70 protein-coding genes and 1 pseudogene (2 of these 71 running past the window's edge) are annotated in these 53198 nt (G+C 55.9%); 15 read left to right on the top strand and 56 right to left on the bottom strand.

All coding sequences use genetic code 11. The features are described 5' to 3' along the window. The 3 genes in view from yedE to MTP41_RS13065 are tightly spaced (at most 21 nt apart) and all read left to right on the top strand, a layout consistent with a single transcriptional unit that may run on beyond the window. On the top strand, positions 1–89 hold the end of the coding sequence (gene yedE / locus MTP41_RS13075) for a YedE family putative selenium transporter (protein WP_097778272.1). The gene continues 1012 nt to the left of window position 1, outside the view; only the last 89 of its 1101 coding nucleotides appear in the window; the start codon falls outside the window, past its left edge; it ends in the stop codon at positions 87–89. Between the two features lie 21 nt (positions 90–110). Then, complete coding sequence (locus tag MTP41_RS13070; protein ID WP_097778273.1) at positions 111–332, top strand: sulfurtransferase TusA family protein; 222 nt, start codon at positions 111–113, stop codon at positions 330–332. Between the two features lie 9 nt (positions 333–341). Further along, positions 342–578, top strand: a complete 237-nt coding sequence (locus MTP41_RS13065) for a DUF3343 domain-containing protein (protein ID WP_097778274.1) — start codon at positions 342–344, stop codon at positions 576–578. A gap of 72 nt (positions 579–650) precedes the next feature. Here the strand turns inward: MTP41_RS13065 and MTP41_RS13060 are convergent, their stop codons facing one another. From MTP41_RS13060 to MTP41_RS13035, 5 genes are all read right to left on the bottom strand, one after another. After that, complete coding sequence (locus MTP41_RS13060) at positions 651–1028, bottom strand: desulfoferrodoxin family protein (protein ID WP_120019626.1); 378 nt, start codon at positions 1026–1028, stop codon at positions 651–653. 426 nt (positions 1029–1454) lie between these two features. Then, positions 1455–2282, bottom strand: coding sequence for a purine-nucleoside phosphorylase (locus MTP41_RS13055; protein ID WP_249235693.1), 828 nt, complete (start codon positions 2280–2282; stop codon positions 1455–1457). A 32-nt stretch (positions 2283–2314) separates the two neighbouring features. Further along, entirely contained in the window at positions 2315–3271 is a 957-nt protein-coding gene (locus tag MTP41_RS13050; RefSeq protein ID WP_442900308.1) for an EFR1 family ferrodoxin, read from the bottom strand. A gap of 381 nt (positions 3272–3652) precedes the next feature. Then, a complete protein-coding gene (locus MTP41_RS13040; RefSeq protein ID WP_097774733.1) occupies positions 3653–3862 on the bottom strand; it encodes a hypothetical protein in 210 nt (69 codons plus the stop codon). A 92-nt stretch (positions 3863–3954) separates the two neighbouring features. Beyond that, the gene (locus MTP41_RS13035) at positions 3955–4938 is read right to left on the bottom strand and encodes a Gfo/Idh/MocA family protein (protein WP_249235692.1); all 984 of its coding nucleotides are present in this window, start codon (positions 4936–4938) and stop codon (positions 3955–3957) included. Between the two features lie 196 nt (positions 4939–5134). On the opposite strand from MTP41_RS13035, the gene MTP41_RS13030 reads away from it, so the two are divergent. Next, a complete protein-coding gene (locus tag MTP41_RS13030; protein ID WP_249235691.1) occupies positions 5135–5689 on the top strand; it encodes a cysteine hydrolase family protein in 555 nt (184 codons plus the stop codon). 424 nt (positions 5690–6113) lie between these two features. Here MTP41_RS13030 and MTP41_RS13025 read toward each other — a convergent pair whose 3' ends face one another. The 15 genes and pseudogenes from MTP41_RS13025 to MTP41_RS12955 form a co-directional block, all read right to left on the bottom strand. Further along, the gene (locus tag MTP41_RS13025; protein ID WP_442900307.1) at positions 6114–7190 is read right to left on the bottom strand and encodes a hypothetical protein; all 1077 of its coding nucleotides are present in this window, start codon (positions 7188–7190) and stop codon (positions 6114–6116) included. A 77-nt stretch (positions 7191–7267) separates the two neighbouring features. Beyond that, the gene (locus MTP41_RS13020) at positions 7268–7615 is read right to left on the bottom strand and encodes a hypothetical protein (protein WP_097778280.1); all 348 of its coding nucleotides are present in this window, start codon (positions 7613–7615) and stop codon (positions 7268–7270) included. Further along, complete coding sequence (locus MTP41_RS13015; RefSeq protein ID WP_097778281.1) at positions 7597–8130, bottom strand: AbrB/MazE/SpoVT family DNA-binding domain-containing protein; 534 nt, start codon at positions 8128–8130, stop codon at positions 7597–7599. The genes MTP41_RS13020 and MTP41_RS13015 overlap by 19 nt, the downstream gene beginning before the upstream one ends. A 179-nt stretch (positions 8131–8309) precedes the next feature. After that, a complete protein-coding gene (locus MTP41_RS13010) occupies positions 8310–8546 on the bottom strand; it encodes a hypothetical protein (RefSeq protein WP_249235689.1) in 237 nt (78 codons plus the stop codon). Positions 8547–9061: 515 nt separating this feature from the next. Then, a complete protein-coding gene (locus MTP41_RS13005) occupies positions 9062–9217 on the bottom strand; it encodes a hypothetical protein (RefSeq protein ID WP_249235688.1) in 156 nt (51 codons plus the stop codon). Positions 9218–9228: 11 nt separating this feature from the next. Beyond that, entirely contained in the window at positions 9229–9684 is a 456-nt protein-coding gene (locus tag MTP41_RS13000) for a (deoxy)nucleoside triphosphate pyrophosphohydrolase (RefSeq protein ID WP_249235687.1), read from the bottom strand. A gap of 21 nt (positions 9685–9705) precedes the next feature. Beyond that, positions 9706–10899 carry a Fic family protein gene (locus MTP41_RS12995; protein ID WP_249235686.1) on the bottom strand — a complete coding sequence of 398 codons (1194 nt, stop codon included), beginning with the start codon at positions 10897–10899 and terminating at the stop codon, positions 9706–9708. Between the two features lie 138 nt (positions 10900–11037). Continuing rightward, positions 11038–11550, bottom strand: a complete 513-nt coding sequence (locus MTP41_RS12990; RefSeq protein WP_249235685.1) for an NAD(+) diphosphatase — start codon at positions 11548–11550, stop codon at positions 11038–11040. Positions 11551–11552: 2 nt separating this feature from the next. Beyond that, positions 11553–12044 (bottom strand): HD domain-containing protein, encoded by a 492-nt coding sequence (locus MTP41_RS12985; protein WP_118528179.1) that lies wholly within the window; start codon positions 12042–12044, stop codon positions 11553–11555. A 53-nt stretch (positions 12045–12097) separates the two neighbouring features. Further along, positions 12098–12358, bottom strand: coding sequence for a hypothetical protein (locus MTP41_RS12980; protein WP_249235684.1), 261 nt, complete (start codon positions 12356–12358; stop codon positions 12098–12100). A gap of 156 nt (positions 12359–12514) precedes the next feature. Then, positions 12515–14254 carry an adenine deaminase gene (gene ade / locus MTP41_RS12975; RefSeq protein WP_249235683.1) on the bottom strand — a complete coding sequence of 580 codons (1740 nt, stop codon included), beginning with the start codon at positions 14252–14254 and terminating at the stop codon, positions 12515–12517. A gap of 172 nt (positions 14255–14426) precedes the next feature. Further along, positions 14427–15461 (bottom strand): alcohol dehydrogenase, encoded by a 1035-nt coding sequence (locus MTP41_RS12970; protein WP_055191191.1) that lies wholly within the window; start codon positions 15459–15461, stop codon positions 14427–14429. A gap of 106 nt (positions 15462–15567) precedes the next feature. Continuing rightward, positions 15568–16425: a YitT family protein gene (locus MTP41_RS12965; RefSeq protein WP_005946315.1), complete on the bottom strand. Its 858-nt coding sequence runs from the start codon at positions 16423–16425 to the stop codon at positions 15568–15570. 250 nt (positions 16426–16675) lie between these two features. After that, entirely contained in the window at positions 16676–17140 is a 465-nt protein-coding gene (locus tag MTP41_RS12960) for an Hsp20/alpha crystallin family protein (protein ID WP_249235682.1), read from the bottom strand. 233 nt (positions 17141–17373) lie between these two features. Next, positions 17374–18138 (bottom strand): annotated as a pseudogene (locus MTP41_RS12955) (ADP-ribosylglycohydrolase family protein); the annotation flags it as partial. 212 nt (positions 18139–18350) lie between these two features. Between MTP41_RS12955 and MTP41_RS12950 the strand changes: the two are divergent. The 11 genes from MTP41_RS12950 (at position 18351) to MTP41_RS12900 (ending at position 22275) form a co-directional block, all read left to right on the top strand. Further along, a complete protein-coding gene (locus MTP41_RS12950; protein WP_181966851.1) occupies positions 18351–18500 on the top strand; it encodes a hypothetical protein in 150 nt (49 codons plus the stop codon). A 14-nt stretch (positions 18501–18514) separates the two neighbouring features. Continuing rightward, the gene (locus MTP41_RS12945; RefSeq protein ID WP_181966852.1) at positions 18515–18673 is read left to right on the top strand and encodes a hypothetical protein; all 159 of its coding nucleotides are present in this window, start codon (positions 18515–18517) and stop codon (positions 18671–18673) included. A gap of 74 nt (positions 18674–18747) precedes the next feature. Then, entirely contained in the window at positions 18748–19170 is a 423-nt protein-coding gene (locus tag MTP41_RS12940) for a hypothetical protein (RefSeq protein WP_129872806.1), read from the top strand. Between the two features lie 133 nt (positions 19171–19303). Further along, entirely contained in the window at positions 19304–19843 is a 540-nt protein-coding gene (locus MTP41_RS12935) for an LPD11 domain-containing protein (RefSeq protein WP_249235680.1), read from the top strand. Beyond that, positions 19843–20172 (top strand): hypothetical protein, encoded by a 330-nt coding sequence (locus MTP41_RS12930; protein ID WP_249235679.1) that lies wholly within the window; start codon positions 19843–19845, stop codon positions 20170–20172. The genes MTP41_RS12935 and MTP41_RS12930 overlap by 1 nt, the downstream gene beginning before the upstream one ends. Then, a complete protein-coding gene (locus MTP41_RS12925) occupies positions 20172–20558 on the top strand; it encodes a hypothetical protein (RefSeq protein ID WP_249235678.1) in 387 nt (128 codons plus the stop codon). The genes MTP41_RS12930 and MTP41_RS12925 overlap by 1 nt, the downstream gene beginning before the upstream one ends. 10 nt (positions 20559–20568) lie before the next feature. Continuing rightward, complete coding sequence (locus MTP41_RS12920) at positions 20569–20991, top strand: hypothetical protein (RefSeq protein ID WP_249235677.1); 423 nt, start codon at positions 20569–20571, stop codon at positions 20989–20991. Then, on the top strand, positions 20973–21179 hold the full coding sequence (locus MTP41_RS12915; protein WP_129872801.1) for a hypothetical protein: 207 nt from the start codon (positions 20973–20975) through the stop codon (positions 21177–21179). The genes MTP41_RS12920 and MTP41_RS12915 overlap by 19 nt, the downstream gene beginning before the upstream one ends. A gap of 13 nt (positions 21180–21192) precedes the next feature. Further along, positions 21193–21654 carry a hypothetical protein gene (locus MTP41_RS12910; protein ID WP_129872800.1) on the top strand — a complete coding sequence of 154 codons (462 nt, stop codon included), beginning with the start codon at positions 21193–21195 and terminating at the stop codon, positions 21652–21654. A gap of 138 nt (positions 21655–21792) precedes the next feature. After that, a complete protein-coding gene (locus tag MTP41_RS12905; protein ID WP_129872799.1) occupies positions 21793–21933 on the top strand; it encodes a protein phosphatase in 141 nt (46 codons plus the stop codon). A gap of 30 nt (positions 21934–21963) precedes the next feature. Then, positions 21964–22275 (top strand): helix-turn-helix transcriptional regulator, encoded by a 312-nt coding sequence (locus tag MTP41_RS12900; protein WP_249235676.1) that lies wholly within the window; start codon positions 21964–21966, stop codon positions 22273–22275. Between the two features lie 41 nt (positions 22276–22316). Here MTP41_RS12900 and MTP41_RS12895 read toward each other — a convergent pair whose 3' ends face one another. The 36 genes from MTP41_RS12895 to MTP41_RS12720 all read right to left on the bottom strand — a co-directional run. Next, entirely contained in the window at positions 22317–22526 is a 210-nt protein-coding gene (locus MTP41_RS12895; protein WP_156070560.1) for a hypothetical protein, read from the bottom strand. 363 nt (positions 22527–22889) lie between these two features. Then, positions 22890–23915 (bottom strand): hypothetical protein, encoded by a 1026-nt coding sequence (locus MTP41_RS12890; RefSeq protein ID WP_249235675.1) that lies wholly within the window; start codon positions 23913–23915, stop codon positions 22890–22892. 576 nt (positions 23916–24491) lie between these two features. Next, positions 24492–24743 (bottom strand): phage holin, encoded by a 252-nt coding sequence (locus tag MTP41_RS12885; protein ID WP_249235674.1) that lies wholly within the window; start codon positions 24741–24743, stop codon positions 24492–24494. A gap of 23 nt (positions 24744–24766) precedes the next feature. Then, on the bottom strand, positions 24767–25054 hold the full coding sequence (locus MTP41_RS12880; RefSeq protein WP_249235673.1) for a hypothetical protein: 288 nt from the start codon (positions 25052–25054) through the stop codon (positions 24767–24769). Positions 25055–25071: 17 nt separating this feature from the next. Then, entirely contained in the window at positions 25072–25731 is a 660-nt protein-coding gene (locus MTP41_RS12875; protein WP_249235672.1) for a D-Ala-D-Ala carboxypeptidase family metallohydrolase, read from the bottom strand. Next, positions 25712–25909, bottom strand: coding sequence for a hypothetical protein (locus tag MTP41_RS12870; RefSeq protein WP_186850564.1), 198 nt, complete (start codon positions 25907–25909; stop codon positions 25712–25714). Before MTP41_RS12870 ends, MTP41_RS12875 begins: the two co-directional genes overlap by 20 nt. A 12-nt stretch (positions 25910–25921) precedes the next feature. After that, entirely contained in the window at positions 25922–26359 is a 438-nt protein-coding gene (locus MTP41_RS12865) for a putative ABC transporter permease (protein WP_249235671.1), read from the bottom strand. Beyond that, positions 26343–27008: a DUF4376 domain-containing protein gene (locus tag MTP41_RS12860; RefSeq protein WP_249235670.1), complete on the bottom strand. Its 666-nt coding sequence runs from the start codon at positions 27006–27008 to the stop codon at positions 26343–26345. The genes MTP41_RS12865 and MTP41_RS12860 overlap by 17 nt, the downstream gene beginning before the upstream one ends. Beyond that, the gene (locus MTP41_RS12855) at positions 26941–28041 is read right to left on the bottom strand and encodes an RNA-directed DNA polymerase (RefSeq protein WP_249235669.1); all 1101 of its coding nucleotides are present in this window, start codon (positions 28039–28041) and stop codon (positions 26941–26943) included. Before MTP41_RS12855 ends, MTP41_RS12860 begins: the two co-directional genes overlap by 68 nt. 382 nt (positions 28042–28423) lie before the next feature. After that, positions 28424–30274, bottom strand: coding sequence for a phage tail-collar fiber domain-containing protein (locus MTP41_RS12850; protein ID WP_249235668.1), 1851 nt, complete (start codon positions 30272–30274; stop codon positions 28424–28426). After that, positions 30275–31279: a YmfQ family protein gene (locus MTP41_RS12845; RefSeq protein ID WP_249235667.1), complete on the bottom strand. Its 1005-nt coding sequence runs from the start codon at positions 31277–31279 to the stop codon at positions 30275–30277. It abuts the gene before it with no gap. Beyond that, entirely contained in the window at positions 31257–32336 is a 1080-nt protein-coding gene (locus tag MTP41_RS12840; RefSeq protein WP_249235666.1) for a baseplate J/gp47 family protein, read from the bottom strand. Before MTP41_RS12840 ends, MTP41_RS12845 begins: the two co-directional genes overlap by 23 nt. 1 nt (position 32337) lies before the next feature. Next, positions 32338–32745 (bottom strand): DUF2634 domain-containing protein, encoded by a 408-nt coding sequence (locus MTP41_RS12835; RefSeq protein WP_249235665.1) that lies wholly within the window; start codon positions 32743–32745, stop codon positions 32338–32340. Beyond that, positions 32742–33260, bottom strand: a complete 519-nt coding sequence (locus MTP41_RS12830; protein WP_249235664.1) for a DUF2577 family protein — start codon at positions 33258–33260, stop codon at positions 32742–32744. The genes MTP41_RS12835 and MTP41_RS12830 overlap by 4 nt, the downstream gene beginning before the upstream one ends. Positions 33261–33272: 12 nt before the next feature. Then, positions 33273–34493, bottom strand: coding sequence for an XkdQ/YqbQ family protein (locus MTP41_RS12825; protein WP_249235663.1), 1221 nt, complete (start codon positions 34491–34493; stop codon positions 33273–33275). A gap of 9 nt (positions 34494–34502) precedes the next feature. Continuing rightward, entirely contained in the window at positions 34503–35165 is a 663-nt protein-coding gene (locus tag MTP41_RS12820; RefSeq protein WP_117535140.1) for a LysM peptidoglycan-binding domain-containing protein, read from the bottom strand. Next, positions 35155–38979, bottom strand: a complete 3825-nt coding sequence (locus tag MTP41_RS12815; RefSeq protein ID WP_249235662.1) for a phage tail tape measure protein — start codon at positions 38977–38979, stop codon at positions 35155–35157. Before MTP41_RS12815 ends, MTP41_RS12820 begins: the two co-directional genes overlap by 11 nt. A gap of 192 nt (positions 38980–39171) precedes the next feature. Further along, positions 39172–39660 (bottom strand): phage tail assembly chaperone, encoded by a 489-nt coding sequence (locus MTP41_RS12810; RefSeq protein WP_129872778.1) that lies wholly within the window; start codon positions 39658–39660, stop codon positions 39172–39174. Between the two features lie 84 nt (positions 39661–39744). After that, complete coding sequence (locus MTP41_RS12805; protein WP_238077815.1) at positions 39745–40110, bottom strand: hypothetical protein; 366 nt, start codon at positions 40108–40110, stop codon at positions 39745–39747. Positions 40111–40194: 84 nt separating this feature from the next. Further along, positions 40195–41535: a phage tail sheath family protein gene (locus tag MTP41_RS12800; RefSeq protein WP_249235661.1), complete on the bottom strand. Its 1341-nt coding sequence runs from the start codon at positions 41533–41535 to the stop codon at positions 40195–40197. Next, positions 41535–41732: a hypothetical protein gene (locus MTP41_RS12795; RefSeq protein WP_129872775.1), complete on the bottom strand. Its 198-nt coding sequence runs from the start codon at positions 41730–41732 to the stop codon at positions 41535–41537. Before MTP41_RS12795 ends, MTP41_RS12800 begins: the two co-directional genes overlap by 1 nt. An 11-nt stretch (positions 41733–41743) precedes the next feature. Beyond that, the gene (locus MTP41_RS12790) at positions 41744–42214 is read right to left on the bottom strand and encodes a hypothetical protein (protein WP_156070591.1); all 471 of its coding nucleotides are present in this window, start codon (positions 42212–42214) and stop codon (positions 41744–41746) included. 10 nt (positions 42215–42224) lie between these two features. Further along, complete coding sequence (locus tag MTP41_RS12785; RefSeq protein ID WP_249235660.1) at positions 42225–42758, bottom strand: HK97 gp10 family phage protein; 534 nt, start codon at positions 42756–42758, stop codon at positions 42225–42227. Further along, on the bottom strand, positions 42758–43123 hold the full coding sequence (locus MTP41_RS12780; protein WP_238077776.1) for a DUF3599 family protein: 366 nt from the start codon (positions 43121–43123) through the stop codon (positions 42758–42760). The genes MTP41_RS12785 and MTP41_RS12780 overlap by 1 nt, the downstream gene beginning before the upstream one ends. 4 nt (positions 43124–43127) lie before the next feature. Further along, the gene (yqbG, locus tag MTP41_RS12775) at positions 43128–43523 is read right to left on the bottom strand and encodes a protein YqbG (RefSeq protein ID WP_156070595.1); all 396 of its coding nucleotides are present in this window, start codon (positions 43521–43523) and stop codon (positions 43128–43130) included. Beyond that, positions 43523–43975, bottom strand: a complete 453-nt coding sequence (locus MTP41_RS12770; RefSeq protein WP_238077777.1) for an SAP domain-containing protein — start codon at positions 43973–43975, stop codon at positions 43523–43525. The genes yqbG and MTP41_RS12770 overlap by 1 nt, the downstream gene beginning before the upstream one ends. A gap of 16 nt (positions 43976–43991) precedes the next feature. After that, the gene (locus tag MTP41_RS12765) at positions 43992–45068 is read right to left on the bottom strand and encodes a hypothetical protein (RefSeq protein ID WP_238077778.1); all 1077 of its coding nucleotides are present in this window, start codon (positions 45066–45068) and stop codon (positions 43992–43994) included. 15 nt (positions 45069–45083) lie between these two features. After that, positions 45084–46406 carry an XkdF-like putative serine protease domain-containing protein gene (locus MTP41_RS12760; protein ID WP_249235659.1) on the bottom strand — a complete coding sequence of 441 codons (1323 nt, stop codon included), beginning with the start codon at positions 46404–46406 and terminating at the stop codon, positions 45084–45086. Between the two features lie 26 nt (positions 46407–46432). Beyond that, the gene (locus MTP41_RS12755) at positions 46433–46744 is read right to left on the bottom strand and encodes a hypothetical protein (RefSeq protein WP_238077780.1); all 312 of its coding nucleotides are present in this window, start codon (positions 46742–46744) and stop codon (positions 46433–46435) included. Further along, complete coding sequence (locus MTP41_RS12750; protein ID WP_238077781.1) at positions 46728–46964, bottom strand: hypothetical protein; 237 nt, start codon at positions 46962–46964, stop codon at positions 46728–46730. Before MTP41_RS12750 ends, MTP41_RS12755 begins: the two co-directional genes overlap by 17 nt. Beyond that, complete coding sequence (locus MTP41_RS12745; RefSeq protein ID WP_238077782.1) at positions 46961–47941, bottom strand: phage minor head protein; 981 nt, start codon at positions 47939–47941, stop codon at positions 46961–46963. Before MTP41_RS12745 ends, MTP41_RS12750 begins: the two co-directional genes overlap by 4 nt. Continuing rightward, complete coding sequence (locus tag MTP41_RS12740; RefSeq protein WP_238077783.1) at positions 47938–49641, bottom strand: phage portal protein; 1704 nt, start codon at positions 49639–49641, stop codon at positions 47938–47940. Before MTP41_RS12740 ends, MTP41_RS12745 begins: the two co-directional genes overlap by 4 nt. Next, positions 49638–51035, bottom strand: a complete 1398-nt coding sequence (locus MTP41_RS12735) for a terminase B (RefSeq protein WP_238077784.1) — start codon at positions 51033–51035, stop codon at positions 49638–49640. Before MTP41_RS12735 ends, MTP41_RS12740 begins: the two co-directional genes overlap by 4 nt. Further along, positions 51032–51550 (bottom strand): hypothetical protein, encoded by a 519-nt coding sequence (locus MTP41_RS12730; RefSeq protein WP_117505024.1) that lies wholly within the window; start codon positions 51548–51550, stop codon positions 51032–51034. Before MTP41_RS12730 ends, MTP41_RS12735 begins: the two co-directional genes overlap by 4 nt. Positions 51551–51569: 19 nt before the next feature. After that, positions 51570–52415 carry a pyridoxal-phosphate dependent enzyme gene (locus MTP41_RS12725; protein WP_117535126.1) on the bottom strand — a complete coding sequence of 282 codons (846 nt, stop codon included), beginning with the start codon at positions 52413–52415 and terminating at the stop codon, positions 51570–51572. Beyond that, a protein-coding gene (locus MTP41_RS12720; RefSeq protein ID WP_249235658.1) for a radical SAM protein crosses the window boundary here: on the bottom strand, positions 52408–53198 show its 3' portion. The gene runs 229 nt beyond the window's last position; 791 of the gene's 1020 nt are visible here — the last part of the coding sequence; the start codon falls outside the window, past its right edge; it ends in the stop codon at positions 52408–52410. Before MTP41_RS12720 ends, MTP41_RS12725 begins: the two co-directional genes overlap by 8 nt.

The raw sequence follows: 53198 nt of genomic DNA, 5'->3' as shown, positions 1-53198 counted from the left end.
TGCCCGGCAAGATTGCAGTCATCGTTTGCATTGTACTGTTGTTTGTGATTGCAGCAACCAACCTGCGCCGTAAAAAAGCGGCAAAGTGATCTGAAAAAGGAGAAAGCACAATGGCTAAATTTGTTGAAGTGGACGTTCGCGGCCTTTCCTGCCCTGAACCGGTGTTGCTGACGATGGATGCGATGGAAGAGCATCCGGGCGAGATGATCCGCGTTCTCGGTGATGAAGCGCACACCCGCAAAAACATTGAAAAAATGCTGGAATATGAACACAAGGACGGTCAGACGACCACGCGGGCGGATGGCTGTTTTGAGATCACCTTTCAGGCATAACGGCAGCGTATGAGAGCAAAAAAGCCCTATCAGGTTTTGACATTCTACACTACTTCTGCGGTCATGGAACTGGAAGCCTTTTGCAAACAGAACGGGATTCCCGGCAGGCTGATCCCTGTTCCGCGGGAACTTTCTGCTGGCTGCGGGATCGCATGGCGGATGGAACCGGATGCGTACCGGCAGCATTCCGGCCTGCTTGCAGAGTGCCCTGTTGAAATCGAACAGACCAAAGAAGTTCTGCTATAACAAAATCGTCCCCTCCGTGCAGACCCGGATCTCGCTTTCCGGGTATCTGCGCGGAGGGGACTTATTGTTTTATCAGAGTTTTGTCGTCCACAGGCCATGCAGATTGCAGTAGGCATAGACCGCCACCGGTGTCTCGTCGCCCAGCTCAAAAGCCGCTCTGGGTGCCTCGCCCGGATGGAGATAACGGATGTGGCCGCCCTGCGCCGTTTCCACATAGAGCCACTGGATATGGTGGACATCCACCATCGGGTGCTCCACCGCGCCCACCGTGACGGTCAGGGTGCTGCCGGAGCGCTCGACCACCGGCAGATGCTTTTCGCCGCTGGCTTCTACAGTGTTGGGAATCAGCTCCCGCAGTTTTTCACCGCAGCAGAGCATCGGAACGCCTGCATCGTGGAGCGTGGTGATGAGGTTACCACAGTGGTCACAGATGTAAAACTTTGCACTCATATCGAAATCCTCCCTGAGAATGTTTTGTGTTTCTTGTGTCTATATGATAACAATTCTCAGCTTTAATTTCCGTGATTGGATCACAGAAGGAAGGATTATTTTGTCAGACACGCAGGAATTGGATCACTTTTTTCCTTTTCGGAGATAAAGAATTGCGGTAACAAGACACATCCCCGCAATTCCTGCCAGAAATGAATTGGAATAGTTCTTTGTCAAAATGGCCCAAAGGTTGATTGACACAAAGACAATTAAAAATATAACACCGATTATCCTATTTTTCATCTCTGTTATCCCCTGCAACTTCCGATTTATCGTTACAAGTATATCATACTACCACCTGCAGGAAAAGGCACAGACGCAATAAATATCCCCCGGCGGAGCCGGGGGATATTTATTTGTTTATGAGTCTCTCGGAAAAAGGAGTTCTCACCCTTCCATCTTCTGGATCACCGCGCCCAGCCAGCGGCACAGGGTCTCCCCGGCCTGATTGGCGATTTCCAGCACGCGGGCGTGGCTGTGCTTCACCGTCTGGATGCCGGTGGCCATGTTCGTGATACAGCTGACGGCCAGCACCTTCATACCCAGATAATTGCAGACCATGGTTTCCGGCACGGTGCTCATGCCCACAGCATCGGCACCCATGCCCGCAAAGGCACGGATCTCGGCGGCCGTTTCGTAGCAGGGACCCATGAAGCCCAGATAAACGCCCTCTTGATAGGAAATGCCCAGCTCGTCGGCAGTCTGTTTGGCGAGATTCCGCAGTTCCAGACTGTACGGCTCGGTCATGTCCGGGAAACGCGGGCCGAAGCGCTCGTCGTTGGGGCCGATGAGCGGGTTCGTACCCATCATGTTGATGAAGTCGGTGAGGAGCATCAGGGTGCCCGGCGCAAACTCCCGGTTGATGCCGCCGCAGGCATTGGTCAGCACCACCTGTTCCACACCCAGCAGTTTCAGGACATAGAACGGGTAGCAGACTTCCTTCATAGAGTAGCCTTCATAAAAGTGGAATCGTCCTTCCAGCGCATAGACCTCTTTCTCGCCCAGCTTGCCCGCCAGCAATGCGCCTTTATGGCCTGCCACGGTGGACACTGGAAAGTTCGGAATGTCTTTATAGGGCAGTTCTTCCGTCTCGGTAAAGTCTGCGGTCAGGTTGCCAAGGCCGGAGCCGAGTACGACCGCGATTTTCGGGCGTTTGGTGGTATGCGCTTTGATATATTCCGCACTCTCCTGTGCTTTTTCGTAAAGATGTTCCATTGTTTTTTCTCCTTTGCTGCTGTATGCAGTCACTATTCCATTCGTTCCTGCAGCTGTTTCACCGCGTCTTGCAATACATTGCTGAATTGCTTCAGGTCATCTTCCGTGATAATTTTCTCATGCAGCAGATTGACCAGCGTATACGGCAGATCCGGTTTACGAAGTTCCATCTGAACACCCAGACTTTTTCGATCCTCACGGATGCGTTGATTCAGCTCCCAGAACTTATCAGATGCCAGACCATCCCCGTTCAGCAGATCAATATATTGATGATTCAACTTTTCAATATACTCGACGGCCTCTTTGGGGCAATCGCAGATGCAGGCCATGCAGTGGGTGCAATGTTTGCCCCAGACCGGCTTGCCGTTTTCCAGCCGGATATTGTTCAGGGGGCACAGCTCCACGCACTTGCCGCATCCGATACAGGCATCCGTTGCCCGGAAGGCATCCGCCTTCACAAAAAAGCGATAGAACGCCGGGTTTACCGGGCCGCTCATAAAGCGGTCGTAGCGGGTGTCTCTCAGTGGAGAAAATTCCTGCCCAGCTCTGACCTGCGCCAGCGCCCTCTGAAGCGCAGGCTCTGCCTGCTCCACGATGCTCCGGGCCTGCTCTTTTTGCGGCGCATTGAACATGGCAATGTAGTTTTCCGGCATGATGATCTGAGCTGTACCCATGTACCGCAGGTGCTTTTGCGCCGCAAGCTGCCGGTTATATTTTGCCGCATTGCCGATCTCGCTGCCGCAATCCATCACAAACCAGATGCGCTCCGCCCCGGTCAGCGCAGTCTTGCCCAGCCACTGGGACACCACCCGGGGAATACGCCATGCGTAGGTAGGCGTGACCAGCACCACATCCTGCCCGGTCTGCACCGGGGCGGTATCCCCTGCCTTGATGCAGGTGTTCAGGTCGTAAAGCGGCATATCCAGCCCTTCGGCAATGCGCCGTGCCAGATACCGGCTGTTGCCGGTTCCTGTAAAATAAAGTACCATGGCTGTTCCCTCGTTTTTGTATGGTTTTTTAGATGCCTGTCTGCCCGGCAAACTGGAAGTTGTCGGGGCGAGGCCCCTCCATCTTGCTGCCGCAAGACCGTTCGGTCGCTTGAAAGCCCCACTGGGGCTTTCATTGTTCCGCTTCGCTCCACAAACGCGAATTGTTTACTTCTTCGTCTTAGGCGCAATAAGCAACATGACTGTCACAAGAATATATAAACCATACAGTAACCAAGTAATGGTATTGTTCCAAGGAAAACTCATTTCTGGATGGTTCAATGCAAACACTATAAATGCAATAGCTATAATCAGCATTATTAAACCGAGAATCCTTGATATACGCTTTTTCATGCAAAGCACTTCCTTGTCAAACTGGAATTGTTAATCTTGAACTGGTCCTATAATGCCAAATGCTATTGCATCAATAAAAAGCACGAACGCTATCACATAAACAATTAAAATAGTTGCAATGACTTTAATAACAAGTTGTTGATTTTGTCTTAAATTACTCTTACTAACAATCCTTAAGACAAAAATCAAAGCAACGAGGATGATAAAAGAAATAATATTATAAAGAACCACTGTTTTCATCTATGTGTCCTTCTTTTTTATATCAATTCCGAGTTGTCGCTCTCTGTATATCATAGTTTTCGCACGCAAAAGACCTGCGGCAAGGTGTGCGCTTACACCTCGCCCACAAACTTCATGCCCCAGCTCATGCGGGTGTCGTACATCAGACGGGTCAGGGCAAGGCTATCCTGCGGGGTGTAGCGGTCGCTTCCGGTACGCCCCAGCTTGACGCAGCGGCTTGCTTCCCGGATCTCATACTCAAAGCCGTTGATGTCCACCGGGCAGCGGATGACCTCCGGCTCTTTGCACTCCACTACCAGCGTCATGGTCTCGGCGTGCTGGAAATCAGGCAGAAAGATGCTGCCCTTGGTGCCCACGATACGGGCGTTGCGCTCCAGCTCCTGCCCAATGGTCTGGACAGACTCCGCCTTGCAGCCGCCGGGGTAGGTCAGCGCAAGGCGACTGTAATCGTCGGTGCCGTACTCGTTGATGTGGACCTCTTTGGTCTCCACCTTCTCCGGTTCCTGTCCGGTGAGGATGCGCAGAAAGCCCAGATTGTAGATGCCGATATCCAGCAGCGCACCACCGCCCAGACTGGAATCAAACTTGCGGTCCTTCCGGGCACCGGAGGCCACAAAGCCGTACTGACAGGTGATCTGCTTCAGTTCCCCGATGGTGCCAGCAGTAAGGATCTCGCGCATTCGGTCGTACAGCGGCAGCAGCCAGATCCAGAATGCCTCCATGAGAAAGAGGTGCTTTTCCTCCGCCAGACGATACAGCTCCTGCGCCTGCTCCGGGTTGATGGTAAAGGGCTTTTCGCACAGAACGTGCTTGCCATGCCCCAAGCAGAGCTTGCAGTTTTCGTAGTGCAGGGTGTTGGGAGTGGCAACATAGATAGCCTCCACCTCCGGGTCGGCGGCAAGGGCTTCGTAGGAGTCATAGCAGCGGGGAATGCCGTACTGCTGTGCAAACGCCTGTGCGCTTTTCAGATGCCGTGAGCCCACGGCAACAAGCTGCTCCCCTTCTGCGCCCATCTGTTCCACCGTAGACGCAAACTTTTTGGCAATGGTGCCGGTCGCTAAAATTCCCCACTTCATAACGGTACCTCCCATTTGATCACTTTGGATCCAGTATACCATGATTTCTCTCTGCGGAAAAGATTCCGCTCCCATAAAGCCCTATTTTTCTGCCAAAAAACACCGCCTCCAAACAAAATCCTTGCAATTTTTGCTCTATCCGTTATACTGATAGAAAAAGGTGTCTTGACACATCAGTTTGGGAGGTACCCCCCCTATGAAATTTCTGATCGTAGTGGATATGCAGAACGACTTTATCACCGGCTCGCTGGGCACAAAAGAGGCCGAAGCCATCCTGCCGAAGGTGCTGGAAAAGATCCGCACCTATCGCCCGGAGCAGATCTTTGTCACCCAGGATACCCACCCGGACAACTATCTGGAGACCAACGAGGGGCGTCATCTCCCGGTGGCTCACTGCATCGCCGGCAGCGAGGGGCACGCTCTAAATCCGCTGGTGGCGGAGGCGCTGGAGGGCGTGCCTGCAGACCACTTTATCTGCAAGCCCACCTTTGGCTCCACCCTGCTGGCGGAAAAGCTCAAGACCGCCGCCGGGACCGAAACCCCGGAGATCGAGCTGGTGGGTCTGTGCACCGGCATCTGTGTGCTTTCCAACGCCATCCTGTGCAAAGCGACCTTCCCGGAAAGCGACGTTTCCGTGGACGCTGCCTGCTGCGCCTGCGTCACGCCCCAGTCCCATGACACGGCACTTTCTGCCATGAAGCTGTGCCAAATTGATATCAACAACCAGGGCAGCGAGCCTTGGAGACAGTGAGAGCTGCTTAGCGTTCGAGAGAAGGTGCCAACATGAAACATCGCATTGTGACGGCTGCGCAGATGAAGGAAATTGAACGAGCCGGGGATGCCCACGGTCTGCCCTACCTGCAAATGATGGAAAACGCTGGGCTGGCTGCTTAGTGGTCGTCGATGTACTCCTCCACCGAGGCAGACAGCTTGCGGCTCACCGTCAGAGAGTCCCGGTCGTAGAGCACCAGATATCTCTGGTATGCAATTCGACCGACCCGGATTTCAGAAGATGATTGCCGAAGTCAAAGCTGACCGAATCTCCGTTGTTATCATATGGTAATTTTTCTCCGGCCAAACGAAAAAGCTCGTCTGCAAGCCACGATATGTGGCAGCGCAGACGGGCTTTCGTTATGGAATCATTCTGTTTCAATTATCCTGATATTCGCTCTGACTTACATGGCGTTCCGTAAAACACGCAGTCGTTCTTCAAACGTTGCTTTCCATGCCGGATGCTCGGAGAATACGGTGTGCTCCACCTGACGGACTTGGTTCAGTCCGATGTTCCGCACCGCTTCCACTGCAGCATCTTTTTGGCTCAGATGGCGTTTTCCCACGGTCAGACAGTTTGCGCCTTCCGGCGTGTCGTACTGCTGAAACGCCCGGTTGAAGTCCATCAGGTCATGCAGACGGATGGGCTGATTGGTTTCGTTGTCTACCAGCAGACCCCAATTTTCCCAATGACGGTCGGTATTGCCTACCAGATAATCCAGAATGTTCATCATATAGTAGCTGGGAGCATCCAACTCTAAGATCTTATCCAGCGTGTTCCAATCATGGTTCGTGCAGTAGACGTCATAGGCTGCATAGGTCACAAGACTATATCGCTGAGATGTCATGATTTTGCTGATGGAAACCGGCTCATTTTCAAACATCCCCTGCTCATACAGTACCTGATGGCAGTCAAAGCACCGGCAGATTTTGCTTGCCAGCACTTCACGTTCCACCGCATCCCTGCCGCCATCCTTGTAAAGATAGAAGCCATCCTCTTTTCGCACCCACGCCTTGGGGTACAAGCCGCCCGTAGACAGGTCATTTGCCAGAAGATGGGCGTTTGTCACCGTCATTTGGTGCCCCCGCAGCGCAATATCCACAAGCGCATTGCTTAAGGAGTGTGCAAAAAGGTTGATATCCTCGAATCGAATCTTCTCGTTTTCTTCTTTCACCCAGAACACATCCAGCAAAGACAGACAATGGTAGGATAATGCGATCTGTGCTCGTTCCCTGTCCGTAGCACTCTGAGATGCACCGATACTGTTCAGGATTTCCTTGGCGTAGGTGCGACCCAACGTCAACATCCGGGAGGCGCACCAATAGTAAAAGTTCGTTACATTATTGATGCGCTCGTCAAAATCATCCGATTCCACCAGAACCAGATCATAGGGCATGAAATCCTCGAGGCAGACCCTGCATTCCCCTGTCGTGCTGAGTTGTGCCACACAGCTTTCCCGGTGCATGATCTCGTAAAACATGGTTTTCATCCCTCCCTGCGTTCTGTGTCTTGCTCTGTATTTATATTACCTTCTTTTTTCACGGGACGCAAGAGCTTTTACTTTTCAAAAAGCTTTTTCTGCTGCTCCATCAGGACGGTTTCGATACGCTCTTTCAGCAAAAAGTGGAACTGTTTTGGGTAATAGCACAGATATTTGTCGAGGATCGTATCAATACCTGTTTTATCAATGTTTACCGCAAGCTGCTTTCCGTAAAGAGTTTGTGCCGTATGCACTGTCTGCGTAAATCGAGATTTGAACGGAAGGCACTGTGCCTTTGTCAGATATGCTCGGCTTTCAATTTCAGGGCTGTACAGAGCAAAATCCAGTAAGAATGAATCTCCGCAGTCAAAAATCGGGCAGGGCTTATAACGGGATCTATGCAGCGTCAAATAATTTCCAGCCATTTGTGATCCTCCGCCATTCTTCCCTGCGTCTTTTCAACAAGCAGAACCGGGTCATATTCCGGAACGCCAACAGCATCCAGATAGTAATCCAAGCCCTTTCGTGTTTTCGGAATGCATCGGTCTGCCAGAAAGGCCAGGAAGTCTTCCCATGAGGGCGTTTCGTTCACACCAAACGCAGTATCCAGTATTTCGTCAACTTTGTTTTCGATGCAGATCTGCTCCGCTGTAAAATCTGCCAAAATCACGGTACACAACGTATCTCCGTCATAATATCGATATTCTTTCAGCTGATGTCCTTTCTGTTCTGCATTTCTGCGGAACAGTTCCGGGTCTGTTGATGCAAGCGGTCGGACGGTGATTTTTTCACCGTCAAAAGAAAGTTCTACCCGGTTATCTTTCTGGATTCCCATCGCACGAAGCCACACTGCCGGGAGATTGACCGAATACTTTTCTGCATTCTTTCCTGCTGTTCCCCCTGCTTTTCTTCTCATAATTTTCATGCTGCGACGATTCATGCACTTCACCTTCCCTTACAAAAAGAATAGCATATTGGCCGCCAACAATCAATGATTTTATTTTATCAGCAAAATTCCAAAAACTTATGTAACACAAAAAGACCCACGCTCAACACTGCCTCTGAATCTGACCGTCTCTGGTCAGAGCAGAAAAGCATATGTTGAGCGTGGGGCTTTGTTTATCGGCTCGGCTGCCAGCCGGGCTTTTGGTGTTCTTTGGGTTTGTAGGTTCCTTTGGTAGTATCGATCACCGCCTGCAGCAATTCGAGCTTCTGCCATGTGGGGCAGTTCAGACGGTCGACTTTTTCGATCACATAGTTGGCGTGGGCGGTTGCGACCCGTTTTCCGAGTTCGTCCCATCCCTCTTTCGTTTTGGGGTAATGTACCACCACTTCAATGGGGGCACTCTTTCGCATGGCTCACTCACCTCCGATTACATCGCTATCACCTCATTTTTACGGGTTACTGGTTGTCCGCTATTCGCTGCGGTTTCCGCTCAGAACGTTCAGAGCCAGACTGACCAGCAAAGCCATATCAATGCGGAGCATTTCAGCCTTGCTGGCATATGACCGGGCCGCGAATTACGGAAGTATCATTATCTGGAAGTACCTGAAGCTGCATATTCAATTTTCAAGGTCCGCCCGGCTGCGGCTCCCGCTCCCTTTCGGAGGTGGGCCGCTGCCGTGACAATAGTGTATCGTACTTTCGAGCAAAAGTTTATGGACTCGTAGTCCAAGTCACCCACCCTCTTAGTCCATATATTGTATACAACAGTCCCAAAAAGCAAAAAATCCCGCCTGAAGAGCAAAACCTTCGCTTTGCCCTCAGACGGGATGTCTTTCGACACGACTGTTATAAATTCAAAAAAGCTCTTGACCTGAAGTCAACTTTAAGGATTATACTGAACCTGTCAGAAAAATTTTTGCCGCTCTTATGCGGCAGGCATGATGATAAAGGAGAATTCTCTGCACACCAACTTTTTACGCTCTGCCCACTTTGTTTCGCTGTAGTGATCGTCTGATACCATTGCTGTTCCCGTAGCGGCTTTCACCAGCAGCGTCATGGGACGGCCCAGTTCATCTTTCATTCCGGGAATCCTTAGCATCTCTGCAGAGGTTCGTTGTCATATTCGCTGGTATGGAGTGGTTTCACTGGCTGCATTGAGCTTCTGATAACATCCAAAATGGTCTGATTCGCCGGGAGCCACGGAACGGAATCAATGTCATCTTTTGTCAGCCATCGTGCAGCTTCCGCTTCTTTCAGCACAAGCTCGCCGGAAACCACTTCACACCAGAAGCAGTCCATGGAAAGATGAAACGCCGGATAATCGTACTCGAGTGTACCAATTAAATCCCCCACAGCAATTTCCGTGTCCAGTTCTTCTTCAATTTCCCGCTTCAGAGCCTGCTGTGGGGTTTCGCCCGGCTCGATTTTGCCGCCCGGAAACTCCCATTGACCCTTGTAGTCACCATAACCGCGGGCGGTAGCGTAGATTTTGCGCTTTTCCTGCATGGAGTCGCAGATCACAGCGGCCACAACACGAATCGTTTTCATAACGTTCTCCTTTTGGATTCATTATAATGGCCGACCGTCAGAAGTCCCACCGACACGATAGAACACCCTGTTTCCTGCTTTTCTTGCAGTAAGCAGCCCCATCTCATGGAATTTCATCACAAACGTCCGAATGGTTGCATACGCAGCGTTTCGGAAATCCTTTTCCAGCTGCTTTGTGGTAAACTCCTCTGCACCATAAGCAGACAGAACATACTCCCAGAGCAGCCGTTCTTTTTCTGTGATTTTTCCTTCCGCAAGAGCAGTTTGATATACCTCAAGATCAGTTTTCGACGGGACTGCATCCACCTGCAGGCGGTTATAGACCTCATTGCAGAAGTAGAACAGAAAGGGAGTCACATCCGTATAGCCGGAAATCAGAGCATTTCTCTCCACGCGTTCGTAGGCTTTGTAATATGCGCCCTTGTTTTCAGCGATGTATCGGGAAAACGGCGTGAACAGTGCTGCAGGATAGCCCTGCTGAACAAGATACCAGAGGTGAAATAGCCGTGCAGTGCGTCCATTCCCGTCAAAATAGGGGTGGTAGTACGCAAAGACAAAGTGCAGAATGGCAGCCTTATGCAGCTCATTGATGCCGTCATTGGCATTCGCAAAATCGACAAGACATTTCATGGCACCGGGAAGCCGCTCTGCCGGAAGTCCCGGTCTGGGTTCTTCACCGCCCACAATAAAAACCTCGCCATGCCGATAAAAGTGGTTTGGCAGTAATCGATCTTCATCCGGGAGATAATCCCCTGTGCTGATCTGATATAGGTGATGCAGATTCTCCTCGGTAATCGTATTCTGACGATTCGCGATAAACTCCAGTCCGCGCTTCATACCATAGATGCGGGCTTCTTGTTCATCACGAGGGGCATAACCATCGAGGATATAACGGATACTGCTGCGGGTCGAGCGGATACTTTCAATTTGAAAAGTAGCATAAATTTCCTCGGTCATCGCCGACAAACCGAAGTTTTGTCCACTGACAGGGACAGAGAGCAACTGCTTCATACCATTTGTTGAAATTTGCGCGAAGTTCGGCAGGTAAAACAGCTTATTTCCAGAAAAATCAGTCAACGGCAGAGGCTGCGCAAAGTTTTGCTGCAGCAATTCGGCAAATTCTTTGACGCTGACAGTCGAGTACTTGTATTCCATCCGATTGAGTTCAAACAAATGCTTATCTGAAAGCATTTTGGCAAACTGTGCCCCATCCATTCTGTCCACCTCGCAGTTGATACTCATTGATACTATATAGTATCAATATACCGATTCTTTATAAAAAAGTCAACCGAAACAGGCCGAACCAACTTTTTTCTATACTTTCCGTCAAAATTCCCGTGGCACAGCCACAAATCACATCTCCATCGGCTTATTCCCCATTTCGTCCAGATACGCATTCAAAAATTCCGCTGCAAGGCTGTTGGGACGGATGTTTTCTCTGGCTTCCTGTGGGGTGAACCACTTGCAGCGGTCCACTTCGTGGTTGATATGCAGCGCCTTTGCGGTTCTGACGAAAGCCGTAAAGTTGCACATCAGCGTGTTAGACGGCTCAAAAAACTTGGTACGGTTGAACCGGAGGTGCTCTACTTCCAACCCGGTTTCTTCCCGGACTTCCCGCACCACGGCGTGTTCTTCTGCCTCACCGCGGTTCACATATCCAGCCACCAGAATATAAGAGGGCTTGCCGTACTGCTGGATGAGCAGAATTTTCCCGGTTTCCTCATCCACAACAATCATGCTGACCGCCACATTGTACATCGGGAAACGGTATTGCTGGCATTTCGGGCAGTAAGGCACAATGCCCTCTTCTTCCAGTTCTTTTTCAATCAATGCCGTACCGCATTCAAAGCAATGCTTCTGAATCATTTTTACACTCCAAACACCGTTTTTGTCAGTCGGATGCCTGCCGCCGTTTTCATCGTATGTTCCATAAAGGTTCGGATTGCCTGCTGGTCGTACCCGCTTTCGGACGCATTGACGATATAATCTGCCTCAATCAGAATCTGATAGTCAATGCCGTCGATCTGCGCCGGACTATGGTGGTGCCCTACCAGATACGCCACCCTATCAATTTGTGCAGCCGTCATGCCGGTATCCGCCAAGAACTCCCGCACCAGCGGGGCACCCTCCTGCTCCTGATATTTACCATTGGTGTTGCCGTACTTTTTGCGGCAGAGCGGGCAGGCGATATCGTGGGTGATGGCCGCCACCTCCAGAATAAACTGCGTGTCTGCGTCCAGCCCCTCCAGCTCACCAATGGTTTTGGCATAGGTCCACACGCAGCTCAGGTGAGTGATGTCATGGATATTCCCTTCGGAAAAGGCGATCATCTTTTCCATGATCTGTGCAATGGTCATCATTTGTTTTCACTCCCGTTTTTAACACTTAAATGTTCACCTTGATAAACGCGAACTTATTCTTCAAATTTTTTATGACACTTTGGACATTCTTTAGGGATCGGCCTATAACCAACAAGCGAGCAACCGCAATAAGGACATTTCATCATGGTGAGATGATATACAATACCACCAATAACAACCATTGCACCGATTAGCAGGCATATGTTTACTCTGTACTCCTTTGCCGTCATTGCTCCTATTACTGCGAGCAATATTCCTATCATCAAAATGATCCAAGAAATGGCAGCCTGCTTTTGTGGACTATTGTTTTTCATATAATCACACCCCTCTACAAATTCCAATTTATCAAATAAGAATTCCCGTCAATTTTTCTCTTGATGCGGCTCGTTTCTAAGAGTAGGAACGAACTGTTCTGTTGCCGGAGACGGACCATTCAGGTCGATCTCCGGCAGTATTTTTGTTATCGCCTATTAAAAAACAGCCGGAACGACTTTCTGCTGCGTTACATCGATGATGCCGTATGTATTCAGTCTGAGTTTTGGAATGACCGGAAGGCTGACGAAGGCGAGGGTCATAAAGATGCCGATATCTTCCGCTACACCATGTGCCTTGAGGGCATCGTTCAGCGCCTGCATTTTCGCCGCAACGCTCTCTGCGCTTTCGGTGCTCATCAATCCGGCCACCGGAAGCGCAAGTTCTGCCACGACCTGTCCATCTGCCACAAACGCAAGTCCGCCTTTGTTTTTCCGCACGGTGTTGCCGGCCAGCATCATATCGGTATCGTTGTCCCCTGCCACAATCAGGTTATGGGAATCATGTGCGATGCTCGATGCAACGGCTCCGCATTTCAGGCTGAAGTTTCCTAAAAAGCTAATGCCCACATGGCCGGAGTGATGATGCCGCTCAAAAACGGCCAGTTTTACGATGTTGTGTTCCGGGTCCACACCGGGAGCTTTGCCCGGATGCCGTTGGAACGGGATGATTTTTTCCTCCGTAAGCAGCTCGCCCCGGTTCAGGCAGATGACACGCTCCTGCTCCCCGCTTTCCCGAAGTTCCAGGTCCTGCAGTGTGATCTCATCCAGATCAAAGGAATCCATAACGTGGGAAAATCTCACACGGTCGATGTCAAGCGGTGCGGGTTTCAGCGTTTTTCCGTGCTCGGCCACCAGCGTGCCATTCTTGTAAACCTGTTCGACCGTAAAGGATTCCAGATCAGGAACCACAACCAGATCTGCCCGGTACCCCGGTGCTACGGCACCGCGCTGCTTGAACCCAAAATACTGTGCCGGGACCAGCGTTGCCATTTTGACGGCCACTGCCGGGTCTGCGCCCAGCCGGATCGCTTTACGGATGTTGGAATCGATGTGTCCGCTGTCCAGCAGGTCACCGGGGTGCTTATCATCCGTCACCAGCATACAGCGGCTGCAATAAGGCTCCCGGAACAGCGGCATCAGGGCCTCCATATTTTTGGCAGCCGTTCCTTCCCGGATCATGATATATTGTCCGCGCCGGAGTTTTTCCATGGCTTCCTCAATGTTGGAGCACTCGTGATCGGACTGAACGCCTGCCGCAATATAAGCATTCAGGTCCTTAGCGCTCAAAAGCGGCGCATGGCCATCCACGATTTTTCCCGCTTCGGTGCAGTCGCGGATCTTCTGCAGGATCTTCGGGTCACAGTGCACCGTTCCATAGGCATTCATCAGTTCCGCAAGCCCCAGCACACGGGGATCGCCGTAGTAAGGCCGGAGCTGTTCTGCATTCAGCACCGCACCGGATTCATCCAGATCCGTGGCCGGAACACAGGAGGGCAGCATGAAATAAACCGAAAGGGTCAGATTTTTTGTCGTTTCCAGCATAAAATCCAAGCCTTCCAGCCCCGCAACGTTCGAGATCTCGTGTGGGTCTGTGACCACCGCAGTGGTACCGTGGGGCAGCACTGCCTGCTCGAAAGCCGGACCACAGAGCATGGAGCTTTCGATGTGGATATGCCCATCGATCAGGCTCGGGCAGACATATTTGCCGTGCAGATCAACTTCTTTCCGGCCATGATACGTGCCCACGCCCACGATCGAATTTCCGCTGATGGCAATGTCAGCGGTGTCGATCTCATCGGTAAACACATTGACGATTCTGGCATTTTTCAAAACCAGATCAGCCAAAGCATCTCCTCTGCCTGCCGAGATCCGGCGTTTCAGCTCATCAGACTGCATAGAAATATCTCCTCTCTCTGAAGTTCGATTTTCTCACCTGTGGATTGGTTCTGCCATTATTCTACCACGCCTTGCCGCTGCGGAAAAGATGTCGGGAAACAAAAATGGCCCCGGAGGGCTTGTTACAGCTCTCCGGGGCCACTTTATGTGCGTTGTGCCTTGGCGCAGACCGTCAGCACTCCACTGCCACCTTGATCACGCCGTCCCGTTTCTTTTCAAACAGCTCGTAGCCCTCTGCGATCCGGCGCAGGGGGTAGGTGTGGGTGATGAGCGGTTCGGTATCGATCTTGCCTTCTGCGATGAGACGCAGCGTTTCTTCACAATCGCAGCCGTCCACGCCGCCGGTCTTAAAGGTGAGGTTTTTGCCGTACATTTCCGGCAGCGGCAGGGTCTGTGCCTTATCGTACAGCGCCACCACCGTCACAACGGCGTTGGGCCGTGCACACTCCCATGCCAGCCGGAAGGTGGAATCTGCCCCTGCCACCTCCAGCACCACATCGGCCCCGCCGTGGTCGCTGTGGGCACGCACAAAGGCGGCGCAGTCCTCCGGCTGCACGGTAAGCACCTGCGGGTAGTGCCGACGGATGAACTGCAGGCGGCTTGCGTCCTTTTCACAGACGATGATGCGCTTGGGGCTGTGCAGCATGACGCACAGCAGCGTGCAGATGCCGGTCGGCCCTGCACCGAGGATCAGCACGGTATCCTCGGGGGTGATTTCCGAGATGCGTGCCGCCCAAAAGCCGGTGGCCAGCACATCGCCCACCAGCAGCGCCTGCCGATCGGTAACGCCGTCAGGGATCTTGTTCAGTCCCTGATCCGCAAAGGGCACCCGGACATACTCGGCCTGCCCGCCGTCGATGCGGCAGCCCAGCGCCCAGCCGCCGTTTTGATCGGTGCAGTTGTTCACAAAGCCTTTTTTGCAGAAAAAGCACTCTCCGCAGAAGGTCTCCACGTTCACCGTCACCCGGTCGCCGGGTTTCACATTGGTCACCGCACTGCCCACTTCTTCCACGATGCCCACCATCTCGTGCCCTACCGTGATGCCGGGCACCGCCCGGGGCACGCTGCCGTGCTTGATGTGCAGGTCGCTGGAGCAGATGCTGGCAAGGGTCACCTTTACAATGGCGTCCCGCTCGTGCTGCAGCACCGGCTTTGGTTTTTCCATCAGGGCAAACGTTCCCTCTGAAACATAGGTATAGGTCAGCATGCTTTTTACCTCCACGCGCTTTGATCTTTCCGAACGGAGTATACCACGCAGCTATGGCAAAGAGCAAGCCGCAAAAGGCCCGCCCTTTGCGGCAGCTCTCCGCCGATCAGATCTTGGGCTGATACTGCATGCTGGACACATTGTAAATGGTAACAAAAGCCTTGGGGTCTTCCCGGTTGATAAAGTTCATCAGCTTCTGATATTCGCTCTTGTCCACGATGGTAATGATCTCGTTGTGCTTTTCCAGATTGTATGCACCGATGGCCTCGTACATGGTCGCACCGCTGTGCAGGTCATGGAGGATGAACTGACGCAGCGCCTCCTCTTTTTCGGTGATGATGCAGACTCGGCGTTTGATGCTGTTATCAAAGATGAAATGGTCCAGCACGATGCCGTTGAAGTAAGTACCGAGGATACTCAGCACCACGGTCTTTTTATCGTAAACCAGGGCCGCGGAAAGCGCCACACACATTCCCGACAGAGACATGGCTTTTCCCAATTCCATGTGCAGGTACTTGTTCATGATCTTTGCCACGATATCCAGCCCGCCGGAGGATGCATTGCGGTTGAACAAAATACTCAGCCCGATGCTGACCACCAGAATATAGCACAGCACGTCCAGCTCCTGACTGCCGGTCATCGAGCCGAACTCCGGGAACAGCTTTTCAAACAGCCCCAGAAACACCGGCAGCAGCACACTGGTGTATACGGTCTTTGCGCCAAATTCTCTGCCGCAGGTAAAGAACCCGATGATGAGAAGCACGACGTTCAGGATCATCGTAATGACCGACAAGGGCAGCGGCACAAAATTGGACAGCACGATGCCAAGGCCGGAAATGCTGCTGACGGATGTATGGCTCGGCACCAGAAAAAAGAAAACGCCCGCCGCAATGATCGCCACCGCCCCGGTCAGGACTGCCGTCTCCCTCAGGACTGCGCCGGTCTTTCCTTTTACATCACTCATCTTTGTCCCCCTAAAGTCAAATTTGTTTCACCGATTTCCTCATCTTTGTCGATGCGGACAAGGAGCTTACCGCCAAAGCGTTTGTATTCCATAGTGAAGTACCTCCATAAATTCTGAAGTTGCTGTTCTCAGTATACCATGTTTTTCCCTTGCGGAAAAGATAGCGAAACAAAAATGGCCCCGGAGGGCTTGTTACAGCTCTCCGGGGCCACTTTATGTGCGTTGTGCCTTGGCGCACACGACCGGCGTTTTACTCGATTGCAATCAGATTCGGGTTCTCAGGCAAAGCCTTCGTCTGCTGAGGAGCAGGCAGCTCGATGTGCAGGACACCATCCTCGAACTTTGCGTGGATGTCTTCCTTCTTCACATCGCCCACGTAGAAACTGCGCGCGCAGGTGCCGGAGAAGGATTCGCGCCGCAGATAGCGGCCCTTCTTATCCTTTTCGTCGCTGCTGTGGCTGCGCACTGCCTGAATGGTCAGGTAGCCGTCGTTCAGATCCATCTGGACGTCTTCCTTCTTGCAGCCCGGCAGGTCAACCGCTACTTCGTAGCCGTTGTCCGTCTGTTTGACATCGGTCTTCATCATGTTTGCACCACGCTTACCAAAGGCGCCACGAGCCTCACGGTTCATAGCACGTTCCAGTGCAGCGTCATTCCAAAACGGATCGAAGAAATCATCGAACAGGTTTTCATGGAAAACAGTCGGCATAAGCATAAATCATTCCTCCAATCCCGGCGTTCGGGTCGGGGCAAAAAATCTGAAGCGTCCACTCGGAAAGGCTTTCCGGGGAGCCTTGCGGTTCTCCTTTTGCCCTTCCTCCTGAGCACGCCACTGTTATAGCACCGTTCATTAGCAGTGTCAACAGAAGAGTGCTAAAGTTCATGAAAGAATAATACTTTTATAAAATCCTATGCAATCTTTTCAAAATTCAGTCACATCATCGCATTTTATATCATCTTGGCAATCATGAAGCACAACAGTTCATATGCTTCCCGGATATCCTCCGGCAGACGTTTCAAAGTCTCGTCCCGCAGTTCCTGCGGCATCCCGTAAAAAGCTTCGGCAATGCCGCCGGTGATGCAGGCAAGGGTGTCGCTGTCGCCGCCCAGAGAGACCGCATTGCGAAGTGCATCCTCAAAACTGACGCTTTCCAGAAAAGCAATGATTGCTTCCGGCACAGTTTCCTGACAGGTCTCCACATGATGATAGGTCGGCCGAATTTCATCGCAGGTACGGTTCAGGTCATAACCGAAGGTCTGCTCCACATACCGCTTGATCTCCGGCTTGCTGTGACCGGTGCGTGCCAGAAAAATCGCTGTCGCCGTGGCCTGCGCGCCTTTGATGCCCTCCGGGTGGTTGTGGGTGACTTCAGCGGTCACTTTTGCCATTTCCAATGTTTTGTCCAGCGTGTCGAACAGCCAGCCCGCTGCCGACACCCGCATAGCCGAGCCGTTACCGAAACTGCCATAGGGATTCGGATTTTCTGCGTGCAGCCACCGGCGGAACATCCCGCCGTAACCGGCATGAGGGTATGTTTCTCCCCAAATGCGCATCTCGCTCTTTGTTTCTTCAAATGTTCTCTCCGGGATGCCCTTACCTGCAATCAATCCCCGTGCCACCGCAGCGGTCATGACGGTATCATCGGTGAAGTGCGATTTCTCGCTCAGCAGCGGAAAATCCTTGTGCTTGTAATTGTTGTGGTCAAATTCATTAGGATAAACAGGATAACTATATCAGCGGGGACCTCCGGGCTCCTGCTTTCTTTCTGTTCTGCCGCCGTTTCGTGCATAATGCCGCAAAAAGCGTCATTCTTGAAAACTTTTTGCCACAAATTGCCAGATTTTACTTGACATTGTCCCTTTTAGGGTCTATAATGAGGGTACAAGAAAACGCTATGACCCAAAACGGGTAGGAGGACAAAAAGATGTTTGAAGTGACCTATCAGGAAGTAAACAAGCGCGACGAAGTCGTCACCAAGCGCAAGTCTTTCAAGACTGCTGCCGCCCGCGACAAGTTTGTCGAGAGAGCATCCCAGAAGGACAACTTCCTTTGTGTTCTCGCTTACGCTGGTTAATGGAGGTGCTCAAGATGTTCAAGAAAATCGTGAAATCCATTGCCGCCATCAAGACCGAGAACGACCGCGACGAGTGCTACTGGCAGATTGACCGCGCATTCGAGGAAGAGCGCATCTCCTTTGAGGACCACGAGCTCCTCTACGGTCTGGCCGGTATGGTTGAGGTCGCTTAATTTTTTTTGCTTTCGTGTGTCCCTTTTAGGGACGTTAAGCAAGCAGCAAGACCCGTTTCGGGTAGGAGGTTTTTATGGAGCTCTACAAGTACACCGGCAGCGTTGCCGCCCTCACCGTTCGTTTCGGCAAGGCCGAGACCATCACCCTCTACGACAGCTATGACGACAGCGTCGCTCCGGTTCGTCTGGATGTTCGCGGGGCTCTGGCCGAGTACATCAAGAAAATCGAGGGCACGGACAGCGAGGAGCGGTACATGAATCTCGACTGGTACTACGACTTCAATATGCTGCTCCGGCGCATCGAGGTTCCGGGCGTCCCGTCCGAAAAGTTCCAGATGGCCGGTGTCCCGGCCAAGGTTCTGACGCAGACCCGCAGCAACCCCGACGAGCTCGTCTGCTTCGGTTGCCCCGACTTCATCAACACGAGCAAGCCGGTCTCGATGGGTCAAGATGATTACCAGAACTTTCTCATGTGGAAGCGTGAGAACAGAGATTAAGGAGGTGCGCGTTATGACGCAGGTAAGGTATTTCGGGTTCGTCAAGGCCGAGGAGGTCGCCCGGGCGGCCGCCGCTGCCGCTGCCTTTCCGTACAACGGCTATGTGTATACGTTTGAATAGGAGGTTCTTCTGATGACTGTTCTTGAGCGTTTGAAAGCTGCCGGGTATGACCCGGCCGTGTCCCTGTTCCCTGACAGTATCGGGAATGCTGGTTCCATGGAGTGCGAGCGCATCCAGATTCGCACGTTCTTCTGCCGTCCCCGTGAGAACGAGGCCGCCATCGGGGTGACCGCAACCGCGATGACCCACTTCTCTGACGGCTCGACCCGTCCGTACCCGGACGGCTGGCCGCGCAGCCTCGAGGCCAGCGTCACGCTCTACTTCGCTGGCGACGCGGACTTTCATTATTTCGGCAACGTCGCCACCGACCTTGTCGGCTCTGATGCCGAGTTTCGTTACAGGCTCTTGAGCCGCTGTATTCAGGACTGCAAGTATTTCCTCGGCTGCGGCTCGCGTTTCAGCAAGTACCTCTGGGGCTGCTGCGTTGAGAATCATATTCAGGCAATGCGCATCCTGTGGGACAGCTTTTCCGACGACGAGAAGCCGGAGTGGACCTCTCTCGAGGAGATTGAGCGGTTCAGCAAAAAGATGCTTGAGGAGGAGATTTACTGATGGCCACCCAGAATTTCAAGTTGTTTCTCGGCTGTCTCGGAAACGGCGTCACGGTCTGTAACTCCGCCGTGATGGAGAACGGCGATTTTAAGATGGTCGCCCACATCTCCGTCGAGGGCAAAATCACATGGTACGTCAGCGAGGACTATCCGCCTGCGGATGCTCTCGCCAGCATCCGGGCCTGCGCCGAGCAGGAGCGAGTAAAGCATCAGGCATGGCTCGATAGTCTGTCTCCGGCTGCGCGCCGGGAGTATGAGCTTGAGCACCTGCCGCTTCCCGAATTTCTGCAGGAGCTCCGCAAGGCAAGAGAAGCAAAGGAGGGAGCCTAATGGCCCGCGATATTCACGATTACGACAGCCTCAAGGAGGCGTACAGTGACCTGCTCATGTTCGAGCGGTTTCCCGGTCCGGTGCATAGCGAGCGCGTCGAGGAGTTCGTCATTCAGCTCAAGCGCGACATCCGGGAGTACGTCAATCGGGATTCTGATTACCACATCGTCCGCGACGAGCTCGATTCTTTCGTTGAGCTTGTTGAGCTGCCCGACTACACCGCCGACTATTCCGAGGAGCGGGCTCTCTTGTGGTTCAAGATGTACCGGTCCTACCGCCTTTTCGACGAGCTGGGCTGCGGCGGGCAGTTCTTCACCACCGGCGTCAAGCTCTTCCGCCGTCGCGGTCGCTGGTACGCCTATCATTTTGTTTCGGTCGATATGTAAGGAGGCTCGCATGGAAATCAATATCACATACAAAAGCCCGGAGCACGAGGCCGCGTTCCTGTCTGAGCTTCAGCGGATTCCTCACATCGTAAATCCCGAATCCGGGCGCATCAATCCGTATTGGGGCGCGTCCCTGTATCTGCTCTCCGCGCTCACGCGCTGGCCGGAGCTCCGCATTGCCGTCATTGGTGAGGACTACATGATGTTTACGGCTGCAGAAGAGGCGTTCAATTTAAGCCAGAATGAGCGCATCGTCGTCGAGCTGGCTGCCAATTTCTATAATGCCGGTCTATGGGAGATGCCCGGTTTCGAGATGGTCTACGCCACCTGCGACACTGCTTTCACGCTCATTCTTGAGGCGTTCCGCCTGCGTCGTGCAAATCTCTTTTACAAAGACGGGGAGGTGTCCGCAGAATGGGAAGAAAGAAAATGAGCCTCCGGCGCGCCGTCGCCATCCTGCGCCTTGTCGCTGCGGATGACCTGTCCTCCGGGCGGGCAATCGACGGGCAGAATGAGGCTGCCGCCGTCGTGCTGGAAGATTACGAGGAGACAAAGAAAGAGCTCGCAGATTGGGTGAATGCTTCTCCCGAGGAGCTCGCCGATGTTATAGCCGGGATGTAAGGAGGCCTGTACCGTGGCTGCTGTCTATCGGACGTTGTATGAGAAGTATGAGCAAAACGACGTTTTGCACGTCGGGATTCAGGAGGTCGTCGAGGCCGAAAAGGAAATTGACGCGTTCCTCAAGTCTCTCGACCGGAACCAGCGCGACCAGCTCGACACGCTGCTGGGACGTCTGTCCCGTGCCTACGAGATGCAGGGCTTTCTTTTCGGCGGTCTCGCATCCGGCGCAAAGTGGAACGGCAAGACGGCTCCCGAACCGGGCGACGGATACGGCCGGAGCGTCCGCGCCTATCACGGCTCAACGCTCGCTCCGGTCTGCCAGATTGACCGCAAGACAAATCAGGTCATACATGAGTATCCGAGTATCGCCGCTGCCTCCCGTGCTACCGGTCTGGATGACAGCGCAATCGGAAAGGTATGCAAGGGAAAGTTACCCCATGCGGGCGGTTTTCTCTTTCGGTACATCGAGCAGTAAATCTTTCACAGGTACGCAAAAATATTTCAAGTTTTTGCCATTTTGCTCTTGCTTTCCACGCGCTCGCGTGGTATAATATAGTCAGTTGAGGGGGCTGCCCCTCAACGAGTAAGGTGGCAAGGCCAGAAAGGAAACAAAATGGACGACGAAATGAATACCGCCGAGGTGCTTCGTGACGAGGCAAAAGAGAACCGGACCCGTGAAATTCTTGAGCTTATGCGTAACAGCAAAACGCTCGAGGAGGCCGTGGAAAAAGTAAAAGCCCTGCTCAACAAGTAAGCAGGGCTCTCCGATGAAGAACAAAGGCCGATGACGGCGGCCAGAGTTCTGAAACGCCGGGGGAGCGAGAAACAGCTTGCAGATGCCTCACTCCTCCGGCATTTCTATTATAGCAGATTCAAGGGGGATTTCAAGATGGTGTCTATGCCACTTACAGCTCGCATAATCTACCTGCGAGAGTCTCGTGGACTGAACCGCACCCGGTTGGCGCAGCTCTCCGGTGTCTCGCTGCGGACGCTTGAGGACTGGGAGGCCGGTCGCCGGGTCCCGCGCGATGTTTACCAGATTCATGCCGTCGCCGCTGCGCTCGGCATGAGCATTGAGGATTATCTTGGGCTATAATGAATCAGGAGGCCCGGCGTTGTGCCGGGCCTCCCTTTTTGTTATTCGGGCATAAAGCCGTAACCGGCCTCAAATGCCGCTACTTCTCGGAGGTAGGCAACGCGGCCTGCTGCGCGGTCGATGGCGTCGCGCAATTCGCGGTTTTCCACCAGCTTAAGCAGCGCGGTGAGCGTGTCCTCTGCCTGCATGATTTCGCGGGTGTCCTGCGGGTTGACCTGCTCCATGTAGAGCTCATAAATAGACTGTTCCATGCTTGCCTCCTATGCCCGCCAGCGGTCGAGCCGCTGCCGCGCATACAGGATTTGCGCCGCGTGGTTCTTCCTGCTGCGGGTATTTCGGAGCAGCCAGTGTGACGGGAGGGCTGTTCGTGGTCCCCGTGCAGCCCTCTCCATCACCTCCCTGTGGGCCGTCTCCCGCAGGCTGATTTTAACTTGCTGGCTATTTGCCTGTAGCTTTTCGGAGTGCTTTCTCCTGCGTTGAGCCGTAGAACGTCACGAGCACGGCTCCGGGGCCTCGATTTCGGGCTTTTGTGGTCTGGCCGTAAAGTTTGCCGCCTAGCCACCACGACGCTTTGCGGGTCTCCGCAGGAGGCTTTCGTCACTTGCTGGGTCATTTTATGCGTTCAGCTCTTTCTCGAGCTGCTTGATGCGTTTCTTCACGGACAATCCGGAGTTAAGACGCAGGCCCTCCCGGTATGCGTCGAGGGCTTTCTGCTTGAGGTCGTTTTGGTCGTATATCTGGCCGAGCTCCTTGTAGGCATTGGAGAGCTGGTATGTGGACATCTTGGGATTCAGGGCTGACAGGCTCAAATAGTCTACCGCTTTTTGTTCCGCCTGCTCCGTGTAGGTCTCTTTCAGCTCACAAATGCAGCCTTGAGCCTTTTCGAGCAGCTCGTAGGGTGACAAGTCTGTTTTTTCTTCATACCGTTTCAGCCTCTCGGCGTTCTGTTCCAGTGTCTCGGCATCCGGGCCATCAATCCCGGCTTTCGCTCTGTTCTTTGCGTCGAGTTCTTTTTCCCAACCGTCGTCGCCCTCGACCTCGTCCCTTGCCTTTTTCAGGATAGCCGCATACTCCTCGTATGGGATGCCCATGCGCTCTGCCGCTTTCATGGCTCCATAGTCCGGAATCTCCTGCGGCTCGTCTGCCGGGACTGTTGGCTCGAGAGAAAATGTAAAGCCGTGCTTCTCGCTCCACTCTGTCTCCCGCTTCTTTGCGGTGAACAGAGTGAATTTTTTTCGTGTCGAATCCACGTTTATCCCGCGAACGGTATTTGCACTCACCTGAACATCTCCGGCCGCGATGGTCGAAAAGGCGTTCGTATCAATAAGCATGGTGCTCTCTCCGCTCGGGCCGTATGCCGTCATAAAAAGAGCCACGCTGCCGTCGTCCGATATTCCACACGCGGCAATATAAGCATCCGCGTCGAAGTAGGCAAGCGGCTTGAGCTCGCCGTCTGTAATATAGCACCGCTTTTCATCAAAGCAAGCCACGCGGCCCGCCTTGCTCGGTGCAAAGTTCAGTTCGGAGCTCGGTTTCTTGTCCCTACGGTCGCGCAATTCACTCTGGATTTCTGCTGCGCCGTCGATTGTTACCCCCCCGAACAGTTGTTCGTGGGTGAGGGACGCAGTTGTGTTACCCATAACTGTTGTCCTCCTGTTCTGTGTTGGTAGTCGTGCTTTTATGATAGCACCTAACAGGGGCAATGGCAACGGCTTTCGCGTCAGCGATTGCAAAATCGCGGAGTATAATATATTCTCTACTCTACTCTTCTTTACTCTACTCTTCTTTGTCGATTGTTTCGCCGGAAATACCCGGAAATGCTGCTTTCAGTGCATATCCGCGCGGATATGCGTTCAAAACGGTATTTCCGCTCCGGTTATATTGTTTTTCGTGGTATTTTGGGACAACTGCGTGTGTTGTCTCGTATGACCCTTTTATCAACTTTTTCCACCCAGTTTTCCACTTTTCGGGTCATTCTGGTATTTCCGCGTCGTTTTTCTGCGGTTATCCACGGAAATGATAGAAAATGTATCAAAAAGTGCATTTCTGTCCCGAAAATGTCTTTTTACGAGAATAACCGCGCCGGAAATGCTGTTTTAAGTGCGTTTCCGGGGAAGATATTGCAAAAAACGGCAATAAAAAAAGAGCCTCCCGGCCCTCTTGTGCGAGGTATACCGGGAGGCTCGTGCTGTTATGTGGTAGCTGCTGGGGCGTCCTTAGTGAATCTGATTCTTGACGCTCTCGTAGGTCTTATCGCCCTCGATGGCTGCCTGCGTGAAGGACTGGTTATACCACCAGTTCACGATGCTCGCGCCGACGGTAAAGCCGGTGGTGATGAACTGCTCGAGCTGTGCGTTGTCGATGGGGATGACGGGCTTGCCCGCTGCGCTCAAAATCTGGTTAGTCAGTGCCAGAGCCAGAGCTGCGGTACGGGCGATGGTGCCAGCGGAGATGTGATTGTTGTTCATAGTGTTGTCCTTTCTGTTGAAAATCAGTTGTCGTGGATGGGGAGAGCTTTGGCCCGGTTGTACAATTCGGTCCCGGTCCCGTTCCCCCCAAGCGTGTGGTAGCTGCGATAGAGGTACTCCAAATTTTTCAGGCCGCTCGCGTCGATGTAGCCCTGCTGAATGTAGTGCTGGCAGGCCTGATAAATACGGTCGTGCAGAATAGCCAGTACGCCGTTGAGGAGGGCTTTGTACTTGATGGCTACGGCGATAATCGCCGTGCCAAGCAGTCCGAAAGCCCACTCCGCCCAATACTGGACAATGAACTCCCACATGGGTATCACCTCCTCCCTCACAGATATTTGTCTGCGCCTGACAGGACAGTCCAGCTCTTGGGGCCGCAAATGCCATCAGGGGTGAGGCCGTGCTTACGCTGGGCCGCCATCAGTGCCTTTGTGGTAGCCGGGCCAAAACTGCCGTCGTGCGGGATGCCGAGGAGCCGCTGCAGCATAACCGTAGCTGCGCGGTTAGCGGCTCCCTCGCAGCCCTGCTCGATGGTCGGCAGGACAAACTTGTTGTAGGTGGTGCTGGGATACACGCCGGGCCGGACGCAAAGCCATGTAGCCTTGCCTCCGCGCGTGTCGGTGTGGACAATGGCGGCCTTGTCGTGCCAGTAGATGCCGACCGCGCCAAAGCCCTGTGCGGCCGCGATGATACCGAGGGCAACGGGGTTTACGCTCCGGTCCTTCGTGCGCCAGTCGGCCGCAATGCCGTAGAGGTGGCGGCTTGTCCGGCTGCCGCCCACTTTCGGGTCTGCGTTGTGCTTCACGCACCGGTAGCCCGACGTAACCTTGATGGCCTTGCCGAGCTTGGTGCGGACGGTCTGCATCTTCTGGACGAGCTCCGGGTCAATCATCTGCGCCGTGCATCCGCACGGGCAGGCAAACTCGGACCGCTCGAAGTCTGTGGTGATTTTCGTGTGGTCGTTCGGCTTAAAGGTAATTACGCTCATTCTCGACGTCTCCTTTGTCGGTCTGTTTGAGTACGGAAAATTCTGCGTGTACCACCGCGCGGGCTGCTCCGTAGCCCTCCGGCTCCCCGCAGTTCGTTTCGAGGGAGTATTCCTCCCACCGGTCGAGCAGCTTAACGGTGGCCGTCAAAAGCTGTTCGAGCCTCTCCTCGCGGTTCATTGGCGGCTCCTTTCAGCGGCTCTCGCCGCGCCGGAACAGTGTGTAGTGCGGACGCTCCTCCCCAAACAGCCAGTATCGCAGCCAGTCATCGAGGACGACGGCCGCGATGGACACGAAAATCCACAGGATGCTAAACGGGAGGCAAATCTGCCCTTTGTAGTTGAGCGGCATCCCGGAGTAATCCCAAACGCCGAGGCCGAGCCAGACGTTGAGAATCATCCCGGTTGCGAGCTCCGCTCCTGTCACGATGGCTGAACCGATGATACCCTGCAAAATGAGCGGGGTATCCCATTCGAGCAAGCCCTCGTTCAGCTCGCCTAGAATCAGGAAAAGGAATCCGCCGAGGACGAACATCGTCCAGTGCGTGTGACCGCGCCATGCCGTCTCGAGCAGCGCGTAGGCCGTGCCGCCTGTCAGGAACAGCGCGGCTGCCTTACTGGCCCGATACACTAGCGATGACCTTTGCCATGTTGGCCGCAAGGTCCTCCGGGAGCTGTGCGCCGTAGTGGATACCGGCAAGCTCGTCTGCCGTCTTGGCGCGGGTGGCCCACTGCTTCGCGTGGTTGAAATAGGTGGTGTGGTAGAGCTTGTGCGCCACGGCCGCTGCTGCGACAGCGTTGATGTCGGCCGCGCTGAACACACGGCACAGCTCACCATCCGCGTGATAGGGATAGCCCTCCGCGCCTGCTTTCACGGCTTCAAGTGCGACGTTGAGGTTAATCTGGTCTGCCTCCGTCAGCGCAAAGTGCTGGGTGGAGCCGTCCGCCAGCTCGACCCAGCAGCCCTCGACGATTGCCTTGCGGCAGGCATTATCCAGCTCGGTCAGCTTTTCAGGCAGCAGCTCTTCGAGCTCCTGCTTGCGGGCCATTTCGGTCCATGCGGCGACGTTGGCCTTGATGCTGTCCTCAATGCCCTCCCGCCACGGGATGATGAGGGTGTACTCCTGTGCCGTGTATACGGTGGTCTGCTCCTCGCCGTTTGCGCCGGTCGTGGTGCGGGTCTCCGCGTTGATGTTCTCGTGCAGCAGCACCTCACACTGTTCGGGGTTGAGCTGCGTTACCGACACAATAGGCGGTTCGTGCGCGTATTCTCGCTTCATGTCTGATAGCCTCCTTTAGCTTTTTGAAGTTCACATACGGCTTAACGTACTTCACGAAAAAGCCGTGGCAATGTGCGTGTTTCAGCCATCCGCAGTAACTCATAACCGCTGCTGCGTCCCGCGCTCGCACTCTGCCTGTTTTCTGGGTATGCTTGTAGGTTTTCTTCACCCTCCGCCTCAAGCGCAGAGCGAGGTTCTTTCGCAAGGTCGTTTTCTCGCGGAAGAATCGGAATCCAAGAAAATCCACCGCACGGGCAGCCGTCGGGAATATCTGCCAGTTGGCCTTTAACACAAGGCCGAGACCCGCCAGAAACTTCTCGATTGCTTTTACCGCTCTGTGCAGGAGCTTTTTGCTCGATGCCCAGAGACACATATCATCCATGTACCGGACAAAATACCGTATGTGGAGCACTTCCTTGATGAAATGGTCGAGCCGCTGCAGAAGGAAGTTCGCAAACCACTGTGAGGTGTAATTGCCAATCGGCAGGCCGTCCGAGCTGTTCAACACCGTCTCACACAGCCGCAGCATCCGCTTGCACTTGATAACGTGCCGCAGTTCCTGCATAACGGCCGGAGCCTTAGTCGATGGGTAGAATTTTCGGATGTCGAGCTTTGCGCAATATTTTGTGTTCTTCCTGTCCAGCTTGTACCACTTCTCAATGTGCTTCTTTCCGTAGTGCGCGCCGCGCCCGGGGACGCTGCCGCAGTTCGTTTCGCACATCCCGCGCATAAACACGGGTTCGAGAACGAGTATCATCATCCAGTGGACGATTTGGTCGGGGTAGAATTTCGGGCAACAAATTTCTCTCACCTTTTGCGTTGCGCCGTCCTTGATTTGGAATCTCCGGTACGGTGAGGGCGTAAAGCTCTCGTTCGCAATCATGGTGTAGAGTTCATCGACGTAATGGTCGATATTATTCAGGATGCGTCTAACCGACCTCCGGCGACGCTTTTTCCGTGATGCCTTTATGATGGCGTCCCTGATAAGTCCTCTGTCGAGGAGCTTTTCATACAGGAATCCTGCCCTTTTCAACAGGCATTCACCTCTTTCTTTTAGCCTTGAGGGTTTTCGAGGCCTGTCCGGTCCTACTAGCTCCCACCTGATGTGGCGTATTTTTGCCGAGTGGCAAGGCGGCCCGTTCTCCGGGTCCGGCTGCCTATAGGGCGGCGAAATGGTGTGCAATAATTTATGGGAACGCATAAAGAAAGACGCGCGCGGCGGTTCCAGTTCGAGTTCGACGGGGCATTGTTGCAGTTGAAGTAACGGGGGCCGTAGTTCCGGCCATCATTGAGGTTGCCGCCAGCAATCACCGCGAGCAGAGCACACCAAGTCCCTGTTTGGAGTTAAAAAGCGAAAGAAAAAGACAGAAGAAGAAAGGGGGCTGGCCGCCCCCAATCCCCTGCTGTCAGGTATTTTAAGAAAGACGCGCGCGGCGGTACCAGTCCGAGTACGACGGGGCATTGTAGCAGTTGAAGCAACGGGGGCCGTAGTACCGGCCAGCATTGAGGTTGCCGCCAGCAAGCACCGCGTTGACCGCGTTGCGTCCGTACCAGTAATAGTCAGCGTAATAGGTGGAGGAGCTGCCGCCGATTGTCTTGGTTACGCGGATAAAAGGATAGCGCGGGTCTTTGCCAAGCTCCTTGACATAGCCGTCCTGCCCGGGCATCTCGAAGTCGAGCTGCACATAATCGGACGATACCGTGCCTCCTGCGTATTTGGTGGGGTCGGGCAGATAGGCCATGTGGTACTTGTAATTGCCCTCTGTTCCCTCTCTGACATGTAACAGGTCCGCCACATTGACCCATGCGTTTGCATAGGGGTTCTCCTTGCCACGGTAGATAAAGGGGTATTTGCCGCTCGTGTTGTCCACAGTGGAGCCGGAGCTGGCCGCCACAACATCGGCTGCGCCGTTCACCCACGGACGGGAGCTCACATGGCAACCCTCAGCAACGCTGACTGCTGCGCCGTCGAAGTAGAGGTAGGTCTGGTCCGTGCTCTTGTCCTCGATTTTGGTAACGATGCGGTTCTTGGCAACTTCATCGCTCCAAATGTTGCTCTTGGACAGGCTGATAGTCTGGCCGACGACGTAGTCTGCTGCCTGCGCTTTCGTAATGAGGATGCGGTTCGCGCTGTCCTCTGCTGCCAGCGCAACATGAGAATCAGAATACGGCAGGGTGCTTGCGCCCATGATGACAGTCTGCACGTCTTTCGTGCCAAACTCAACCATCATCAGCAGACCGTCGATGTAGTTATCGACCGCCAGCATACCGGTGTACTGGGAGCCCAGCTTCTTGATGTCGGTCGCCCATCCGTTCAGGCTGTTGTAGTCGCTGAATACGCCGCTCCGGCTCGTGGGCTTCTTGCTGTCGGTCTCGCCCTCCATAGCGACGAGGTAGGCGGCGGAGTAGGTGCGGGGCATAAACTCAAAGCCCGGGACCGGGTAGGTAGAAACGGCCATGACCTCATAGTCGCCGTCAATGCCGTCGAAGTAATAAAACTCCGGCGTCTCGACATACACCAGCTTTGCCGGGTCGTTTGTGGTGTAGCCCGGCTCACCCTCGTATGCAGTGACATGGAACGTGCGGTCTGCGTCGCGGTAGCCGTTGCAGCGGCGACGGCCTGCGAACGGGTAAGCCTTGTCGAAGTCGTTGGTGACGGTCTGGCTGCCAACACCAGCCTCCGCCGTCATGCCTACGCTGTCGTAGATGCGCTCGCCCTTGCTTGCGCTCGCGCCCTTGGGCCAGCGGACGCCGTAGATTTTGACGTGCTCTTTGCGTTCCAGTGCGGAAATACGGTCGTCCAGCTTGGTGAGGTCTGCCTTAGTGGCGAGGCTCGACGGGTCGATAGTGACCTTGACCTCGGAAACGCGGTCGATGATGGTGTTGATGTCGTAGGTCGCCACGTTGGTGATGGCCGTGCCCTCGGGGCGAATCCACTGCGGATTGTCGGAGAATCCCGCGTAGGCGTACAGAATCTCTTTGCCGTCGGTGTCCTTTGCAAAGACGCCGATTTCCTTGACGAAAAAGCCCTGCGTCACGCCGATGCTGGAAACGGTGACGACGATTTTCGCCTCGCCGTTCTTCGGGTTGTCCACGCTCTCGATGGTGGCGTTTTTCAGCTCATGCACGAGGGCGTTGAGCGTTGCTGGGGATGCAGGAGGAGTGCCGTCGCCGACTGCTACGCGGGTAATCTGCAATGCGCCTTTCTGCGCCAGCAGTTTGCCGATAAGGGCAATGCCTTTGTTGGTGGTGATAGAACCGTCCATTTAGATACTCCCTTTCTGTGCTGTCTGCACAATGTAGTGTGTGTTCTCGATGACGCCGCAGCCGGTCCGGGCCGTGTATGCTGCGGCCGCGCACTCCTGCTGAAATGCCGGGGCGATAGTGACGAGCGTGGTCTGCGCATAGGCCGCGCCGGTCCTTACGGTGCTCTCTGCGCTGTCCTCCCAGCCGCTATACAGAATCATGTCTGCGGCCGTTCGGCTACTCTCAACCATGCCTGTGCGGGCGTGGAGCGCGTTCTGCGCGCTGCGCCGCTCCGGTGCAGGCAGGTCAACGGCCGTTTTGCTCGATTCGAGGACGACGGCCGCTGCGTGGAGCCCGGTCTCAAACGAGAGGCCGGGCTGCGGATGCAGGTCGATGCCAGTCCTGCCGCTCTGCATGATATAGCTGCCGGTGTGCAGCTCTCCGGCTGCGCTTTGGCCGACAGGTGGCGGGGGTACGATGTCGTACCGGTTGCCCTCGAGTGCGTTCGAGCCAACATAGAGCCGCTCCGAGAACTCGATTTCGATGTTGGTGTATACGCCGAGGTGCGCGGGTATCTTCTTTCGCAGGATGTAGTAATAGTCATCCTCCGGTGGCGTGTCCTTGATGTCGGACTTCACATGGATATAGACCGTTCCGCCTACAAAAGAGACCTCACAAGTGCCCTCTGTAAAGGCCCGGGTGATGTCCTTGATTTCTCGCGCGCCGATGTGGTTGCCGCCGATGAAGTACGAGGCGACGAGCTTGCGCCGCGCCTCGAGGGTGCGCTTCTGGTTCAAAGGGATGCCGAGGAAGGTTTCCATCTGCGCCAGCGCATCCGTGTCCATCAGGGATACGAAGTTGTTGTTGACAACAGCGTCCACGCCGTCCTCGATTTCGTCCAGCCCGCCTCCGGCTGCGCGCCAGATAGCGTCCATCTCGAAAACGTCCCGGTAGAACACCGGGTAGAATGTTTTCAGCTCCTCGTATGCGCTGGGGAATCCGTTAGGATACAGGGTTGGTTTCACTTACTGTCACCTCCCCCAAAACAAATACCTCCTCTTTTCCGGCCTCGACGTTTGCCGTCTGGCCGTTGAAGCGGAGGTTTGCGTAGTCCAGCACTCCCAAGAGGCTGTAAATCGTGTTGCCGACCGTGCTGATGCGCAGGGTGGGCGTTTCGCTGTCGTCCGTGGTGAGGTTGATGCTCTTGATTTGAGCTTTGAGGGCCGTCTGCGCTGCGCTCCTGACGCTGGCGAGGTCTCCTCCCTTTGCAAGCGTCACGGAGAAAGAGATGTTGACCCTTTTCGCCGTGGCGGATGTCGCGGTGAAGTGCGCGCCGATGTTGGCCTGTCCCTCGCCAAGGCCGGTCCCGCCCGGGTCGATGTACTCCTGTACGCGCTGCACAACAGCATCAGATGCCGGGCCGCCCTCCGTGTCAATGAGAACGCCTTTGACCGTGTTCTCTCCCGCCCAAAGGGGAACAATGCGCGCACGGCCGACGCCGGAGATGCTCTCGCACCACGTTTTGTAATGCTGCTGGTTTCCGTTTTCTGCCGGTCCGGCGATTTTCTCCTGTACACGCTTTCGGAGGCTCTCGTCGTCCTCGTCGTCTGCGCCCGGTTCGAGTTCCTCGACGATGGAACAGGCTGTGAGGCTCCGCTGCGTGTCGGTCGGCACAACAGAGGTTCCGGCCGGAATGTCGTTCGCCTCTGTTCCGGCTTTCTCTGCCTCGATGTAGATGCCGAGGGCGTCATCCTGCGCCAGCACAAAATACTGGCCGCTGCAGAAGAAGCGCGTCCCGAGCTCCGGGAGCTCCCCGTCGTACTTGATGCGGTACTTTGCCGTCGCGGCCGCCTGCCGGTAAACGGCGTATTCCTCTGCCTTGAGCGTCAGGTAATCGCCGGTCGCCGTCACCAGAAACACCATCTCGAACACCTGTTCGAGGTCTGCATAGTATTTGGCGATTTTGAAAGCGATGCCTGCGACAGCATCGTAGAAGATGCTGCCCTGCCGGAGGTCGATTCCGTCCGGCGCGCGGCTCAAAATCTCCTCCAAAACCTTGTCGTAGGTCTGGGCTTCAAACACTCTATATCACCTCCTCGACCTCTGTGGTCCCGTAAATAGTGTCCGCCGTGAAGTGGACGTTGCAGGAATCCTCGTTGAACTCAAACTCAAAGTCATAGACTTTAAGAATCCGGCCGTCGCAGAGGAGTGCATCCTCCACAAGTCTCGGGATTTCCGCCCTGATAAGCTCCTCTGTCGCGCTCTCGTCCGTGACAGTGTCCTTGATTTCGCTGCCGTACTGGTTGTCGTAGACGAGGCAGTGGAAACGCGGAGTGATGAGTGCTTTCAAAATAAACTGGTTGACGGCTTCGAGGCCGTCAACCTTTCCGACGATGCGCCCGGTATCGAGGTCGAGCTTGTAGGTGAGCGACGGCTGCTCTTTCTCCTCCTCGATGCCGGAAATGGGAATGGGAACAAATACTCTGCTCATACGATAGCCCTCTCAAGAGCGTAGTAGCTCTTACCGTCGTTGAAGCGGAGAAGGTAGACAGATTCGCCCGTCTTGAGCGCATTGTAAACGGTCAGCAGACCGCTCTCGATGGAAAAGGTTTTCAGCGAGTGGATGTGTGAGCTCTCCTTGCTGCTCTCGACCTTGTGATAGTCTCCATTGGGCTCGTCTTTTGCACCCTCGAAAGGGCAGCCGACGATGCCGGTCACTCCTCCGCCTCTGGAATCGAACAACTGAAACTTGTGGCCGTGCGCGCCTCCCACATGGGTGTTGCTGTCGATTTTGCCGTCCGCGAGGGCGATGTCTACTTTCACTTGATAGTCGGTCAGGTTCCGGGGGACGAGGAGCGCGCTGCCAGAGATTTCAAGCTTTTCGTCGTTCTCTATCTGGATGGTGAGCGGGCTCTCTTTCGTGACCGTGCCGACAACGATGCCGCCGTCTTTCGGCAGCATGGAGAGGAAGAGTTGCTTTAGGCTCGTCGCTTCATCCGGGTTCATGTGCAGCTCCTCCTATCCAATTTGACTGGCGTCCACCCATCCATAGACGGTGCTCTGCTTGTCCGTGTGGATGATGTGGTACGGGTGTTTTGCGTTCTTGCTCTTGGCGATGGCGGTGATTTTCGCCGGTCCCGCTTTCGGGCTGTTGGTCGGAGACGTCGCGGTGGACGCCACGTACTGAGGGCCGCCCGAAAATTGGACCTTATCGCCGACGGAGTGCGAGGTCGAGCTCTTTTCATCGCTCGCCTTTGCGCTCCGCTCGGTGTCTGTTGCCATGTTCAAGGTAAGGCGCATCGAATGGTAGTTGCCCTTGAATGTGTGGGTATCCTCGTCTACATAGTAGCTGTTCGAGATGCCGAGCGGCCTGATGATGATGCACAGGCCGACGCCGGAAATGACGTTTGCCTGCCCGAGGCCCTCGATTGTCAGCGTTTTGCTGGGGAGCTTCTGCTCTGCGAGCATGGATTCAGCCATGTCCGTGAGGTTCGCCTCCTCGGTGTTGCTGTCGGGCGTGGAAATGTCCTGCATGATGCCAATGGTCTTTTCGAGCTCCGTGTCCGCCTTTTCGGCGAGCACTTTGTCCTCCTTAGACAGCAGCTTTATGCGGGTTTTCACTTTCTCGATGCTGCAAGTGTAGTCGTAGCTTATAAGGTTCCGGCCGGTTTCCACCACCCATTGCAGAATGCTGTCTTTCCGCTTTATCAAGCTCAGTTTCCCGTCGGCTGACGTCACATAATGCCTGATGCCGGTGGCCTTAAACGTGAGGCTCAAGGCGTCCAGAATGACATCGTAGGCTGTCGTTTTGGCCTTTGGCAGCTCCGAGATGACGTAGCCGGTGTCAGCCACATCCTTGTACGGAATCTGGAATCGGTCGCAGCAGTCCTTGAAGATTTCGGACGCCTTTTTCTGCTTGTAGCAAAAGCTGTCTTTGTTGTTCGACAGGTAGATACCCACGTCGTAGGCCTTGATGGTCATGGTCTTTTTCGTACTCTGCTTCTGCTGCATGATGATGCCGCGAAACAGCTCTGCGCCCTCCCAATAAAAAACACAGTGGTTTCCCTTGGTGACATCAATGCCGGAACGGGCGTGTTTCCAGCCGTCATCGTCGATAAGCGATACGGAAAGAGTGCGCGCCGGGGAGCCCTTTCGGCCGCTCCATGTCGCGCTCTCCACCAGCTCGCTCATGTCGTAGGTGGTCTCGCCTTTTGTGACGAGGAATGTAATCTTGCCCATTGCCTCACCTCACGGGAGCTGCAACACCTGTCCGGGATAAATCAAATTCGGGTTTTTGAGCTTATCCTTATTCAGGGAATAGATTTCGTTGTACCGGCCTCCGTCGCCGAGGGTCGATTTCGAGATGTTGTAGAGGCAGTCTCCGGGCTTGACCGTGTAGGTTTTCGCCTGCACTCGGTTGTCTGTCCGGGTGGAGCCGCCGGAGACGGTCGCGGTTCCGGTCGAGCTGACTTTGACCTGCCGGATTCTGACCTCTCTGTACTCCTTGAGCTTGATTTTGTAGTAGATGCTCCCGGGGTCGCCGCCTTTTCTGTAAGGCTGCAAGCTCTGGATAGCCGCGTAGAAGTTTACGCGCGTTCCGGTCAGAATGAGGTGCACCGGCTTCGCGCTGATTTTCCACTCGAAAAGCCGCTGTATCATCGCATCCGGCGACGACAGCATAAATGGCGTCTGGATGCCCGGAAAATACGCGGCCGGAAAAAAGCTGTCCCACGATACCTCCACGGCCGCCCGGTCCTGCAAAACGAGGATTTCGCCGAGGCCACTGATGGTGACACTCGTGTTCTTCGTCCCGTGAGTGACGTCGAACTTCGTCGGCAGAACGGGAAAGCGCAGTTTCTCGCGCTCTCCGTTGTGCGTAATCCAGAGCTGCATACTGCTCTCAAAAATCATAGGCAAGGTCTCCTTCCTCGAAGATTTCGCCCTTGATGATGCTCATAAGGACCGGCTTTGCATGGCGCGTCAGAATGTCGAGGACGGATTCCTCATTCATGCCGCCGACGTCGATGGAGCCGCTGCCGTTGATTTCGATGATAATGCGCTTGACGGTCTCGCCAATGCTGGGCGCGTCCGAGGAGGAGGCCGGGACCTCCTGCTGCGTGTCGCTGGCGGCCGGGGCAGTCGTGTTGACCGGGGCCTCCTCTGCGGGTGCGGCCTCCTCCGTAGTCTGCGCCTGCACCTCCGGTTCGATGTACTCAATGCCGGTGGGCTGCGCATCAGAGCCCTGCCCGTCAGCCGTGAGATAGGAATACTCCTTGACGGCCTCCATACCCTCCGGCAGGTCGTTCTCCGGGAGCGGGCTTGCCGTGGGCTCCGGGAGTGTAGCAGCCGCGAACGGCGTTGCAGGAACGTCCGTGGGCAGCTCCGGCTCCGGCGCGGTGTCGTCCGGGGCGTTCGTGGCGTTTTCCGCGCTGTTCACGGCTGCGAGGATTCTTTCGGTCTCCTGCGTGGGGAACACCTCGGACCCACGCGCGCCGATGATAAGCTCGGGGCCCTCCTCACCGGCGATGTAGACGTCCTCCTGTGCGGACAGAGTGCCGTTCGCGTGACCGGAGACTGTCGTGGTGGTTGGCGTCGTTGTCGGCGCAGTTTTCAGGTGGGAGGCGGCTGCGCTCGCAACGGCCTCCGCTGCGCTCCCAGCCTCGCCGGTCATGGAGCGGATTGCATCACAGTAGGCCTTGATGGTATCCTGTGCCGCTTTCCGGGCCTCGTCGGTCATCTCCATGTTTTGAACCGTCTTGGACATCCGGGTCTCGATTTCGCCCATCTTCTCGTCGAAGTCGGTTTCCATCTTGGCGACGTTGTCCGCGAAGGTGTCCTTTGCCTTTTCGGTCTCCTCAAACTTGGAGTTAAACTCGGTGACGAACTTGGAGGCCGCTGCGGGCATACCCTCGGTGCTGCCTCCCAGTTTCTCGATGTTCTGGATGATGGCGTTGATGTAGCCCGCGCTTTCCTCGCTGCCGTCACTCAACGACTTAATCAGGCCGTCATCGAGGCCGTATTCTGCGGCCTTTTTGAGGTTTTCAGAGTAGAGGTTGAGGTAGTCCGTCTGGCTCTGCATGGCCTTTTCCATGTCGCTGATGGACAGCTCAGACGAGGTTTTCATCGTGTCAAACAGACCGATTTGCCCCTCGATGCTCGTCCGGGCCGATTCATACGCCTTGTCATAGGCCGCCGTGAGGTTATCGAGCTCTGTCTGTGCCGTGCTGACGGTCGCGCTTACTGCCTCCTCATAGCTGACGGTCTGGTTCTGCGAATCCTCGACCGCCTGCGCGACGCCGCGCCACTCGCCCTCGATGTCGGAGAGGGTCTGCTGGTTCTCGTCGTAGGCAGCTTGCAGCTCCTCGAGGGATTTCTTGTAATCGTCGATGTCGGAAGTCCACGCCACCCACGGACTGTCCTCCATCCAAAAGCCGCTGCCGCTGACCCAGTCGCCGGTGACGTCGTCCTGCCTCATGCCGCGCCGCTGACGCTCCGCGTCGAGGTTGGCCTCCGCCTCCGAGATTTGCTGCTCGAGGCTGCTCTGCTCTTTCAGCAGGTCAACATAGGTCTGCTGCTGCTCGGCCTTGTACTCCGAATCAGCCTGCGCCTTTGCGGCTTTCTTGATGGCCTCGACGGTCGCGTCTACGCTTTCGGTCACGCCGTCGTAGGTCAGGCCGAGACCCGGGACGTCGGCGTTGAGCTGGTCGATGATGGCTTTCATCTCCGTGTAGCTCGCGGTGGTCTGCGTGTTCTGCGAGGCCAACTCCCCGAGCCGCTGGGTCAGAGCCAGTGTGCCGAGCTCTTGGTCCTTGATGCTCGAGGTGGAGCTGTTGTAGGCGTCCATGACCTTGTTGTGGCTCTCGACGAGGCCGTCGCACTCCGCCACAAACTCCTTGACGGTCTGCCGGTTGGTTTCAAACTCGTCGTTGAGCTGGTCGAGCTGGTAACGCAGGCTGTTGGCCGCGTCGGAGTTCTCGCCGTACTGCTCACAGGCTGCATTGTACTGGTCGTTCAGCCTCTGCAGCTCGTCGTACTGGTCACGGCAGGTGGCCGTCATGCCCTCGTACTCGTCGCTCTGCGTAATCAGCACTCCGGTCAGGGTAACGGCCGCTGCTGTAACAGCAACAATGCCTGCTGCCGCGAGGACGTAAGGGTTAGCCGCCAGCGTCGCAGTGAATGCCTCCGTCACGAACTTCGCAGCCGTGGTTGCGAGGTTGTAGGCAGCCAGCGCGCCCGTGAATCCGCCCACGCCGACCGCAATGGCCGAAATGGCCGCCACGACGGCCGGGTGCTCGTCCACAAAATCACTCATGCCCGCAAATACGTTGGTGAATCCCTCGTATACCTGCGTGAGCGCGGGGTTGAGCACATCGCCGACAGAGATTTTCAGGTTGTTGAACGCATTCTCCATCCGCTGCTTGCTCTTGTCGGTCGTGTCCGCCATCGTGGAGTATGCCTTTTCGGTTGCTCCTGCGCTGGTACGCATGGATTCGAGCACACTGTTGTACTTGTCTGCTCCTGCGTTGAACAGGGACAGTGCGCCGATACCGGCCTCCGTGGAGTTCCACAGGGCGTTGAACGCTGTGCTGTCTCCATCTACCGCGTTACCCAGCATAGCCATAACATCGCCGAGCGAGTAGCCCTGCTCCATGAGCTGCGCAAAGGTCTTGCCGGTGGAGTTCAGCAGGACCTCAGAAACGCCGCTGCCGGTGTCGCCGAGCTCATTCAGCATCGACTTGAGATAGGTGCCGGATTCTGCGGTAGCGATACCGTTGGCGGTTAGGACAGCGTAAGCCGAGCTAAGATTGTCCATCTGGACGTTGTACGCAGACGCCAGAGGAATGACCTTGCCGACGCTCTGCGCCAGTTGGTCCACGCTCGTTTTGCCGAGGTTCTGGGTGGTGATAAGGTAGTCGGAAAGCTGCGTTGCATCCGACGCCGCGAGGCCGTAGGCATTGATGGCCGTTGTCAGAACGTCAACAGCCGTGGTCGCCGACGTAAAGCCGCCGACGGCCAGCTTGGTCGCGGTTCCCGCAAAGGCCGCAGCGTCCGCCGTGTTGATGCTGGCTGAAATGGCCTGATAGGTCGCCTCCGCCATGTCGCTGGCCGCCTCGCCGGTCTCGTTGGAGTAACTGCGAACCTCTTTCGAGATGCTGCTCAAGGATTTCTGGCTCGTATCCGCGATGGTAGCAACCATTGCAGTGGAGGTCTCGAACTGTGCGGCCGCTTCGGAGCAGTCAAAAAAGCCGTTCTTAATCTCGTTCAGAGTGGCGGCTATTCCGGCCGACGCAAGGACGCCCTGCAGCTCCTTGATGCCGTCGCGGCTCTTTTTGCTCGATTCCTCGCTCTGCTTGCCAGTTTCCTCGGACTTATCGCCGAACTTCTCGACCTCATCCGAGGCTTTACGGGCTGCCTCCGCTGCCTCGTCGAGGTTCTTCTCGGTCTCGGTCGTTTTCTCGGACAGGACGCCGGTAGAATTTGCCGCCTGCCCGGTGGCTTTTTCGTAGTCCCCGATGGCCGAGGACAGGTCATCGACGGAATCAGCAGCAGCGTCGGTACTCTTTGCGGTCTGCGCGGCCGTGCGGGAGACCTTGCTCAATGCTCCGTCTGCCGCCGTGCCGGTGTTCTCGAACGCCTCAAGAGCCCGTTCGCCGCTCTGCGTCATCTCGTTGAACTTGGAGGAGATTTCGTCGATGGCCTTGAATACGACTTTCAGTGTTGCCATGTCGGTCCTCCTATCGCCTTATAGGGACGAGCTTCATGGTATCTCTTCTGCACGGGCGCGCGCTTTCCTCCTCCTCGGAGGCGATGTAAAAGAGCTTCTGTCTCCGGCTCATTCGGTCGAACTCCTCCGGTCGGAGGCCGTGCCGCTGCCAAAGAACATGGGCCCAGTACGTCTCGCTGCCCGCGCTGCGAATCAGTTTTTTGCGTCGTCGATTTCCTTTTCATCGGCCTGCTTCTGCTCCTCCTCGGAGAGCTGACCGCCGATGCCAAGCAGAGCCATGACGACGCGGGTGACATGAGCAAACTCGTCGGCGCGGGAGAAAACCTTTTCCGGCATCTGGGTGATGTCCACGCAGTTGTAGTACTTCATCAGCTCCGGGTCGTCCAGCTTGGGGTACTGCAGGGCCTCAACGAGGATGTGACGGGTGGCCTTTGCATTGTCGCGCTCGTCGCGGAAAACCACGTTGCCGCCGTTGATGTAGGGATTGCCCTTCTTGTCCAGCGCGACAGTGTGGGTGTGGTACCCCTCATTGATGGCGCGGATACGCTCAGAGGAAAGCACCTTGACCTCGAGCTGGATGACCTTGCCGTTCTCGTCCTTAAAGCTCTCCGGGGCCGGTACGGTGACTACCTTCTCCACCTCTGCTGCCTCGCGCATAAAATATTTCAGGTTCTTGCTCATAGCTGTCTCCTCCAAAATAAAAATCGGAGCCCCTCCACCTAGGAGAGGCTTCGCCTGTATGCTCCCGACAAAAATGTCGGGAGGTTAGATGATGTTCTTGATGTTGAAGTTGATGACGTCATCGACCACGCTGCCGCTCTCTGCATCCAGTGCGGTCAGGGGAAGGTCACCAGTCAGGACGCAACCGACGCAGGTCACGACATCGGAGCCGTGGGCTGCATAGTAGTCAGAATTAGCGTCGTCCATGATGCCCTGAATCACGAACTCGGGCGTCGCCTTGGTTGCCTGATACTCCTTGATTTTGGTCTTGAGCCAGTTGTTGGTCCGGCGACGGGTCATGCTGCCGGTGATGGTCGCGCCAACCCAGCGGGTAGACGGAGTGGTTTCGTTCAACTGGCGGCCGGTCCACGTCTCCGGGGTGAAGTTGATAGTCATCTTCACGCCGTCCATGACCTCGACGCCGTCGATAAGCGCATGGCCCTCGCGGAGGCTAATAGGGTTTTTGTTGTACTGCATAACTTACCTCCTGCTGCTTTAGCGGGTCTTGACGGTGAAGAACAGCTTCTCGGCAGAATCCACAGGCTGGATTGCGACGATGAAATAAACCTCGTCGCCGCTGCTCAAAGATTCGTCGATTTTGAAGTCCGCGTCATAGTCCACGTTCTTGATGGCCCCCATGTCCTCGTACTGCTTGAGGATGGCTTGGCCGATGCCCTTCATAGCGGCGTAGCCGGTCGGGCTGTTGTCGTACTTGTTGGGCGGGAAGTTATTCTGGATGGCCTCCTGAATAGCGTCCAGAGTGCGGATAACGCGGTTCTTGCTGTACGTCTTGTCCTTGGGCTTCTTGAAAGAGACCAGAGAATTGATGTCGTACTCGATGATGACGTTGCCCGCCTCGGAGTAGGAGAAGAACATCTCGCCGTTCTTGATGGCCGCAATGGCTGCTTCGTTGTCCTTGGGGTCCACGATGCCGGTCGCGCCGTTGTAGACCTCGTAGGTGTTAGACTTGATGCAGCTTGCGGATGCGGTGATGCCCGCAACGAATGCGCAGGCCTCCGCGTGGGTCAGCTCAACGCCGTCAACAACAACAGAGTTTGTGACATTGATGACGCCCTCGTGGTCGGGGCTCTTTGCGTCCGGCAGAACCACATTCACGCCCTTGCCCATGCTCTCGCGTATATACTTGATTTTGGTGATGGCTGCGGTCTGCAACGTAGCATCGGTAACGGGGAAGCACAGAGTATTGAACTTGATGCCCTCCATCTTGTCCACAAACGCGGTGACGTCACCGTTTGCGCTGGTGACGTTCGTGCCGCCTGCCAGCTTCACGCCGGATGCCGCTTTCAGGTCGCCTGTACCGGTGAACTTCACCAGCTTGTCGTCTGCTGCGGCTGTAATAAGCTCCTCGACGGTCTTGACGCCCTCGTACACAGCGGTGGCGTCAGCATCCAAATACACGGTGACGTCAAAGCCGCCGACGGGGTTTGTGACGACAGAGACGTGAATATCGTTGCCGCGAGTGCCGCCGTACTTGGCCGTTACGGTCAGCGGAGCAGCGGTTCCGGTTGCGGCTGTGCCGCTCTCCGTGATGTAGACGATGACCTTGGAAGCCTTTTTGAATGCCTCACGAATCAGGCGCATCTTATCGTTGGTCGCGTCGTAGACGCTGCGGCCGAGCTCCACACTGTAAGCATCCGGGGCCGCTGCCGTCAGGGTGATGGGCGTCTTGGCGGGGCCAAAGTCGTAGCCAATCAGGGGCAGCAGCACGATGCCGCGCTCAGAGTTGCCGACGGTGTCGTTGCGGTCGCTCTCGAAGTTGATGTAAGTGCCCGGGCGGGTCTTTCCCGCCAGCTTATCGTATTTACCGCCTGCCATTAAACAACGGCCTCCTTTCCGAGCCACTCGTCGATGTGCTTCCGCATCTCCTCGACGGTGTATTCACCAGTCATGCCCGCCGTGGCACCGGCGAACGTGCTGGCCGAAACATGAAAAAGCGTCCGGCAAGCCTTTGCCAGACGCTCAATAGGGAACTTCTGCGCGGTCTGTGCCGCGCTCGCGTTCTTCTCTGCCATGCAGATACCTCCTATTCAGTTTTTTCCTCGGCCGCTTTGAGGTCGAGGTTGTAGTGCATCACCTTCTGGCAATCCACCCTGTTGTACGGACGGCGGCTGTCCCAGTGGAGTGTGAGCTGGGCTGTGCCTGTGTCCAGCCGTTTCACGCCTCCGGGGTCTTTGAGCCGTACTCCGCCTCCTACCGCTGCTCCCGCCTCGTCAATGAGCGGGACAAGCAGGCGGGCTGCGCAAATGGCGTTCAAGGCCGCTGCCGCGCTTGCGTAGGCGTCCTCGTCCGTGCTGGCGAAAAACTTGATGTACCAGTCATATTCCACCGCATAGGACGCGAACGTGTCGCCGAGAGGTGTGAGCTCCGGCTGCGGAAAGAAAACAGAGGGTACGACGAATCCCTCCGGGATGTCCCAGTAATAGGGCGTAATCCCGGGTACGGAATCGAGGATAAAGCGGATAACGCTTGCGATTTCCTGCTCTAGGGCAGCCATAGGTTTCACCTCACAAAAAATCCTTGAAATACTCGTCCAGCCAGCTCTGCAGCTTCTTTTCGAGCAGCTCCGGGTAGAGCTTTTCTAGGATTCTGACGGAGCTTTCCCAGTAGTGGGAGCCCTCCACCCATTTCATTTTTAGGACCATCCCGGTCTTTTCTCCCGGGGTGTAGGTGAAGTGGTCCTTTCCGTTCGCCTTTTCCCAGTGTCCGGGAACGAATCGCCTCTCTATCCCTTTCGGGTTGGTCCAGTGGCCGTCATTTACGAACTTGGCGTACTCGACGTTCGTGCCGACCTCAAGGGTCAGGCCGTTCTCGTCGAGTGTCCAGACGTTCTCCCCGTCGCCTTTTTGGAAACTGTGGAGCAGCAGCCGATAGTCCAGCACGTTCCGGCGAACGATTTCATCTTGCAGAATGCGTAGGAACTCAATGCCGAGCCCTTCAAGAAACTTGTTCAGTGCCCGCTTAAAATCGCCCTGCGCGGCCGTTCCGAGCCGCTTCACGAAGTTTTCGAGCTCTACTGTGTCGAATGTCACCTGCGCCATTACAATGGCCTCTGTTGGGCTGTGCGGTATATCTTTACCGTCATGTGATGCCCTCGGATGTTTCGCGGTTGACCTGCGGTGTATTCGAGCCCTGTTTCGCTGCTGACGATTTTGTCGTTGAGCCTGATGTCCGTTCCTGCCGGGAGCGTGAGCTTTATGTCGCTGTCCATATCGTTCTGCGGTTGCTGCTGAGCGATTTGGATGGACGCGCTACGCACTCCGAAATGGCACGGGACTTCCTCGAGGTCCGGCTGTTTGGGGTACTTGAACTTGGGGGAGCCGGGGAGCCCGTAGCCGGGGCTCGTGCTCTCCTGCTGGGTGTGGTAGATACTGCAACGATGGTCAAAGAAGTTCTCAATAGCCATTGGCTCAGAGGCTCCTTAACCGCATCGTGACGCCGTTGAGCGGCTGCACGACGACGTAATCGTCCAGCAGGCTCTCCACGCCCAGTTTTCCGACGTCTATGATGCTGCTCTCTGCCGTGTAGGAGTAGTCGTCAAAGGTCTCGCTTTTGAGGCGGACTTTGGTCTGCTCAACGGCATTGTGGGCGTATGCCTCCGCGATAAGGAGGACCGCCGTCTTGACGTTCTCCGGGATATCGGGGTATTTCTCCGGGTCGTCGAATCTGTTGTTGCAGTAGTCGATGACCCAGCTCTCCGCCCGGGAGATGTCAATTTTGAGCTTGCTGTCGGCGCGGTTCTTTACTTCCTCAAATTCTGTGTACTCTTTGAGTTCCTCCGGCGTGACCCACGGCCGTTCGGCCATCAGCCCTCCGGGGCGATGATGGCGGCCGCTGCGGCTGCATCCGCCTCATACTCACGAATCTTCTGCAAAATGCTGGCCTTAGTGGTGCAGCCGGTCAGGTCGATGCCGTTGTCCTCGGCAAATTCCTTGAGCTCGTCGAGCTTCATCTTGGAAATGTCAGGGACTTCCACAGGCTCCTCGGCGACGGCCGCGACGACCTCCGCCTTGTCCTTGCCGGTGGTATCGACGCCCATATCGTCAGCCAGCTTGTCGAGCTGCTCCTCGTCCATCTCGCCGAGAAAGCCGGTGTCCAGATGGCCGGTGACGGTGTAAGCGTCAGGGAGAGCCTCGAAATAGCCGCTTTCCAGCAGCGCGGTATATTTCTCGGGGTCGTCCACAAAGACGTCAGGATGCGCCGCAGAGGCGCGCACAACGCCATCATAGGACAGACCTTTAATCAGTCTGAGGTGCATAGCGTCCTGCCTCCTGTTAGATAGATGCCAGACCGGTCACAATGGCCGTTGCGTCCAGCTCCTCAACCAGCGTATCGAAGTCGAAATGCACGACATAGAAACGCTTGTCCTGATAGATGGCCTCCGGGCCCTCGGTGGTCTTGCGGATGACGACGCCGTAGGAGTTGACGACGACCAGATTCTTCGGGTCGGTCAGCATAATAACGTCGTCGGGCAGGGCCGGGACCTCGATGACGGGAACGCTTGCGGGATTCTCGACGCGCTTGTCGGTAATGATGCCGCCTGCGGTGACTGCCTGATTCAGGATGTAACGCTCCCACTCCTGACGGCGGTGGGGGGACATCAGCCAGCGGAGAGAGCCGTTGTTGAACTTGTCGGGAACTGCGCGCAGGCCCTTGTAGAACACATCCAGAACCATTGCACCGGAGTTGATGCCGGACACATCGACAACGTGGCCGCCCTCCTTGAACTGCTTGACCCAGCCGTCGTTCACCTTGAGGAAGTCGGCGTCATCGACAGTACCCAGCTCTGTGGCCTCGCCTGCGTCGAATGCGCCTGCAGCGTGGGATGCGGTGTACTGGTAGACCTTCTTGTTGTATGCGACGAGGTCGCCAATAGCGTAGGTCTCAGAGGAGCTGAACTCCTTGACCTTGGCATACCGTTCGTCGCCGTTCAGGCACAGGTCCTCGCGGTCGCAGCCAATCTGACGGGTCATCAGGTTGGTGACGATGGTCTCGTAGTTGGAGCCCTCGATGTTTTCGCGCAGGGTCTCCTCAGTGATTTCCCACGGCAGACGGACAGGGGTGCAAGCGTATTCCAGCTTGCCATGCTTCACGCCGGAGCGGTAGCCGTCGTCGGTGTTCTCGGTCTTTTTGCGCAGCAGACGGCGGCCGACGCCAATCTTGTCGATTTCGCCGGTCTTTGCGGAGCGCAGCTCGTGACGGACGAGGCCGCTCAGCGGAGTGGCCTCAAAGGTCTGCTGAATGAACTTCTTCGCCTGCTCCGGGTTCAGTGCGCCGCCAGCGGCCAGACCGGCGGTGGTGATGGTCTGGCCTGCTGCGTTCACGATTGCCTTATTGCTTCTCATGGTCATAGTGCTTGTTCCTCCTTACAGGATACCGGCGAGATAGTGCGGCTCGGACTTCTCGACAGGGTCCTCCGGGTCGCCATCGTCGTTCAGGTTGGTCGGCAGGCCTGCGGCCTTGCGGACGGGTGCGACAGCCTTTGCGACGGCCTTTGCGACGACGTCCGCAACATTCTCGGCGGTCAGCAGCTCCGGGGTCTTTTCGGGCTCCTCCTGCTGGCCGAGAGCCTTTGCGACGGCTTCCTCGACCATCTTGCCGACGGCCTCGACGGTCAGGCCTGCGGGCTCTGCTGCCGGTTCTGCGGCTTTCTGGACGGGGTCAGTCGCGGGCTTCTGCTGGGTTTCCAGTGCCTTGGCGACGGCTGCCGCCACGGTATCTTCGATTTCTTTCTTGGTCACTTCGGTTTCCTCCTGTTCTTCTTCGGGGAATTTATCGAGGAACTCCCCGAGGTTTGTGTAGATGGACTGCAACGTGCTGCGGTTGGCTTTGCTCATGGCCTTGCCAGCCTTGATGACGGCGCAGCTTTCGAGCGATTTCGCAACGGGCTGTCCTTTGGTGAGCAGCTCGGTGACGATGTTGTTGAAGTCGTTCAGGGCGTTGCGGATGGTCTCCTCGTCCGACGCGAACTCCCAACGGTCATTCACCCAGTTGTACCGGTACAGAACGTCGTTGAGTGCGTAGAACGCGGTCCAGAAGTTGTCGCTCTGGATGCGCTTGGTGTAGTTGTCGGCAACTTCGCCTTTCTCGACAACATCAAAGCCGAGGGCAGCGGCCATCTTCTTGAAGATGCCGCGCATACCCTTTTCGGGCTGCTCCTCCGCCTTTGCCACTCCGTCATCGGGCAGCGGGTCGTCCTCGTCGCTGTACTTGCCGACGCCGCCCATGGAAAAGCCGGTGATTTCGCCTTTCTGGACTTTCTCGAAAATATCCGGGTCGTCCACCTCGACGGTCATCATCCATGTGCCTTTCTTGATGGCCTGCTCTCCGACGCTCATATCGCAAGGCGCAACATAGCTCTCGACGACGGCTGCCTTTTCGAGCGGCTCGAACGAGTGCTGCACATCCACCTGATTGCCGTTCTTGGCGAACCAGTACGCGGCCTTGGTGATTTCCTGCTCCGTCATGTAATTGCCGTGGGCGTCCTCTGTGAGGGGCTCATAGACAATGCCGGTGATGTAGTGGCTATCAGCATCCGCGTTGACGATTCGGCCGTAAGAAGCAAAAGAGGCGGAGCCGTGCTCCGCCTTGGTGATAAGAAACTGTTTCTTGTTGGCCGCCTTGTCTACGAGGCTGACAAAAGAAATCTTTGCATCTGTGATGGCGTATGCTTTCTCGATTTTGCTCATGGTTTTCTCACCTCCTCTCTACGCCACTAGGTAGGGCGTCTAATGGTCGGCCATGTGTCCTTGCCGCTGCGCTCAAGGAGTGCAACGTCAAAGGGCTTACGGCCTATATCCTCAAGCGATGAATAGAACCAAACGACCATATCATCGCACTGGGGCTCGTCTACGATGGAGAAGATGCGCCGGAGCTCGTCCTCCGGCGCGTCTGCCGGTGCTGCGCACCACTTGACGATGCGCAGCCTCCCGGGGAGCTGGTATCTCTCGACCCGCTCCACATGGTACTTAGGCTTGAAAAGGCGGCGAATAATCGCCGAAACGATGCGGTCAAGTGCTTTCCACATGGGGCTCCTCCTCCGGCATAATGATTTTGATGTTGGGGTTCTCAAGCAGAGCCTCAATCTCGGATAAATCGGCTCCGAATGCAATCCGTAATTCAAGCGTTGCGGGCTGTCCTGCGTCATGGTGCAGGGTGTACCCGTTTACGATGCTCGCCAGCTCGATGCCGTCGATTTTGAGACTAGGCCACTTTCCAACTCGGGCTTCGTCGATGGTAACTTTCATGTGTAGTCCTCCTCGTTGATGCCTGCGCGCGCCTTGTTCTGCGCGTCGAGTTCTTTCTCCCACTCGCCGTCGTCCTCCGCGATGGCCTGCGCTTGGAGGGCCTGCCGCTCCTCAAGGGAGAGACCGAGCACCTCCTCACTAACTACCGGCTGCAAAAGGCAATGGCAGTTGACGCTCTCTCTCGGCGGCAAACAGACGTCTCGCGGGGTCATGGGGTAGTAGGTATTTCCGTCAGCTCCAATCAGGGTGAACGGCTGCCCTTTTGGGACGCGAACGCCGTCCATATCCACATGGTTCTGTCTCGGGTCGTTCCGGTATGCTCCGGTGTGTTTCCACATCTTCTCCTCGACGGCCGGGCTCTGGATGTAGCTTTCGAGCTGCGCATAGCCGTGCGCCCGGAGCACCTCCGTCAGGGCCACGCGCCGCGCGCGGTAGCCCGGGGAGCGGATGCCGCTGTCTGCAATGATGTTTGCGACGTCGTTGATGCCCTTGCCGTCGTTCAGGCCCTTTTTCAGGACTGCCTCGATTTCGGTCTCGGTGTCCAGCTTCATAATGTCGGCGAGGTCGCTGCTCCACGAGCTTATCCAATCGGTTGTCCGCTTGGTGAGCTTCGTAACGGTGAGCTCTGCATCCGTTTTCTGGACGTAAGCCTCAACATACGTCGGCATGATTGTGGAAAACTGAGTATGGAAAACATCGAAAAGGTCCTGCGACAGCTTGCTCTTGTTCTTGAACTTCGGCCAGTTGTCCTTGAAGAAAGTTTCAAGGTCGATGGCGTCCGCCAGCTCCTTGAGCAGGTCGTCGGCGTTGTCCTCGAGGAGCTTCGTCACGACCTCCTCGATTTCGTCCACGGTGTTCAGGCTCTCTTTTGCCTTGAGGTATCCCTCCATCGTGAGCTGCTCGTACAGGTCGTTTTCTGCTTTGGCGAGGTATGCGTCGATGGCCTTGATTAGGGGTCCGCAGCGTAAGCACTTCACTCCGCGTCGCCCTCCTCCTGTTTCATGTCAGCCAGCAGGCGGCGGACCTCTTTCATCACGGCGACGAGCTCCGTCTCATTAGCGGCTGCCGCTTTCTGAATCTGGCCGTCGAGCTGTTCCTCTACGCTAGGCCCGCCCTGCTGGGCGTTCTGTGCGGGCTTTGTCTCCGGTTGTGTGTTTTTCTTGCCAGCGTCAGAACCGACATTCTGCGCCACGCTGGGGCCGTTTCCAGCCACGGTGATGGCTGCGGCCCGCTGCTGTGCGTTGGTAAACGCCAGCGGAATGTCGCCCCACTCCTCGGGGAAGTCCTCCGAGGTCTCGCCGAGGGCCTTGTACAGGACGCTCTTTGCCTTGTTCGGGGTGAGGCCGCCAGCGTTGTTGCAGACGGTCAGCAGCTTGTACAGGTCGTCCGGGTTGGAAACGTCCGGCGCGCGGAAGAACACCTCGACGTACTTGAACTGATAGCAGTTGAGCAGCCTGTTGTTGATGGCCCACGCCAGACGCCGCCGCTCCGGCTGGAATACCTGTTTCTCGGTCACTTCCATGGCGGTCTGCGCGGTGGCGCGGTTGAAGTCCGTCGTGTATCCGGTGTACAGGTCCGGGAGCTGGAACGCGCTCTGCACCTTCCGCCGGTTGTTTTCGAGGTAGTCTTGGAAAAGCTCGTCCTTTTGCAGGATAGCTGCAAGGTCCTTGACCTCGACCTCCGGCCGGTTCTCGGCGTTGAATCCGGTGCGGTTGTCTGCCGCCTCCGTTTCCAGAACCATAAAACTGTGCTGGCCCGCCTCGCCTCGGATTCCGTTCATGTACTCCTTGAGCTTGGCGAAACTATCGTCCGTCAGGCTGCCGCCTTTCACCATAATCAGCAACGGGGTGTGTCGGCCGTTCAGGAAATAGTTATTGTTGAGGCTCTCCGCTCTCCGGGCCCCATCTACGGTAAGGATGGAACCAACCCACCGGACCTTGCCGTATGTTGCGGTCCCGATGGCGAACTCGATTATTTCGTTGGCGCGGCTCTTGAACTCGAGTTCGGTGACGTACTCTCCGCTCGTCGGGTCCATGATTCGCGGGTCTCCGAACTCCTTGTAGTAGACCGTCTTGCCGTTGACGGTCTGCTTATACTTGCGGAACTTCCTCATGCGGTTCTCGGTGTGGTCCCGGTGGAAATACGTCACCTCGACGCGCGGGTCCAGCCTCCGGCTCTTTTCCACGCTGGGGGTGTCCTCGATGAACTCGAGCTGTATGACGTTCCCGTCCATATCCCGGATGACCTCTGCGTATGCGCAGCCGTAGGTTTCCCGGGCCTCCACGATGTCCTCAAAGAGCTCATTGCTCTCCTGCTCCATGTTGAGCATCTCGACGACCTCCGCCGCCCGGTCCCATTCCGCTTTCATCTCCGGGGTTTCGTCCGCGTCCGCAAAGTCGTCTTTGTACCGGATGTCGATGCCAAATCCGGCGATGTTTGACTTGTAGGCCCGGATGCACTGCGGGAGTATGGTGCTTTCGTCCACCATCTTGGAAAGCCCTCGGAGGTCGAACGGCGGCTTTGTCCAAATACCTGCCGTGCACGCCTCCTCCGGCGAGATTTGCAGGGAGCCGTCTGCTTTGGCGATGGGCTTCATCCCGCCGCGCTGCTCCGGGTCGTCCGCTTTAACGATGCGGACGTTTACCCGCTGCTGGGCGGGCTGCTTCTTGTCGCTCACTTCTTAACGTCTCCTCTCCTCTTGGGTTTGACCGGCAGGCACAACAGGAGGATGCAGTCGGCCTCGTCGGGCGAGTGCATCCCGCGCTTTTTCATGGCGTCCTTGCTCTCCACGCGGATTTTGGCGTCGTCGGTCATGGAATACTTTCGTGTGGAAAGCTGGCCGACGAGGTCGTTATCGTTCGGGAGAATGAGCTGGACGGGCTTCTGTGCGCCCTCCGGCGTCTGCGGTGCAAGTAGATTCTTTACGACGCTCATCATGTAGGTGGTGCTATCGTAGTAAAAGTCATGGTGTATGCGCTGGCCGAAGTAAACGGGGATAATATCCATCCACCAGAACCGCTCCGGCTGCTCGCGCTTTACGCGCCGCAGACGGTCCGTGACGCCGCCGCCGAGGCCGCTGTCGTCTATCTTGATGGGGATAGCCTTGTCGAACCGGTACTTTTCCATGAGCTTTAGGCCGAGCTCCATGATGTCGTCGGCCGTCTGCATAAGGTCCTGCCCACTCTTTCGCTTGTAGAACATGGCCTTTTCGTCCACCTTGTAACCGATGACGGTGCGGTCGTCGCCGTAGCGGGCAACGTCGCAGCCGATGTCGATGTGGGCGGGCTTTGTCGGTTCCGTCCATTCGGTCATAATGGATTTTTCGACGAGCGGCAGAGGGATGAAAACATCGTTCTCCTGCCGGGGGAACTCTCCGGCGACACGAACACGGAAAACGTCCGAATCCTCGCCGTACATCTGGATGATGGTTTTGACGAAGTCGTCCGAGACGCGGCTGCTGTTCCGGCCGTCAACATGGAATGTGGTGTAGCTGCCTCTGTTCTTATGGTGGCTGTCATAAAAAAAGCCCGACAACTGTGTCGGGTTTCCGCACATGAGCAGCCGCGCTCCGGGCGTCGAAAGTGCGCCCAGCACCGGCTCGAACACCTTGTCGTCCACGCCGCTGGCCTCGTCGATGATGTAGAGGATGTCGTCAGCGTGGAATCCCTGCAGGGCGTCCGGCTTGCTGGCCGTTCGGGCCACAGCGAACCACTCCTCGGGGTACTGCTTCATGTAGACCTTTTCCTTTGTCCACATCAGCTCCCGCTCGAGGGCTTTATTGTTGCGCAGCCACTTGCTTATTTCCGCCCACAGAATATCGAATAGCTGATGCTGCGTCGGGGCTGTGCAAGGGATTTTGGGGAATGGCCGGGTTGACATAAACCAAATAACGGTCCACGCCTCGACCGCGCTCTTGCCGATGCCGTGGCCGCTGCGGACGCTCGTCATCTGGTTCTTTGCCACAGAATCCAATATGGCGCGCTGGTTCTTGTCCGGCGTAACGTGGAGCAGGTCCTCGACAAAATCAGCCGGGTGGTCTGCGTAGTACAGGATAGCCTCTTGGGTCATCATGTCTGTTCTCCTCGTTTCCGGTTCTCGTATGCGGCCGCGATTTCATCGGCGAGGGAAAGCGTGGTTTCCTCCTGCTCCTCCGCCGTCTTGCCTCCGGCCGTGACGCCTGCCTCCTCCATCCGGTTATCCCGCTCAAGCTCTGTGGCCTTGTCGAGGAACTGGATAATGTCCTTTGGTGTCATCGACCCGTCCGGCAGATTCTTGAGCTCCGCGAGGGCTTTCTCTTGGAGCTGCAAGGCGATGCCGATGTGGCGGGTCCTCATTTTTTTGTACTTTCGGAGTGCCTCTTGTCGGGCTACGTCATCCAAATGGTTGTCATACGCTCGGCAGCGTTCTCCCCACTTTTTCTCGCGGCTCCAACGCTTGATAAGCGTGTCACTCTTGGATAACTGTTCGGCAACGACCCGTAGGCTCCTGTTTGAGCCCATGTCTCGGTAGATGGCAAATGCCTCGTAGGCCTGCGCGCTTTCGCCCGGTTGACGCTCCCAAAGGTCGTCTTTGGTCCTATTCGGCATTGTCCTCCTCTCCTCACTTTCAGCTCTGTCCCGGGCTGCGAGGCTCCGCGCCCGTAATCCAGAATAGGGTGCTTTCCGGTGCGATGCCGGAGCTTCTAAACCACTGCATCGTCTTTGCCTCGTAATGAGGATGCAGGCGAATGCCCCCCCATGTAGCCGCTGCGGGCTTCTCATAAACGAATCCGGGGCTGTGGAAAAGGTCGTGGTACTCAAACTCTCGGTCTGCGCCGTACTTTTTGAGGGTCTCATGGATGAATCCGCGCCGGTCCGGGGCCGTGGCTACGAGGTGCATCCTCTTGACCCGTTTCCCGTACCTGTGCAGTCCTATCATCACGCCTGTGGCGGTGATGCCGCTGCCGCAGGTCATCACGAGGTTTTCTATATCGTCCGGGAGGTTCTCTGTCTGCGCCGCAACTGCGGTTAGCAGCGTGTCGCCGTACCCGATGATATTGATGCCGTACTGGACAATAAAGCTGTTTTCCTGCGCCGCCAGCTCTTTTGCGCGGGCGTGTAAAATGCTGTGGCGGCCGGAACGTGCTGCGAGCACTATGGACGCCCCATATTTCATCGCCAGCCGGGGCATAGGCAGAGCCGCAACGCTCTCCCGGGTGGTTCCGCCGTACACGATTCTGCACGGCATCCCGTTCGCCCGGGCCACTGCTGCGGTGATGGGTGCTTGCGGGGAGTGGATGCTGCAATACGTCAGCAGGCTCTTGTAGTCCTTCTTGACGCTGTTCACCAGCATCACGCATTGCCGGAGCTTTCCTCCGTTCACCTCTCCGGGGCCAAACGGGGCATAAAGGTCGTCCCGCTTGATGCGCAGCCCGTCTACCTCCTGAACCGGCGTCAGGCTGTACTCATTCATCCAGTCCAAACACCTTTCTGTGGTAGGCGGTCTTTTTGGCAAGCTCCTCCTGCATCAGGCCGTAAAAGCTCTGCTTTGCAATTTTGCGCCCGCTGCCCGCGCTCTGGTTCAGCGTCTTGAACGGTCCGCCTGTTCCGACTTCTTTCATCTTTTCCGTCGGCTCCGGGTTCTTGCCGTTCATCAGCATACAGAGGTTATACTCGTTCGGCCGGAATCCGGGCAGGCCGTCGATGCCGCAGCAAGTCATGCTGTCGCCCATCGCGCGGAGCCGGTTCTCGCCGCTGTAGAATTTCAGGCCGTACCGATGGCACTCCGCCTTGATGGCTTCAAAATCGTGCCGGAGGCGGGGCAGCGGATAGCAGAAGTCGCCGCCGATTTTCGTCATGCCGGGTTTGGCCTTAAAGAACTTCATGCCCTCCACGATGACGCCGTAGGCTCCTGCCTCCGCGATGCGAGGGATGTTCTTCATAACGTCATGGAACACCTCGGGCATATACGGCTGGATGCGGACGATGGTGCGCTGCACTCTGGCCGATACCGTCTTGAGAATGGTGAGCCGCTCCTCGTAGCTGGGCGTCCCGCGTTCGAGGCGGTCGTACTTGCTGCACACCATGCTGATTTGCAGCACACAGTTGCACTGTGCCAGCAGGTCGAGGTATTCCGGGTCCGCAATGAGGCGGCCCTTTGTGCTCACCACAAACGGGTATTTCGTCTCCGCCAGCAGCTTGAGGCACTCGTAGCTGGCGTGAATCTGCTTTTCGACCGGCTGGAACGGGTCACTCA

Source organism: Faecalibacterium sp. I4-3-84, from assembly GCF_023347255.1.
In the GTDB taxonomy this organism is placed as follows: Bacteria; Bacillota; Clostridia; order Oscillospirales; family Ruminococcaceae; genus Faecalibacterium; species Faecalibacterium taiwanense.
Note: the sequence above shows the minus strand (reverse complement) of the source record. Positions and strands in the feature narration are given on the sequence as shown.

Excerpts from the sequence above, each read along its gene's own strand:
- MTP41_RS13070 (WP_097778273.1), top strand. The coding sequence starts at position 111 with ATGGCTAAATTTGTTGAAGTGGACGTTCGCGGCCTTTCCTGCCCTGAA.
- MTP41_RS13065 (WP_097778274.1), top strand. The coding sequence starts at position 342 with ATGAGAGCAAAAAAGCCCTATCAGGTTTTGACATTCTACACTACTTCT.
- MTP41_RS13060 (WP_120019626.1), bottom strand. The coding sequence starts at position 1,028 with ATGAGTGCAAAGTTTTACATCTGTGACCACTGTGGTAACCTCATCACC.
- MTP41_RS13055 (WP_249235693.1), bottom strand. The coding sequence starts at position 2,282 with ATGGAACATCTTTACGAAAAAGCACAGGAGAGTGCGGAATATATCAAA.
- MTP41_RS13050 (WP_442900308.1), bottom strand. The coding sequence starts at position 3,271 with ATGGTACTTTATTTTACAGGAACCGGCAACAGCCGGTATCTGGCACGG.
- MTP41_RS13040 (WP_097774733.1), bottom strand. The coding sequence starts at position 3,862 with ATGAAAACAGTGGTTCTTTATAATATTATTTCTTTTATCATCCTCGTT.
- MTP41_RS13035 (WP_249235692.1), bottom strand. The coding sequence starts at position 4,938 with ATGAAGTGGGGAATTTTAGCGACCGGCACCATTGCCAAAAAGTTTGCG.
- MTP41_RS13030 (WP_249235691.1), top strand. The coding sequence starts at position 5,135 with ATGAAATTTCTGATCGTAGTGGATATGCAGAACGACTTTATCACCGGC.
- MTP41_RS13025 (WP_442900307.1), bottom strand. The coding sequence starts at position 7,190 with ATGTTTTACGAGATCATGCACCGGGAAAGCTGTGTGGCACAACTCAGC.
- MTP41_RS13020 (WP_097778280.1), bottom strand. The coding sequence starts at position 7,615 with ATGGCTGGAAATTATTTGACGCTGCATAGATCCCGTTATAAGCCCTGC.
- MTP41_RS13015 (WP_097778281.1), bottom strand. The coding sequence starts at position 8,130 with ATGAATCGTCGCAGCATGAAAATTATGAGAAGAAAAGCAGGGGGAACA.
- MTP41_RS13010 (WP_249235689.1), bottom strand. The coding sequence starts at position 8,546 with ATGCGAAAGAGTGCCCCCATTGAAGTGGTGGTACATTACCCCAAAACG.
- MTP41_RS13005 (WP_249235688.1), bottom strand. The coding sequence starts at position 9,217 with ATGAAAGATGAACTGGGCCGTCCCATGACGCTGCTGGTGAAAGCCGCT.
- MTP41_RS13000 (WP_249235687.1), bottom strand. The coding sequence starts at position 9,684 with ATGAAAACGATTCGTGTTGTGGCCGCTGTGATCTGCGACTCCATGCAG.
- MTP41_RS12995 (WP_249235686.1), bottom strand. The coding sequence starts at position 10,899 with ATGGATGGGGCACAGTTTGCCAAAATGCTTTCAGATAAGCATTTGTTT.
- MTP41_RS12990 (WP_249235685.1), bottom strand. The coding sequence starts at position 11,550 with ATGATTCAGAAGCATTGCTTTGAATGCGGTACGGCATTGATTGAAAAA.
- MTP41_RS12985 (WP_118528179.1), bottom strand. The coding sequence starts at position 12,044 with ATGATGACCATTGCACAGATCATGGAAAAGATGATCGCCTTTTCCGAA.
- MTP41_RS12980 (WP_249235684.1), bottom strand. The coding sequence starts at position 12,358 with ATGAAAAACAATAGTCCACAAAAGCAGGCTGCCATTTCTTGGATCATT.
- ade (WP_249235683.1), bottom strand. The coding sequence starts at position 14,254 with ATGCAGTCTGATGAGCTGAAACGCCGGATCTCGGCAGGCAGAGGAGAT.
- MTP41_RS12970 (WP_055191191.1), bottom strand. The coding sequence starts at position 15,461 with ATGCTGACCTATACCTATGTTTCAGAGGGAACGTTTGCCCTGATGGAA.
- MTP41_RS12965 (WP_005946315.1), bottom strand. The coding sequence starts at position 16,425 with ATGAGTGATGTAAAAGGAAAGACCGGCGCAGTCCTGAGGGAGACGGCA.
- MTP41_RS12960 (WP_249235682.1), bottom strand. The coding sequence starts at position 17,140 with ATGCTTATGCCGACTGTTTTCCATGAAAACCTGTTCGATGATTTCTTC.
- MTP41_RS12950 (WP_181966851.1), top strand. The coding sequence starts at position 18,351 with ATGTTTGAAGTGACCTATCAGGAAGTAAACAAGCGCGACGAAGTCGTC.
- MTP41_RS12945 (WP_181966852.1), top strand. The coding sequence starts at position 18,515 with ATGTTCAAGAAAATCGTGAAATCCATTGCCGCCATCAAGACCGAGAAC.
- MTP41_RS12940 (WP_129872806.1), top strand. The coding sequence starts at position 18,748 with ATGGAGCTCTACAAGTACACCGGCAGCGTTGCCGCCCTCACCGTTCGT.
- MTP41_RS12935 (WP_249235680.1), top strand. The coding sequence starts at position 19,304 with ATGACTGTTCTTGAGCGTTTGAAAGCTGCCGGGTATGACCCGGCCGTG.
- MTP41_RS12930 (WP_249235679.1), top strand. The coding sequence starts at position 19,843 with ATGGCCACCCAGAATTTCAAGTTGTTTCTCGGCTGTCTCGGAAACGGC.
- MTP41_RS12925 (WP_249235678.1), top strand. The coding sequence starts at position 20,172 with ATGGCCCGCGATATTCACGATTACGACAGCCTCAAGGAGGCGTACAGT.
- MTP41_RS12920 (WP_249235677.1), top strand. The coding sequence starts at position 20,569 with ATGGAAATCAATATCACATACAAAAGCCCGGAGCACGAGGCCGCGTTC.
- MTP41_RS12915 (WP_129872801.1), top strand. The coding sequence starts at position 20,973 with ATGGGAAGAAAGAAAATGAGCCTCCGGCGCGCCGTCGCCATCCTGCGC.
- MTP41_RS12905 (WP_129872799.1), top strand. The coding sequence starts at position 21,793 with ATGGACGACGAAATGAATACCGCCGAGGTGCTTCGTGACGAGGCAAAA.
- MTP41_RS12900 (WP_249235676.1), top strand. The coding sequence starts at position 21,964 with ATGACGGCGGCCAGAGTTCTGAAACGCCGGGGGAGCGAGAAACAGCTT.
- MTP41_RS12895 (WP_156070560.1), bottom strand. The coding sequence starts at position 22,526 with ATGGAACAGTCTATTTATGAGCTCTACATGGAGCAGGTCAACCCGCAG.
- MTP41_RS12890 (WP_249235675.1), bottom strand. The coding sequence starts at position 23,915 with ATGGGTAACACAACTGCGTCCCTCACCCACGAACAACTGTTCGGGGGG.
- MTP41_RS12885 (WP_249235674.1), bottom strand. The coding sequence starts at position 24,743 with ATGAACAACAATCACATCTCCGCTGGCACCATCGCCCGTACCGCAGCT.
- MTP41_RS12880 (WP_249235673.1), bottom strand. The coding sequence starts at position 25,054 with ATGTGGGAGTTCATTGTCCAGTATTGGGCGGAGTGGGCTTTCGGACTG.
- MTP41_RS12875 (WP_249235672.1), bottom strand. The coding sequence starts at position 25,731 with ATGAGCGTAATTACCTTTAAGCCGAACGACCACACGAAAATCACCACA.
- MTP41_RS12870 (WP_186850564.1), bottom strand. The coding sequence starts at position 25,909 with ATGAACCGCGAGGAGAGGCTCGAACAGCTTTTGACGGCCACCGTTAAG.
- MTP41_RS12860 (WP_249235670.1), bottom strand. The coding sequence starts at position 27,008 with ATGAAGCGAGAATACGCGCACGAACCGCCTATTGTGTCGGTAACGCAG.
- MTP41_RS12850 (WP_249235668.1), bottom strand. The coding sequence starts at position 30,274 with ATGGACGGTTCTATCACCACCAACAAAGGCATTGCCCTTATCGGCAAA.
- MTP41_RS12835 (WP_249235665.1), bottom strand. The coding sequence starts at position 32,745 with ATGAGCAGAGTATTTGTTCCCATTCCCATTTCCGGCATCGAGGAGGAG.
- MTP41_RS12830 (WP_249235664.1), bottom strand. The coding sequence starts at position 33,260 with ATGAACCCGGATGAAGCGACGAGCCTAAAGCAACTCTTCCTCTCCATG.
- MTP41_RS12825 (WP_249235663.1), bottom strand. The coding sequence starts at position 34,493 with ATGGGCAAGATTACATTCCTCGTCACAAAAGGCGAGACCACCTACGAC.
- MTP41_RS12820 (WP_117535140.1), bottom strand. The coding sequence starts at position 35,165 with ATGATTTTTGAGAGCAGTATGCAGCTCTGGATTACGCACAACGGAGAG.
- MTP41_RS12815 (WP_249235662.1), bottom strand. The coding sequence starts at position 38,979 with ATGGCAACACTGAAAGTCGTATTCAAGGCCATCGACGAAATCTCCTCC.
- MTP41_RS12810 (WP_129872778.1), bottom strand. The coding sequence starts at position 39,660 with ATGAGCAAGAACCTGAAATATTTTATGCGCGAGGCAGCAGAGGTGGAG.
- MTP41_RS12805 (WP_238077815.1), bottom strand. The coding sequence starts at position 40,110 with ATGGACGGCGTGAAGATGACTATCAACTTCACCCCGGAGACGTGGACC.
- MTP41_RS12800 (WP_249235661.1), bottom strand. The coding sequence starts at position 41,535 with ATGGCAGGCGGTAAATACGATAAGCTGGCGGGAAAGACCCGCCCGGGC.
- MTP41_RS12795 (WP_129872775.1), bottom strand. The coding sequence starts at position 41,732 with ATGGCAGAGAAGAACGCGAGCGCGGCACAGACCGCGCAGAAGTTCCCT.
- MTP41_RS12790 (WP_156070591.1), bottom strand. The coding sequence starts at position 42,214 with ATGGCTGCCCTAGAGCAGGAAATCGCAAGCGTTATCCGCTTTATCCTC.
- MTP41_RS12785 (WP_249235660.1), bottom strand. The coding sequence starts at position 42,758 with ATGGCGCAGGTGACATTCGACACAGTAGAGCTCGAAAACTTCGTGAAG.
- MTP41_RS12780 (WP_238077776.1), bottom strand. The coding sequence starts at position 43,123 with ATGGCTATTGAGAACTTCTTTGACCATCGTTGCAGTATCTACCACACC.
- yqbG (WP_156070595.1), bottom strand. The coding sequence starts at position 43,523 with ATGGCCGAACGGCCGTGGGTCACGCCGGAGGAACTCAAAGAGTACACA.
- MTP41_RS12770 (WP_238077777.1), bottom strand. The coding sequence starts at position 43,975 with ATGCACCTCAGACTGATTAAAGGTCTGTCCTATGATGGCGTTGTGCGC.
- MTP41_RS12765 (WP_238077778.1), bottom strand. The coding sequence starts at position 45,068 with ATGACCATGAGAAGCAATAAGGCAATCGTGAACGCAGCAGGCCAGACC.
- MTP41_RS12760 (WP_249235659.1), bottom strand. The coding sequence starts at position 46,406 with ATGAGCAAAATCGAGAAAGCATACGCCATCACAGATGCAAAGATTTCT.
- MTP41_RS12755 (WP_238077780.1), bottom strand. The coding sequence starts at position 46,744 with ATGTGGAAAGCACTTGACCGCATCGTTTCGGCGATTATTCGCCGCCTT.
- MTP41_RS12750 (WP_238077781.1), bottom strand. The coding sequence starts at position 46,964 with ATGAAAGTTACCATCGACGAAGCCCGAGTTGGAAAGTGGCCTAGTCTC.
- MTP41_RS12735 (WP_238077784.1), bottom strand. The coding sequence starts at position 51,035 with ATGATGACCCAAGAGGCTATCCTGTACTACGCAGACCACCCGGCTGAT.
- MTP41_RS12730 (WP_117505024.1), bottom strand. The coding sequence starts at position 51,550 with ATGCCGAATAGGACCAAAGACGACCTTTGGGAGCGTCAACCGGGCGAA.
- MTP41_RS12725 (WP_117535126.1), bottom strand. The coding sequence starts at position 52,415 with ATGAATGAGTACAGCCTGACGCCGGTTCAGGAGGTAGACGGGCTGCGC.